Annotated in this window: 53 protein-coding genes (2 of these 53 running past the window's edge); 15 read left to right on the top strand and 38 right to left on the bottom strand. The window is 64.6% G+C overall.

Going from position 1 to position 55,664, the window contains the following annotated elements:
• Nucleotides 1-415 carry the 5' portion of a GGDEF domain-containing protein gene (locus ACM42_RS20455; protein ID WP_271529625.1) on the bottom strand. It extends 305 nt beyond the left edge of the window, so only the first 415 of its 720 coding nucleotides appear in the window; its start codon is at nucleotides 413-415; the stop codon falls past the left edge of the window.
• A 142-nt stretch (nucleotides 416-557) separates the two neighbouring features.
• Here ACM42_RS20455 and purE point away from each other — a divergent pair, with 142 nt between their 5' ends.
• Nucleotides 558-1,046 carry a 5-(carboxyamino)imidazole ribonucleotide mutase gene (purE, locus tag ACM42_RS20460; protein WP_271529626.1) on the top strand — a complete coding sequence of 163 codons (489 nt, stop codon included), beginning with the start codon at nucleotides 558-560 and terminating at the stop codon, nucleotides 1,044-1,046.
• Entirely contained in the window at nucleotides 1,043-2,149 is a 1,107-nt protein-coding gene (locus ACM42_RS20465) for a 5-(carboxyamino)imidazole ribonucleotide synthase (protein ID WP_271529627.1), read from the top strand. Before purE ends, ACM42_RS20465 begins: the two co-directional genes overlap by 4 nt.
• A 126-nt stretch (nucleotides 2,150-2,275) precedes the next feature.
• Here the strand turns inward: ACM42_RS20465 and aqpZ are convergent, their stop codons facing one another.
• Entirely contained in the window at nucleotides 2,276-2,998 is a 723-nt protein-coding gene (gene aqpZ / locus ACM42_RS20470; protein ID WP_271529628.1) for an aquaporin Z, read from the bottom strand.
• A gap of 261 nt (nucleotides 2,999-3,259) precedes the next feature.
• Between aqpZ and rpsU the strand changes: the two genes are divergently transcribed.
• Together rpsU and ACM42_RS20480 are read left to right on the top strand one after the other, a co-directional pair.
• Nucleotides 3,260-3,556 carry a 30S ribosomal protein S21 gene (rpsU, locus tag ACM42_RS20475; RefSeq protein WP_008546194.1) on the top strand — a complete coding sequence of 99 codons (297 nt, stop codon included), beginning with the start codon at nucleotides 3,260-3,262 and terminating at the stop codon, nucleotides 3,554-3,556.
• 251 nt (nucleotides 3,557-3,807) lie between these two features.
• Nucleotides 3,808-4,458 carry a tetratricopeptide repeat protein gene (locus tag ACM42_RS20480; protein WP_271529629.1) on the top strand — a complete coding sequence of 217 codons (651 nt, stop codon included), beginning with the start codon at nucleotides 3,808-3,810 and terminating at the stop codon, nucleotides 4,456-4,458.
• A gap of 25 nt (nucleotides 4,459-4,483) precedes the next feature.
• On the opposite strand, the gene ACM42_RS20485 is transcribed toward ACM42_RS20480, so the two are convergent.
• From ACM42_RS20485 to ACM42_RS20540, 12 genes are all read right to left on the bottom strand, one after another.
• The gene (locus tag ACM42_RS20485; protein ID WP_271529630.1) at nucleotides 4,484-5,449 is read right to left on the bottom strand and encodes a hypothetical protein; all 966 of its coding nucleotides are present in this window, start codon (nucleotides 5,447-5,449) and stop codon (nucleotides 4,484-4,486) included.
• 94 nt (nucleotides 5,450-5,543) lie between these two features.
• The gene (locus ACM42_RS20490) at nucleotides 5,544-5,828 is read right to left on the bottom strand and encodes a cupin domain-containing protein (RefSeq protein ID WP_271529631.1); all 285 of its coding nucleotides are present in this window, start codon (nucleotides 5,826-5,828) and stop codon (nucleotides 5,544-5,546) included.
• 20 nt (nucleotides 5,829-5,848) lie between these two features.
• Nucleotides 5,849-6,946 (bottom strand): calcium:proton antiporter, encoded by a 1,098-nt coding sequence (locus ACM42_RS20495; RefSeq protein ID WP_271529632.1) that lies wholly within the window; start codon nucleotides 6,944-6,946, stop codon nucleotides 5,849-5,851.
• A gap of 137 nt (nucleotides 6,947-7,083) precedes the next feature.
• A complete protein-coding gene (locus ACM42_RS20500; protein WP_370119920.1) occupies nucleotides 7,084-8,571 on the bottom strand; it encodes a sodium:proton antiporter in 1,488 nt (495 codons plus the stop codon).
• Entirely contained in the window at nucleotides 8,513-9,310 is a 798-nt protein-coding gene (locus tag ACM42_RS20505; RefSeq protein WP_271529900.1) for an alpha/beta hydrolase, read from the bottom strand. The genes ACM42_RS20500 and ACM42_RS20505 overlap by 59 nt, the downstream gene beginning before the upstream one ends.
• Nucleotides 9,311-9,525: 215 nt before the next feature.
• Nucleotides 9,526-10,923 (bottom strand): NAD(P)(+) transhydrogenase (Re/Si-specific) subunit beta, encoded by a 1,398-nt coding sequence (locus tag ACM42_RS20510; protein ID WP_239627079.1) that lies wholly within the window; start codon nucleotides 10,921-10,923, stop codon nucleotides 9,526-9,528.
• A gap of 39 nt (nucleotides 10,924-10,962) precedes the next feature.
• On the bottom strand, nucleotides 10,963-11,280 hold the full coding sequence (locus ACM42_RS20515) for a proton-translocating transhydrogenase family protein (protein ID WP_061024947.1): 318 nt from the start codon (nucleotides 11,278-11,280) through the stop codon (nucleotides 10,963-10,965).
• Between the two features lie 11 nt (nucleotides 11,281-11,291).
• Nucleotides 11,292-12,419 (bottom strand): Re/Si-specific NAD(P)(+) transhydrogenase subunit alpha, encoded by a 1,128-nt coding sequence (locus ACM42_RS20520; RefSeq protein WP_271529634.1) that lies wholly within the window; start codon nucleotides 12,417-12,419, stop codon nucleotides 11,292-11,294.
• Between the two features lie 137 nt (nucleotides 12,420-12,556).
• Nucleotides 12,557-12,709 (bottom strand): aa3-type cytochrome c oxidase subunit IV, encoded by a 153-nt coding sequence (locus tag ACM42_RS20525; RefSeq protein WP_008136857.1) that lies wholly within the window; start codon nucleotides 12,707-12,709, stop codon nucleotides 12,557-12,559.
• 96 nt (nucleotides 12,710-12,805) lie between these two features.
• The gene (locus ACM42_RS20530) at nucleotides 12,806-13,192 is read right to left on the bottom strand and encodes a type II toxin-antitoxin system death-on-curing family toxin (RefSeq protein ID WP_271529635.1); all 387 of its coding nucleotides are present in this window, start codon (nucleotides 13,190-13,192) and stop codon (nucleotides 12,806-12,808) included.
• Nucleotides 13,189-13,455, bottom strand: coding sequence for an AbrB/MazE/SpoVT family DNA-binding domain-containing protein (locus ACM42_RS20535; RefSeq protein ID WP_050994984.1), 267 nt, complete (start codon nucleotides 13,453-13,455; stop codon nucleotides 13,189-13,191). Before ACM42_RS20535 ends, ACM42_RS20530 begins: the two co-directional genes overlap by 4 nt.
• Nucleotides 13,456-13,527: 72 nt before the next feature.
• Nucleotides 13,528-15,465 carry a M3 family oligoendopeptidase gene (locus tag ACM42_RS20540; RefSeq protein ID WP_271529636.1) on the bottom strand — a complete coding sequence of 646 codons (1,938 nt, stop codon included), beginning with the start codon at nucleotides 15,463-15,465 and terminating at the stop codon, nucleotides 13,528-13,530.
• A gap of 127 nt (nucleotides 15,466-15,592) precedes the next feature.
• Here ACM42_RS20540 and ACM42_RS20545 point away from each other — a divergent pair, with 127 nt between their 5' ends.
• The 3 genes from ACM42_RS20545 (at nucleotide 15,593) to ACM42_RS20555 (ending at nucleotide 21,507) form a co-directional block, all read left to right on the top strand.
• A complete protein-coding gene (locus ACM42_RS20545; protein WP_271529637.1) occupies nucleotides 15,593-17,089 on the top strand; it encodes a sigma-54-dependent transcriptional regulator in 1,497 nt (498 codons plus the stop codon).
• A gap of 341 nt (nucleotides 17,090-17,430) precedes the next feature.
• Nucleotides 17,431-19,605: a L,D-transpeptidase family protein gene (locus tag ACM42_RS20550; protein ID WP_271529639.1), complete on the top strand. Its 2,175-nt coding sequence runs from the start codon at nucleotides 17,431-17,433 to the stop codon at nucleotides 19,603-19,605.
• A gap of 285 nt (nucleotides 19,606-19,890) precedes the next feature.
• Nucleotides 19,891-21,507, top strand: a complete 1,617-nt coding sequence (locus tag ACM42_RS20555) for a DUF882 domain-containing protein (protein ID WP_271529640.1) — start codon at nucleotides 19,891-19,893, stop codon at nucleotides 21,505-21,507.
• Nucleotides 21,508-21,554: 47 nt separating this feature from the next.
• On the opposite strand, the gene ACM42_RS20560 is transcribed toward ACM42_RS20555, so the two are convergent.
• The 3 genes from ACM42_RS20560 to ACM42_RS20570 form a co-directional block, all read right to left on the bottom strand.
• Nucleotides 21,555-23,321: an adenylate/guanylate cyclase domain-containing protein gene (locus ACM42_RS20560; RefSeq protein WP_271529641.1), complete on the bottom strand. Its 1,767-nt coding sequence runs from the start codon at nucleotides 23,319-23,321 to the stop codon at nucleotides 21,555-21,557.
• A gap of 84 nt (nucleotides 23,322-23,405) precedes the next feature.
• On the bottom strand, nucleotides 23,406-23,678 hold the full coding sequence (locus ACM42_RS20565; protein WP_008546273.1) for a DUF2312 domain-containing protein: 273 nt from the start codon (nucleotides 23,676-23,678) through the stop codon (nucleotides 23,406-23,408).
• Between the two features lie 196 nt (nucleotides 23,679-23,874).
• Nucleotides 23,875-24,180, bottom strand: a complete 306-nt coding sequence (locus tag ACM42_RS20570) for a DUF1244 domain-containing protein (RefSeq protein ID WP_194389820.1) — start codon at nucleotides 24,178-24,180, stop codon at nucleotides 23,875-23,877.
• Nucleotides 24,181-24,347: 167 nt separating this feature from the next.
• Between ACM42_RS20570 and ACM42_RS20575 the strand changes: the two genes are divergently transcribed.
• Both ACM42_RS20575 and pyk read left to right on the top strand, forming a co-directional pair.
• Nucleotides 24,348-24,941, top strand: coding sequence for a DUF1036 domain-containing protein (locus ACM42_RS20575; protein ID WP_028180635.1), 594 nt, complete (start codon nucleotides 24,348-24,350; stop codon nucleotides 24,939-24,941).
• Nucleotides 24,938-26,374 (top strand): pyruvate kinase, encoded by a 1,437-nt coding sequence (gene pyk, locus ACM42_RS20580; protein WP_271529643.1) that lies wholly within the window; start codon nucleotides 24,938-24,940, stop codon nucleotides 26,372-26,374. The genes ACM42_RS20575 and pyk overlap by 4 nt, the downstream gene beginning before the upstream one ends.
• Nucleotides 26,375-26,520: 146 nt before the next feature.
• Here the strand turns inward: pyk and ACM42_RS20585 are convergent, their stop codons facing one another.
• Nucleotides 26,521-27,201 (bottom strand): TetR/AcrR family transcriptional regulator, encoded by a 681-nt coding sequence (locus ACM42_RS20585; protein ID WP_271529644.1) that lies wholly within the window; start codon nucleotides 27,199-27,201, stop codon nucleotides 26,521-26,523.
• A 540-nt stretch (nucleotides 27,202-27,741) separates the two neighbouring features.
• On the opposite strand from ACM42_RS20585, the gene ACM42_RS20590 reads away from it, so the two are divergent.
• Nucleotides 27,742-28,470, top strand: a complete 729-nt coding sequence (locus ACM42_RS20590; protein ID WP_271529645.1) for a hypothetical protein — start codon at nucleotides 27,742-27,744, stop codon at nucleotides 28,468-28,470.
• Between the two features lie 232 nt (nucleotides 28,471-28,702).
• On the top strand, nucleotides 28,703-30,190 hold the full coding sequence (locus ACM42_RS20595) for a hypothetical protein (RefSeq protein WP_271529646.1): 1,488 nt from the start codon (nucleotides 28,703-28,705) through the stop codon (nucleotides 30,188-30,190).
• A gap of 336 nt (nucleotides 30,191-30,526) precedes the next feature.
• On the opposite strand, the gene ACM42_RS20600 is transcribed toward ACM42_RS20595, so the two are convergent.
• Nucleotides 30,527-30,691 (bottom strand): Flp family type IVb pilin, encoded by a 165-nt coding sequence (locus tag ACM42_RS20600; protein WP_271529647.1) that lies wholly within the window; start codon nucleotides 30,689-30,691, stop codon nucleotides 30,527-30,529.
• A gap of 395 nt (nucleotides 30,692-31,086) precedes the next feature.
• Between ACM42_RS20600 and ACM42_RS20605 the strand changes: the two genes are divergently transcribed.
• Both ACM42_RS20605 and ACM42_RS20610 read left to right on the top strand, forming a co-directional pair.
• On the top strand, nucleotides 31,087-32,580 hold the full coding sequence (locus ACM42_RS20605; protein ID WP_271529648.1) for a hypothetical protein: 1,494 nt from the start codon (nucleotides 31,087-31,089) through the stop codon (nucleotides 32,578-32,580).
• An 11-nt stretch (nucleotides 32,581-32,591) separates the two neighbouring features.
• Nucleotides 32,592-34,397, top strand: coding sequence for a hypothetical protein (locus ACM42_RS20610; RefSeq protein ID WP_271529649.1), 1,806 nt, complete (start codon nucleotides 32,592-32,594; stop codon nucleotides 34,395-34,397).
• Between the two features lie 44 nt (nucleotides 34,398-34,441).
• Here the strand turns inward: ACM42_RS20610 and ACM42_RS20615 are convergent, their stop codons facing one another.
• The 19 genes from ACM42_RS20615 to ACM42_RS20705 form a co-directional block, all read right to left on the bottom strand.
• Nucleotides 34,442-35,713 (bottom strand): APC family permease, encoded by a 1,272-nt coding sequence (locus ACM42_RS20615; protein WP_271529650.1) that lies wholly within the window; start codon nucleotides 35,711-35,713, stop codon nucleotides 34,442-34,444.
• A 9-nt stretch (nucleotides 35,714-35,722) separates the two neighbouring features.
• Nucleotides 35,723-36,562, bottom strand: a complete 840-nt coding sequence (locus ACM42_RS20620) for a universal stress protein (protein WP_271529651.1) — start codon at nucleotides 36,560-36,562, stop codon at nucleotides 35,723-35,725.
• A gap of 269 nt (nucleotides 36,563-36,831) precedes the next feature.
• Nucleotides 36,832-38,754, bottom strand: coding sequence for an ATP-dependent zinc metalloprotease FtsH (ftsH, locus tag ACM42_RS20625; RefSeq protein WP_028180163.1), 1,923 nt, complete (start codon nucleotides 38,752-38,754; stop codon nucleotides 36,832-36,834).
• A 281-nt stretch (nucleotides 38,755-39,035) separates the two neighbouring features.
• Nucleotides 39,036-40,091 (bottom strand): tRNA lysidine(34) synthetase TilS, encoded by a 1,056-nt coding sequence (gene tilS, locus ACM42_RS20630; protein ID WP_271529652.1) that lies wholly within the window; start codon nucleotides 40,089-40,091, stop codon nucleotides 39,036-39,038.
• A gap of 81 nt (nucleotides 40,092-40,172) precedes the next feature.
• Nucleotides 40,173-41,231 carry a tol-pal system protein YbgF gene (ybgF, locus tag ACM42_RS20635; protein ID WP_271529653.1) on the bottom strand — a complete coding sequence of 353 codons (1,059 nt, stop codon included), beginning with the start codon at nucleotides 41,229-41,231 and terminating at the stop codon, nucleotides 40,173-40,175.
• Between the two features lie 188 nt (nucleotides 41,232-41,419).
• Nucleotides 41,420-41,908, bottom strand: coding sequence for a peptidoglycan-associated lipoprotein Pal (pal, locus tag ACM42_RS20640; protein ID WP_018641585.1), 489 nt, complete (start codon nucleotides 41,906-41,908; stop codon nucleotides 41,420-41,422).
• A gap of 344 nt (nucleotides 41,909-42,252) precedes the next feature.
• Entirely contained in the window at nucleotides 42,253-43,014 is a 762-nt protein-coding gene (locus tag ACM42_RS20645) for an N-acyl amino acid synthase FeeM domain-containing protein (RefSeq protein WP_271529654.1), read from the bottom strand.
• A 161-nt stretch (nucleotides 43,015-43,175) separates the two neighbouring features.
• Nucleotides 43,176-45,506 carry a putative bifunctional diguanylate cyclase/phosphodiesterase gene (locus ACM42_RS20650; protein WP_271529655.1) on the bottom strand — a complete coding sequence of 777 codons (2,331 nt, stop codon included), beginning with the start codon at nucleotides 45,504-45,506 and terminating at the stop codon, nucleotides 43,176-43,178.
• A 252-nt stretch (nucleotides 45,507-45,758) separates the two neighbouring features.
• On the bottom strand, nucleotides 45,759-47,102 hold the full coding sequence (gene tolB / locus ACM42_RS20655; RefSeq protein ID WP_370123921.1) for a Tol-Pal system beta propeller repeat protein TolB: 1,344 nt from the start codon (nucleotides 47,100-47,102) through the stop codon (nucleotides 45,759-45,761).
• Between the two features lie 41 nt (nucleotides 47,103-47,143).
• Nucleotides 47,144-48,103 (bottom strand): protein TolA, encoded by a 960-nt coding sequence (locus ACM42_RS20660; RefSeq protein WP_271529657.1) that lies wholly within the window; start codon nucleotides 48,101-48,103, stop codon nucleotides 47,144-47,146.
• Between the two features lie 3 nt (nucleotides 48,104-48,106).
• The gene (tolR, locus tag ACM42_RS20665; RefSeq protein ID WP_271529658.1) at nucleotides 48,107-48,556 is read right to left on the bottom strand and encodes a protein TolR; all 450 of its coding nucleotides are present in this window, start codon (nucleotides 48,554-48,556) and stop codon (nucleotides 48,107-48,109) included.
• 43 nt (nucleotides 48,557-48,599) lie between these two features.
• Nucleotides 48,600-49,316, bottom strand: coding sequence for a protein TolQ (gene tolQ, locus ACM42_RS20670; RefSeq protein ID WP_028180156.1), 717 nt, complete (start codon nucleotides 49,314-49,316; stop codon nucleotides 48,600-48,602).
• A gap of 449 nt (nucleotides 49,317-49,765) precedes the next feature.
• Nucleotides 49,766-50,287 (bottom strand): flavodoxin family protein, encoded by a 522-nt coding sequence (locus tag ACM42_RS20675; protein WP_271529659.1) that lies wholly within the window; start codon nucleotides 50,285-50,287, stop codon nucleotides 49,766-49,768.
• Between the two features lie 171 nt (nucleotides 50,288-50,458).
• A complete protein-coding gene (locus ACM42_RS20680) occupies nucleotides 50,459-51,223 on the bottom strand; it encodes a serine O-acetyltransferase (protein WP_271529660.1) in 765 nt (254 codons plus the stop codon).
• A 234-nt stretch (nucleotides 51,224-51,457) separates the two neighbouring features.
• A complete protein-coding gene (locus ACM42_RS20685; protein ID WP_271529661.1) occupies nucleotides 51,458-51,949 on the bottom strand; it encodes a DUF2852 domain-containing protein in 492 nt (163 codons plus the stop codon).
• Between the two features lie 121 nt (nucleotides 51,950-52,070).
• Nucleotides 52,071-52,811, bottom strand: a complete 741-nt coding sequence (locus tag ACM42_RS20690) for a TetR/AcrR family transcriptional regulator (RefSeq protein ID WP_271529662.1) — start codon at nucleotides 52,809-52,811, stop codon at nucleotides 52,071-52,073.
• A gap of 129 nt (nucleotides 52,812-52,940) precedes the next feature.
• On the bottom strand, nucleotides 52,941-53,306 hold the full coding sequence (locus tag ACM42_RS20695) for a YciI family protein (RefSeq protein WP_271529663.1): 366 nt from the start codon (nucleotides 53,304-53,306) through the stop codon (nucleotides 52,941-52,943).
• Nucleotides 53,307-53,352: 46 nt separating this feature from the next.
• Nucleotides 53,353-53,757, bottom strand: coding sequence for a YciI family protein (locus ACM42_RS20700; protein ID WP_271529664.1), 405 nt, complete (start codon nucleotides 53,755-53,757; stop codon nucleotides 53,353-53,355).
• Nucleotides 53,758-53,914: 157 nt separating this feature from the next.
• On the bottom strand, nucleotides 53,915-54,331 hold the full coding sequence (locus tag ACM42_RS20705) for a YciI family protein (protein ID WP_271529665.1): 417 nt from the start codon (nucleotides 54,329-54,331) through the stop codon (nucleotides 53,915-53,917).
• Nucleotides 54,332-54,584: 253 nt separating this feature from the next.
• On the opposite strand from ACM42_RS20705, the gene ACM42_RS20710 reads away from it, so the two are divergent.
• Both ACM42_RS20710 and ACM42_RS20715 read left to right on the top strand, forming a co-directional pair.
• On the top strand, nucleotides 54,585-55,373 hold the full coding sequence (locus ACM42_RS20710) for an SDR family NAD(P)-dependent oxidoreductase (protein WP_271529666.1): 789 nt from the start codon (nucleotides 54,585-54,587) through the stop codon (nucleotides 55,371-55,373).
• Nucleotides 55,374-55,494: 121 nt separating this feature from the next.
• A protein-coding gene (locus tag ACM42_RS20715; protein ID WP_028180149.1) for a hypothetical protein crosses the window boundary here: on the top strand, nucleotides 55,495-55,664 show its 5' portion. The gene runs 268 nt beyond the window's last position; the window shows 170 of its 438 coding nt (coding positions 1-170); its start codon is at nucleotides 55,495-55,497; its stop codon lies beyond the right edge, outside the window.

A 55,664-nucleotide genomic window follows, 5' to 3' on the forward strand; every position in this document is an offset into this window, starting at 1 on the left:
TGGCGACGATCGCCTTGAGCACCTCGTCGCCGGCGGCATGACCGAACGAATCGTTGATCGGCTTGAGCCGATCGACGTCGAGCACGATCAGTGCCCCGCTGGCGCGGTAGCGCTTCATATAGGCGATGGCGCGCGCAAGCTCGCGCTCGAAGCCGCGCCGGTTGGGAATCTCGAGCAGGAAATCGGTGTCGGCCACAGCTTCCAGTTCCGCGACCCGGAGCTGCGCCTCCTTGAGCTTGGCTCGCAGGCCCCGGATTGTCGCCCTGACGTTGTCCTTGGCCCCACCATCGCCCGAGGCGGCGCGCCGGGGCGGCTTCGCCGGACGCTTGGTCAGCCGTTTGGGGGCGGATCGGCCGGCGCTGGTCTTCCGGCCGTTTTTGGCCTTCGCAGCGCTCGCCCTTCTTGGTTTCTTCATGGGCATCCTGCTCAATGAAGGCTTGCGGGGATTCACCAAGACAGGATAGTGGATTCCCTTCTCCTTGCCACCGCCTTGCGAGCCGCCGGCCGGAACCGTAAATCTGGCCTATCTTTCTGTTTTTCCGGGCACAATTGACGTCATGACCGCGCCGATCGCCATCATCATGGGAAGCCAGTCGGACTGGGACACGATGCGGCATGCCGCCGACACGCTTGATGCGCTCGGCATTGCCGCCGACAGTCGCGTCGTCTCGGCACATCGCACGCCCGACCGGCTGTTTGCTTTCGCCAAGGGCGCCAAGGCTGCCGGTTACAAGGTCATCATCGCCGGCGCCGGTGGGGCTGCACATCTGCCCGGCATGGCGGCGGCGCTGACGGAACTCCCGGTATTCGGCGTTCCCGTCGAATCCAAGTCGCTCAAGGGCGTCGATTCGCTCTATTCGATCGTCCAGATGCCGGCGGGTGTCCCGGTCGGCACCCTCGCCATCGGCAAGGCCGGTGCGATCAACGCCGCGCTGCTGGCGGCCGCCGTGCTGGCATTGTCCGACCCGGCCCTGTCCGATCGCCTCGCCGCCTGGCGCAAGGCGCAAACTGAGGCGGTCGCCGAGCGTCCGGAGGACAAGGCGTGACCGACACCAGGCATGTGAAGCTGAAGCCCGGTGACACCATCGGAATCCTCGGCGGCGGACAATTGGGCCGGATGCTGGCCATGGCTGCGGCCCGGCTTGGCCTGCGCTGCCAGGTGTTCTCGCCCGATCCGGACTCGCCGGCCTTCGACGTCGTCCTGAACGCGACCTGCGCCGAATATGCCGATGTCGAAGCGCTCGAGTTGTTCGCGAACGACGTCGACGTCATCACCTATGAATTCGAGAACGTGCCCGCAGCGGCCGCGATGGTGCTGGATGCGCGCCGCCCCGTGCTGCCCAACCGCAAGATCCTCGAGACCACCCAGGACCGCCTTGCCGAGAAGGATTTCGTCACGCGGCTCGGCATCGGCACCGCAGCCTATGCCGACGTCACCTCCGTCACCTCCCTACGCGAGGCGATTGCCAGGATCGGCCTTCCGGCCGTGCTGAAAACCCGCCGCTTCGGCTATGACGGCAAGGGCCAGGTCATCATCCGCGAGGGCGACGACATCGCCAAGGTGTGGACCAGCCTCGCCACCAAATCGGCGATCCTGGAGGCCTTCGTGCCGTTCGAACGCGAGATATCCGTGATCGCCGCGCGCTCGGCCGCAGGCGAGGTCGAGTGTTTCGACGTCACCGAGAACGAGCACCGCGACCACATCCTGAAGATATCGCGCGCGCCCGCGGCGATTCCGGATGCGCTCGCCGAGGAAGCGCGCAGCATCGCCAGCAAGATCGCAGGCGCGCTCGACTATGTCGGCGTGCTCGCTGTCGAGATGTTCGTGCTCGCCAATGGCACCGGACCGAAGGTGCTCGTCAACGAGATCGCTCCGCGCGTGCACAATTCCGGGCACTGGACGCTCGATGGCGCCTCGGTCTCGCAGTTCGAGCAGCACATCCGCGCCATCGCCGGCTGGCCGCTCGGCAAGCCCGTGCGCCACGGCGAAGTCGTCACCATGACCAACCTGATCGGCGACGAGATCAACGATTACGAAAGATGGCTGAGCGTGCCGGGCGCGACCGTGCACATCTACGGCAAGGGTGCACCGCGCCCCGGCCGCAAGATGGGCCATGTCACCGAAGTCCGGCCGCCAAGGGGCAAATGAGGGGACCGCAGCTGCCAAAGCGCGATAAATCGTCATCGCGCTTTGGGTTGTTGTTTAAGCATGATCTTTTCGGAAAACCGCTACGCACTTTTCCGGATCATGCTTCGGCCGCGATCCCCTTTGCGATCACGCCGTCTTCACGCCCGCAACGACGCCGGCGGGCTCCTCGCTGAGCCAGCGATAGACCACCCCGCCCAGCGCGCCGCCGATCAGCGGTGCAACCCAGAACAACCAGAGCTGCGACAGCGCCCAGCCGCCGACGAACAGTGCCGGGCCCGTGCTGCGCGCCGGGTTCACCGAGGTGTTGGTGACGGGAATGCTGACGAGATGGATCATCACCAGCGCGAGCCCGATCGCGAGCGGTGCGAAGCCCGCCGGTGCGCGGCCATGGGTGGCGCCCATGATGATGAACAGGAACATCATGGTCATCACCACCTCGGTGAGGAAGCACACGATCATGCTGTACTGGCCAGGAGAATGCGCATCATAGCCGTTGGAGGCAAAACCCTTGCTGACGTCGAATCCAGGCGCCCCGCTCGCGATGACATAGAGGAGCCACGCGGCAACGACCGCGCCCGCCACCTGGGCGATCACATAGGGCAGGATCTGGCCGGCCGGAAAGCGGCCGCCGGCGGCAAGGCCGACCGTGACGGCCGGATTGAGATGGCAGCCGGAGATATGCCCGATCGCATAGGCCATGGTGACGACGCTCAAGCCGAATGCGAGAGAGACACCGACCAGGCCGATGCCAACCTGCGGGAAACCGGCCGCGATCACCGCGCTGCCGCAACCGGCGAATGTGAGCCAAAAAGTACCGATGGCTTCGGCGGCGTATTTCTTCATGTCCATGTGGCATCTCCCCTGATTTCAGCTCCGGATCAACTTCCGGAAACGGCCCGCCTTCTGGCGCCAAACCACCCAAATTGGGACCGTTCAGAGGTATTTTCGCCGCATTTAATGGCCGAACTTGGCCCGAAAACCCGCTTGGCCGGTGGACATCCAAGGTTTTGTCTGATACATCCGCGCGCTCAAGGCCAAGGGCGCCCGGCTTTTTGCCATCCCCTTTGACTTACCAGAATTCAAATCCGATCCACCTAAAGAGGATGCCGCGTGCAGGTTCTCGTTCGCGATAACAACGTCGATCAAGCTCTCAAGGCGCTGAAGAAGAAGATGCAGCGCGAGGGCATTTTCCGCGAGATGAAGCTCCGCGGTCATTACGAGAAGCCGTCCGAAAAGAAGGCCCGCGAAAAGGCCGAAGCCGTGCGCCGTGCGCGCAAGCTGGCCCGCAAGAAGCTGCAGCGCGAAGGCCTGCTGCCGATGAAGCCGAAGCCGGTGTTCGGCGCAGGCCCGGGTGGTGATCGCGGCGGTCGTGGCGGCCCCGGTGCAGGTCCGCGCGGACCGCGCTGATTTGCCGAACCTTTAAGATCTCGGTTTTCGATGACGCGGGCCCTTGGCCCGCGTTATTGTTTGTGAGCGGTGCCTTCGCGGGACGGGGCACGACCGATGCGGCGTTAAAGCGCGATAAGATTGGATGAATGGTCATCGCACTTTAGGTAGTTGTTTGAGCACGATCTCCGCGCCAACGCGTTCCGCGTTTGTCGCGAGAGGAAACCGCGGCACACTTTGCCGGCTCCTGCTCTAGCGCGAGCGAACCGTAGATGGCTTCCCCTTTCCCTCAGCGCGGCTTGGCGTGGCGACGCCGGATCTGGCAGCAGCCGCTCGCGTTGGGCTTGATGGGGATCGCGCTATGCGGCTGCTCCTTCGATCTGGGATCGCTGATCCCGGAGAAGGACAAGCCGCAGGAGACACCCAAGGCGGAGGCGCCTGCCGAGAGCGCGGTGAGCGCCGGCAACGTCGCCGAAGCTCAGGCCCGCACCGCGAAGGGCCAGTCCCTGGCGAAGTCAGGCGAGACCGCGGCAGCGCTCGACGAGTTCAATCGCGCCGTCGGGCTCGATCCCTACAATGCGCAGGCACTCTATGGCCGCGCCCTGATCTACCAGGGCAATAACCAGCACAACTTCGCGATCGCCGATTTCAGCGCCGCGAGCGGGCTCAACCCGCAGAAGGTCGAGCCTCTGCTCGGCCGCGCCACCAGCTATCTCGCGATCGGCAAGCTCAAGGAGGCCGCGGCCGATCTCGATGAAGCCTCCGAGGCGGATCCGCACAATGCCCAGGTCTGGACCACGCGCGGACAGGCTTATGAGCGTTTGGGGGACAGGGCAAAGGCGGCCGCGTCCTACACCAAGGCCGTCGCGCTTCGTCCACGCGATGACGCCGCCCGCAGCGGCCTCGCCCGCGTCGGCGGCTGACGGTCTGGCGCAGCGCGGGCCAGTCTTAATCGGGCGTGGCGCTCTTCGGCAGAACGGAGTTGAACATCGACTTCATGCCCGACAGCATTTCGTCGGCGACATTGGTCTTCCTCGGCCGCGGCATGGAGGCACCAACATCGGCACGCAGGTCAAGCGGGGGCGCTATGACCGGCACGGGGATGTCGGCCGGCGGCGTCACCCGATTCGGATCGTCGCTGCCGACCGAGGCCGTGTAGGGCGGATTGGAGCCGCCATTCCCGTAGGCCTCGGATGAGGGCGTCGAGACCGTGATCGGCGGCGGCAGCGGACGGACCGTGGACGGCTCCGTACCAATGACCCGCGGCGCCTCCAGCGTGCGGGCGGCTTCCCGCACCACAGGCTCCGCCGACCTCTCGGTTGGCTTGGCCTCGGACGACCTGACCTCGGCAGGCTTGGTTTCGGAAGATCTGGCCTCAGCGGACCTGCCCTCAGGCGATTTGCGCAGGCGCTCGATCGCGGCACGTACGAGATCGTTGGCATCGGGGGTTGCGGCCGGAGCGGCAGCAGCTGGCGCCGAATTGGCCTCCACCACCGACGCAACAGGGGCAGGTGCGGTCACGGCCGGGCTGGGCGTAGACTTGGCGAGCGCCTTTTCACGGGCGGATGGCTTGGCGCGCGGGCTCTCGGCCGGCGCCACATCCGGAGCTTTCTCCGCGGCCTTCTCAGACCCCTTGGGCTCGGCGACCGGCTGATGATCGGCCGCCTTGTCGGCTGCCGGCTTGTCGGTCACGCTCTTCTCGGCGATGCCCTTGGCCTTGACGCCGGGCGCAGGGAGGTTGGCGACATCAGCAGGCTTGCCGTTCTGGCCGGCGTCGGCGGGCGCAACAACGGCCGCGGGGGCATCGGCCGCCGGCTTTGCGTTGATGTAATGATTAACGATGTACGCCCCGATGATCGTCGCGAGCACCGAGGGGAAAATATCCATCGAGATTTTAGCGAGGTATTTCAGCATTTCTCGGCCACTCCCCGCGCGATCTGATGCGGGAACTTTAGGGCATTGTGAGGGATCAACTGCGACGGATCAATGGCAAAGGGTAACGCCGGACTTACGGCTTCAGCTCGATCTCAAGGAACACGATCTCAGTTGAGGTTTCGTTAAGTACGTCGTGTTGGACGCCGGCCTTGCGGAAGTAGGATTTTCCGGCCGCGAGCTGCGCCTTGGACCGTTCGCCACTGGGCGCCACGATGGTCATCTCGCCGGCGACGACGGGAACAATCACATAATCCATCCCGTGGGTGTGATGCCCGGTGGCGCTGCCCGGGGCGAGCCGCCATTCGGTCACCCGGACCTGCTCATTGTCGATCTGAACCTCGGACTTGGCGGCAAGCATCGCAACTCTCCTTTTGCACTTCAGGGCACGAAAACCATGAACACGTAGACGGCAAATACCACCATATGGACCAGTCCGAACAGGACATTGGTCCTGCCCGTGCCGAAGGTCAGCATGCTCAGGAAGAAGGTCAGCAGCAAAAGCACGCTGCCCTGGGCGCTGAGGCCGAGCTCGAGCTCCTTGTCGAGCGCGTAGGTGGCGACGCCGACGGCGGGGATCGTCAGACCGATGGTCGCCAGCGACGAGCCGAGCGCAAGGTTGATGCTCTTCTGGAGATCGTTCCTGCGGGCCGCGGCGATCGCCGCGACGCCCTCGGGCATCAGGATCAGCAGCGCGACCAGAAGGCCGGCGAAGGCCGACGGCGCGCCGATCCTGGCGCCGACGGCATCGACCACCAGCGAGAATTTCTTCGCCAGCAGCACCACCGCCAGAAGCGAGACCAGGAGCAGCGCCACGGTGAGCGCGAGCGCCCCGGCCGACAGGTGCATCTCCCCGCCCTCGCCCTCGGCCCGTTCATGAACGAAGTAGTCCTTGTGCAGGACGGTCTGGGTGTAGAGAAACACCCCGTACAGCGCGAGCGTGACCACGTCGACGAAGCCGAGCTGAACCGCCGAATAGGCCGGCCCCGGCGTGGTCGTGGTGTAGTTCGGCAGGATCAGCGTGATGGTCGCGAGCGCGAACAGCACGCTGAGATAGACGTTGGCCCCCGAGAGCTGGAAGCCCTGCTCGCGATAGCGCAGGCCGCCGATGAAGATGCAGAGGCCGACGAGACCATTGCAGACGATCATGACCACGGCGAACACGGTGTCGCGGGCCAGGGCCGGGGCAGGCTTGTCGCCCAGCATGATCGTGGTGATCAGCGCCACCTCGATGATGGTCACCGAAAGCGTCAGCACCAGCGTGCCATAGGGTTCGCCGACCCGCTCCGCGATCACCTCGGCATGATGAACCGCGGCGAACACCGTGCCGAACAGGATGAACAGAAGGACGATGGCGAAGACGAGTCCGCCAAACGACAGCGTGAAAACATAATCCGTCGCGCTGACGGCTGCGAACAACAGCACGGCCAGCACCGGAAAGACCCAGGCCGACCGGGGCATCGAATTGTGCGCGCTCATCCACCGGCTCCAGTCCCAGCATGATCCGGAAAAGCGTGTTGCGGTTCTTCCGATAAGATCATGCGCAATCCCAAAAACCGAGCTGCGATGAAAATTCACCGCAACTCGGCCGAGCAGTAGCAAATCGGCCGGCAGATTCAATGCCAGTGCAGGATCGGGGCGACCGGCAGCAGCGTCAGCAGCAGGAACAGGGGGATCAGCACGATACCCGCGCGCAGGAGATAGCCGAAGAAGCTCGGCATCTCGATGCCGTTCTCGCTGGCGATGCTGCTCACCATGAAGTTCGGCGCGTTACCGATATAGGTGAGCGCCCCCATGTAGACGGCCCCCATCGAGATCGAGGCAAGCGTGCCCGAGAGCTCGTGCATCAGCACTTGCGGGTCGCCGCCGGCGAGCTCGAAGAACAACAAATAGGTCGGAGCATTGTCGAGGAACGCGGACATCAGGCCGGTGAACCAGAAATAGGCGACCTCGCGCGGCGCGCCGTCCGGCCCCGTCACGGCGGACAGCAGCCATGCGAACGCACCGTGATGGCCGGCATTGAGCATGGCAATGACCGGAATGATGGCGACGAAGATGCCGGCGAACAGCTTTGCGACCTCACGGATGGGCTCCCAGGTGAAGCCGTTGGCCTGCCTGTGCTCGTCCGGCGTCAGCCACACCGACAGCGCCGCAATGGCCAGCAGCGCCAGATTGCGGACGACGTCCTCGAGGTCCAGCTTGGTGCCGAGAATGTCGAAGGCTACGCCGGGCTTCCACATGGCCGAGGCCAGCAGGCTCGCGACGATGGCCGCGATCAGCACCAGATTGACGAGGCCGCGGATGCGGACCGGCTGCGCCGGGCCGGTGTCACCGAGCGGCTCGCTCCGGAAATGCCAGACGTCGACGGCGATGAAGATCGCGAGCAGCAGTCCGGCCACGATCGCGGTCTGCAACCAGAGGGCCCGCGTGGTCCAGAAGAAGTCGACGCCGTGCAGGAAGCCGACGAAGAGCGGGGGATCGCCGAGCGGGCTCAGCGCGCCGCCGACATTGGCCACCAGGATGATGAAGAAGATGACGACATGGGTGTTGTGGCGCCGCGGGCGGTTGGCGCGGATCAAGGGGCGGATCAGGATCATCGCGGCACCCGTGGTGCCGACGACGCTCGCCCCCAACGTGCCAAGCGCGAGGATGCCGGCATTGGTCGCCGGCGTCGCCTTGATGTCCCCGGTGATGAGGACGCCGCCGGCAACGACATAGAGCGAGAACAACAGCACGATGAAGCCGAGATATTCGGCGAGCACGGCGTGAACGAGCGCCGCCAGCGTCGCCATGCCGCCGGCAAAGATGACGAGCGAGGCGAGCGCCAGCAGCGACCAGGCCGCGGCGATCTTGCCGTAATGGTGGTGCCAGAATTTTGCGAACAGCAGCGGCCCCAGAGCGATCGACAGCAACAGGCCGGCAAAGGGCAGCGCATAGGGCCAGCGCATCGCCGCGCCGTCGAGCCCGGTCGCGGCCCACGCCTGATGCGGCAACAATGTCAGGATGGCGGCGAGGGCCTGGCTCCAGAGCCGCGTGACGAGCCGTTTAGGATCCAATGAATTGCCTTGCCTTTTCGACCGCACCGAAGGCGTCGAGATTGTCATGTCCGCCACCCGCAAAACGAACGAACTGCTTCGGTTCGTGCGCAAGCGCGAACAGACGCTCTCCGAACATGATCGAAATGGCAAGGTCGTTGGTGCCATGCATCACCAACAGCGGCACCTTGACGCGCGCGATCCGTTCGTCGGAACGAAACTGGTCGCGCATCAGAAGGCGAACCGGCACGAACCGGAATGCCAGTGCGGCGATGTCGACCGTCGAGGTAAAAGGCGCCTCCAGGATCAGCCTGCCGATCGGGTGTTCGGATGCGAGCGCAACCGCCACGCCCGACCCGAGCGAAAAGCCCCAGACGACGATTCGTTCCGCTCCATAGCGCGCAGTGGTGAAAGCATAGGCGGCTGCGGCATCGCGCAGCAGGCCCCGTTCGCTCGGTGCCCCGCTCGAGCCGGCATAGCCGCGATAGGACAGGGCGACGAGGCCGGTGCCGTCGGCGGTCATCGCCTTGAAACGGCTGACGCCGCCGGCGAGAAAATCGCCATTGCCGGGGAAGTACAGAATCACGGAATGACTTGGCTTGGCCGGCACGTGCCAGACGACGATTTTCTCGCCGTCCGACGTGGTCAGCACGTGCTCTTCCGCCTCGGGAAGGCCCGCGGCACCGGGAGCTGTGCGGCCGACGGGCGGGATCGGAAACAGCAGCTCGCGCTGCCGGACATACAGCACGAGGAGACCGGCGCAATAGACGGTCACCAGCGCAATGGCGATCCACTTGACGATGGTCATCATTGCACGGCCCGCCTCTCGATCGAGACTTACGGCTTGCGACGACTCCGCAGCAATTTCATGACATCGGGCCGAAGGCTCGCCGGAACATCGCGGCAGCCGCACGCCTGCTTATGAGCAGCGTGCCAGACGACGCGCTGCTCGCGCGTCGCTTTGGGGGGCATGGGATGGGACCGGTGCCATTCCTTGTTGATGGCCACGGTCCGCGCCTCGCGCTACATCGCCTTGACGATGTTCTCGGTGACCTTCTTGGCGTCGCCGAGCAGCATCATGGTGTTGTCCCGATAGAACAGCGGGTTGTCGATGCCCGCATAACCAGAAGCGAGCGAGCGCTTGATGAACATCACGGTGCCGGCCTTCCAGACCTGGAGCACCGGCATGCCGTAGATCGGCGAGGACTTGTCCTCTTCGGCAGCGGGGTTGGTGACGTCGTTGGCGCCGATCACGAAGGCGATGTCGGCCTGGGCGAATTCGGAGTTGATGTCCTCGAGCTCGAACACCTCGTCATAGGGCACGTTGGCCTCGGCGAGCAGCACGTTCATGTGGCCGGGCATGCGGCCGGCCACCGGGTGAATGGCGTATTTCACCTCGACGCCTTCCTTCTTCAGCATGTCCGCCATTTCGCGCAGCGCGTGCTGGGCCTGGGCCACCGCCATGCCGTAACCGGGCACGATGATGACCTTGGAAGCGTTCTTCATGATGAAGGCTGCGTCGTCCGCCGAGCCGAGCTTGGCCGGCTTCTGCTCGCCGGTTGCCCCACCGGCCGCGGCGGTCTCGCCGCCGAAGCCGCCGAGGATGACCGAGATGAAGGACCGGTTCATTGCGTGGCACATGATGTAGGACAGGATCGCGCCGGAGGAGCCGACCAGCGCGCCGGTGATGATCAGCGCGGAATTGCCGAGCGTGAATCCGATGCCGGCCGCGGCCCAGCCGGAATAGGAGTTCAGCATCGAGATCACGACCGGCATGTCGGCGCCGCCGATCGGGATGATCATGAGCACGCCGAGCGCCAGCGCGAGGATGACGATCATCCAGAAGTCGAACGCGCTGCCTGACAGCACGAGGCCGACGATGAAGAACACCAGCGCCAGGGCCAGCGCGATGTTGATGATGTGGCGGAACGGCAGGAGGATCGGCGCGCCGCTCATGCGTGCCGACAGCTTCAGGAACGCGATCACCGAGCCGGTGAAGGTCAGCGCGCCGATGGCGACGCCGAGCGACATCTCGACCAGGCTCTGCGGATGGATATTGCCGGGGGTCCCGATCCCGAAGGCCTCCGGCGCGTAGAACGCGCCGGCCGCGACCAGCACTGCGGCCATGCCGACCAGCGAGTGGAAGGCGGCGACCAGTTCCGGCATCGAGGTCATCGGCACGCGGCGGGCGATCACCGCGCCGACGCCGCCGCCGATCGCGACCGCGAGGATGACGAGGATCCACGCCACGCCGTCGGCCGGCGGATGGCTTGCGAGCGTGGTGGCGACCGCGATCGCCATGCCGATCATGCCGAACAGATTGCCCTGGCGCGACGATGCCGGGCTCGACAGCCCGCGCAGCGACAGGATGAACAGCACCCCCGCCACGAGATACAAGAATGCAGAGAGATTGGCGCTCATCTCAGGTCCCCATTGATCCCTTCAGCCCGAGGTGGCCGCTCACTTCGACTTCTTCTTGTACATCGCCAGCATGCGCTGGGTGACAAGGAAGCCGCCGAAAATGTTCACGCAGGCGAAGACGAGCGCGACGAAGCCGAAGCCGCGCGCCCAGCCCGAGCCGCTCGAAACCATGCCGACCCCCACCGCGAGCAGCGCGCCGACCACGATCACCGAGGAGATCGCGTTGGTGACGCTCATCAGCGGCGTATGCAGTGCCGGCGTCACCGACCAGACGACGAAATAGCCGACGAAGACGGCGAGGACGAAGATCGACAGCTGGAAGATGAAGGGGTCGACGAGCTGTGCTGCATGCTCCATGGCGGCTCTCCTTAAACCTTCGGCTGGAAGTTCGGATGGATCACGGCGCCGTCTTTCGTCAGCGCGGTGGCCTTGACCAGCTCGTCGTCCCAGTTGACGGCGAGCTTCTTCTCTTTCTTGTCGACCATGGTCTCGATGAAGGAGAACAGATTGCGGGCATAGAGGCTGGAAGCCGAAGCCGCGACGCGGCCGGCGACGTTGGTATAGCCGACGATCTTGATGCCATCGACATCAACGACCTCGCCCGGCTTCGCACCCTCGACATTGCCGCCGCGCTCGACGGCGAGATCGACCAGCACCGACCCCGGCTTCATCGATCTGACCATGTCGGCGCTGACGAGCTTCGGCGCCGGCCGGCCCGGAATCAGGGCGGTCGTTATCACGATGTCCTGCTTCTTGATGTGCTCGGCGGTGAGCGCGGCCTGCTTGGCCTGGTACTCCCTAGACATTTCCTTGGCGTAGCCGCCGGCGGTCTGTGCGTTCTTGAACTCCTCGTCCTCGACCGCGAGGAATTTCGCGCCGAGCGATTCGACCTGCTCCTTGGTGGCGGGACGCACGTCCGTGGCCGTGACGACGGCGCCGAGGCGGCGCGCGGTCGCGATCGCCTGGAGGCCGGCGACGCCGACGCCCATCACGAACACCTTGGCCGCAGGCACGGTGCCGGCGGCCGTCATCATCATCGGGAAGGCGCGGCCGAAGGCCTCGGCGCCCTCGATCACGGCGCGGTAGCCGGCGAGATTCGCCTGCGAGGACAGCACGTCCATCACCTGCGCGCGGGTGATGCGCGGCATAAGCTCCATGGCGAATGCGGAGATGCCGGCATCGGCCATTACTTTGAGCGCCGCGTCGTTGCCGTAGGGATCCATGATCGCGATGACGAGCGCGCCGCGCTGGTACTGCGCGAGCTCGGACGCCTCGGGGCGCTTCACCTTGATGATGATGTCCGCGTCCTTGAGAGCGTCGGCACTGACGGTGGCGCCAGCCGCGGTGAATTCGGAATCCGGCAGACCCGACTTGATACCGGCGCCCGGCTCGACGGCAACCTCGGCGCCCAGCGCTTTGAACTTCTTCACCGTGTCAGGCGAAGCGGCGACGCGCGGCTCCGACGGATCGATTTCCTTGGCAACGGCAATCTTCATGAGGCCTCCGGCGACGCGGGAAAAAGCGCGCACGCGAACTTAGCGTTACTCCCGCAACGTTGGATACCGGTTTTGGGACCGGCTTGAATGCAAATTTTATGGGCACCGACGACGCTGGCGGTGCGGCAGGCGATGGATCAGGTGAGGAAGATCGCCATCAGGATCACGATGAGCGCGACCGAGGCCGTGCCGTACTTCACCAGCTTGATGAAGCCCTCATAGGTCTGCTCGTGGGCAACGTAGTCATTGCCGTCGGCGGTGGTGTACGCCACTTCACTATGGTCAGCCATGGATGTCCCCAGTCGAAAGTCGAATTCTCGGGCTGGGATACCTTAAAGATTTGAACAGGGCAACGGCACCGGGGCGGGGTTTTCCCGCAAATCGGGTCATTTGGAATCCAAATTGTCGCGGATCCAGCGCGCGAGGCTCTCCTCGCTGACTTCGCCGGAAGCGAGCGACAGGATCATGGCTGCCGCTTCTGCCTCGGGCACAACGAAGTCGATGCCGTTCACGCCGAGAAACGTGTACAGCGCCAGCAGAGACGTGCGTTTATTGCCGTCGACGAACGGATGATTGCGCGCGATGCCGAAAGCGTATGCCGCCGCCAATTCAGGAAGATCGGCGCTCTCGTAAGACCATTTGTTTCTGGGCCGATCGAGCGCGGATTCGAGTATGCCTTCGTCTCGAAGATCGCTTGCACCGCCATGGGTCGCCAGCTGTTCGTCATGGATCGCAATGATGATCCGACGCGTCAGCCAGAACGGCTCGCTCATTTGGCAAGCTCGGCGAGAGCGTTGTGATAACGCTTCATACCTCGCCGCGCGACTTCCATCGCTTTTTCGAAGTCGGGATCACGCGGCGTCAGCAAGACACCACCGTCCGATTGCTCGACCGGAAACAGCTTGTCGCCCTCTTTGAGATTCAGACGAGCCGCGAGCTCCTTCGGCAAGATGACGCCGATCGAATTGCCTATCTTGCGCACCTGGAGCACGGTGGACTCGTTCTTCAGATCCTTGGGGTCCGCATTCTCGTTCATGGCCACACCTCGTTATACACTTGTATAACATGACCCCGAGCGATCGTTCAACAAATGTTTTACGGCTCTACCTCAGCCCATCGCCTCCAGCTCGTCGATCATCCCGGCGATGACGCTGAGCCCGCCGTCCCAGAATTTGGGATCCTTGGCGTCGAGCCCGAATGGGCGCAGCAGCTCGGAATAGTGTTTGGTGCCGCCGGCGGCGAGCATGTCGAGATAGCGCTCGGCAAAGCCTTCGGCCGCATTCTCGTAGACGGCGTAGAGCGAGTTCACGAGGCAGTCGCCGAAGGCATAGGCGTAGACGTAGAACGGCGAATGGATGAAATGCGGGATGTACATCCAATAGTTCTCGTAGCCCGCCTTGATCTCGATCGCAGGTCCTAAGCTCTCGCCCTGCACCGACAGCCAGATCTCGCCGAGCCGCGTCGCGGTGAGCTCGCCGTTCTTGCGCTCGGTGTGGACCGCGCGCTCGAAGGAATAGAATGCGATCTGCCGCACCACGGTGTTGATCATGTCCTCGACCTTGCCGGCGAGCAGCGCCTGGCGCTGTCTTGCATTCTTGGTCTGGACCAACAGCCGCTTGAACGTGAGCATTTCGCCGAACACGCTCGCGGTCTCCGCCAGCGTCAGCGGCGTCGGCGCCATCAACGCGCCGTTCTTCGCCGCCAGCACCTGGTGCACGCCATGGCCAAGTTCGTGCGCGAGCGTCATCACGTCGCGCGGCTTGCCCTGGTAGTTCATCAGCACGTAGGGATGCGCCGACGGCGTGGTCGGATGCGAGAACGCCCCCGGCACCTTGCCCGGCCGCACCGGCGCATCGATCCAGCGATCGGTGAAGAAGCGCTCGGCGATATCGGCCATCCTGGGCGAGAAGCCGCGATAGGCCGTCAGCACCATGCTTCGTGCCTCCGGCCAGGCAATGACGTCGGTGGCCGCAAACGGCAGCGGCGCGTTGCGGTCCCAATAGGCCAGCCGCTTCTTGCCGAACCACTTCGCCTTCAGCGCATAATAGCGATGCGACAGCTTCGGATAGGCCGCGCGCACCGAGGCGACCAGCGCATCCACCACCTCGCGCTCGACCCGGTTGTTGAGATGGCGGGAATCCGCGACGTCCTTGAAGCCGCGCCAGCGGTCGGAGATGTCCTTGTCCTTGGCCAGCGTGTTGGTGATCAGCGCAAAGGTGCGCTCGTTGGCCTTGAAGGTCTTCGCCAGGGCTTCCGCTGCGCTCTTGCGTTTGGCGCCGTCGCGGTCCTGCAGCAGATTGAGCGTCGGCTCGATCGCGAGCTCCTTGGATCCGACCTTGAAGCGCAGGCCGGAGATGGTCTGGTCGAACAGCCGGTTGAAGGCGGAATAGCCGGTCTGCGCCTTCTCCAGAAAGAGCTGCTCGAGCTTGTCGTCGAGCTGATACGGCTTCTCCTTGCGCAAGTCTTCGATCCAGGGACGGTAGTAGGCGAGCTCGGCGGCCTGCATCGCGCGGTTCAAAATATCGTCATCGATCCGATTGAGCTCGAGCGCGAAGAACAGAAGATGCGTCGACGCCGCCGTCAGGCGCTCGGACACGTCGCCGTAAAACTTTGAAATCGCAGGGTCCACGCTGTCGCCGGCATGGACGAGACCGGCATAGGAGCCGAGACGGCCGGCGAGATCGTCGATCGCCTCATAGCGTCGCACGGCTTCAGCGAGCCATTTTCCGCCATCTTCGTTTGCTGTCCCTGTTGCCAGCTTGCCCTTGTAGTCCGTCTCGAAGGCGACGCAGTCGGCATCCAACTTTTCGAGATCGCGCGCCACTTCCGGCGCGTCGATCCCGGAATAGAGATCGGCGAGGTTCCACTCCGGAAGCTTGCCGGTCTTGCTCGCAGCCTTTGCAAGTGAAGGCTTGGCGAGCGAAGGTTTGGCGAGTGAAGGTTTGGCGGGCGAAGGCTCGGAGGATTTTTTCTTGGCGGCGGATTTCTTGGTGGCTGGCTTGCGGAGTGCAGATTTTGCGAGTGCGGTCTTGGAGCGCGAAGTCATTGTGTGGAAAACCTGTGTTCAACAATCGCGACGGCGGGCGGGGGCATCAAGGCTTAAGCATGCGTTAATCGGCTTCGGCCAGAGTGCCCCGATTCGAGACAGATAGTAGTAGCGTGCGGGGAACACCATGGCTGCCAGTATTTTGATCGCCGACGACGACGCTGTAGCCCGCCGGCTGGTCGAGAACATGGTGCAGAAATGCGGCTATGAGACGGTCGTCGTGGACTCCGGGGACGCCGCAATTGCTACCCTCACCGCCCCCGATGCACCGGCCATCGACGCCGTCATCCTCGATCTCGTGATGCCCGGCCTCGACGGCATGGGCGTACTTGCGAAAATCCGCGAAGCCGGCCTGAGCATCCCCGTCATCGTGCAGACCGCCCATGGCGGCATCGACAACGTGATCTCGGCGATGCGCGCGGGCGCGGCCGATTTCGTCGTCAAGCCGGTCGGCGTGGAGCGGCTCCAGGTCTCCTTGCGCAACGCGCTCAACACGTCCGCGCTCAAGGGCGAATTGCAGCGCATCCGTCACAGCCGTGAGGGCCGGCTGACTTTCTCCGACATCATCACGCGCGCTGAGGCAATGACCCCGGTGATGCGAGCCGCGCAGAAGGCGGCGAATTCCGCGATCCCCGTGCTGATCGAGGGCGAGTCCGGCGTCGGCAAGGAAATGTTCGCGCGCGCCATCCATGGCAGCGGCGAGCGCAAGGCCAAGCCGTTCGTCGCGGTCAATTGCGGCGCGATTCCCGACAACCTCGTCGAGTCCATCCTGTTCGGCCACGAGAAGGGCGCCTTCACCGGCGCCACCGAGCGGCATATGGGCAAGTTTGTCGAGGCTCATGGCGGCACGCTGTTTCTGGACGAGGTCAGCGAGCTGCCGCTGACCGCGCAGGTGAAGCTGCTGCGCGCGCTCCAGGAAGGTGCCGTGGAGGCCGTCGGCGGCCGCAAGCCGGTCAAGGTCGACGTCCGCATCATCTCGGCAACCAATCGCAAGCTGCTGGAGCGGGTGAAGCAGGGACATTTCCGGGAAGACCTGTTCTATCGCCTGCACGTGCTGCCGCTGACGATCCCCTCGCTGCGTGCCCGGCGCGAGGACATCCCGCATCTGCTCAGGCATTTCCTGGCGCGCTTTGCCGCCGAGGAAAACCGCCCGATCACCGGCATCAGCGGCGAGGCGGTCGCGCATCTGGCCCAGCTCGACTGGCCCGGCAACATCCGCCAGCTCGAAAACGCGGTCTACCGCGCCGTGGTGATGAGCGACGGCGACCAGCTCGACATTGCCGATTTCCCCCTGCTCGCCTCGCAGCCGCATCCCGTCACGGATATTCCGACCGCTCCGCTGATGCTCGAGCCGGCGGCGATGCCTTCGGTGGTTTCGGGTAACGAAATACCGATCGCGCCACTCCCCGCCGTGGGAACTCTCGCCATGCTCACCGCGACCGGTGATGTCCGCGCCCTGGAGGACATGGAGAACGAGATCATCCGCTTCGCGATCTCGCATTATCGCGGCCAGATGTCTGAAGTGGCTCGCCGCCTCAAGATCGGCCGGTCAACGCTCTACCGCAAACTCGACGAGGCCGGGGTTCCCGGACATGGCGGCAAAAGCGGCGAGGAGACGCACTGAGCCGGGGCGCGAACGGAGGTTTGCGCGACAGCTGTAAGCCGTTCGCATGACGACAGAATTCGACTGTGATTTGAACCGTGACCTGGAAGTGACAGACAGAGGGAAAACCGCGTGGCAGAAGCGCACCATCCGTTGCCAAGAGGCTGCCTTGAAGTCAGTTTGTCGTGAGTTGTCCCGGGTAGCGCTGGCCGCAGAATCGGGGCCTGTATATCGTCTGCGTAAGAATCGTTGCGTGCAGGCGTGCAACTTTCGAGAGGCCGGCGCGGTTTAGCCGAAGCTCATCAATAGGCGATAACGAAGCTGTTTCACGAGGGGACAGCTCACCCGAGGGGTGCGACACAATGCGTGACTGTTTGAACCACCGTGCGGGCTTTGACCGTGTCTTGATGACGGTCGCAGCGACCTTCCTCGCGGTGTCCGCCAGCTCGGCGCTGGCGCAGGACCAGGCGCGCAGCAGCGCCGCCGAACTCGCGATCGAAGCTGCGATCCCGCGCCCCGAGCCGGCAAACGTCCCGCCCCCCACCGCAGCCGACATCAAGCTCGACACCACCGCCACGGTGCAGGATCCCACCAAGGAAATCGCGAAGGAGTCCGTCAAGGCGCACGCCGCGCCTGCGCCGGACAAGGTCGAGACCAGGCCGTCCGACGTCGCCACCACGCCGGCGCCCGAAGCGCCGAAGAGCGAGACTGCGAACACCGAGCCTGCAAAGGCTGACACCGCGACCGTCACGCCGGCGGCACCTGCTGCAGCGGCTCCCGCCGCCGAGCCGGTGAAGGCCGCGAGCAACGTGCCCGCCGCCGACCAGCCGGTCGCGGACAAGCTCAAGGACATCATCGGCGCCAAGACCTCGCGCTATTTCGACCGCAAGAACGAGCGCGCGGCGATCGAGAGGTTTTACGGCGCACGCGATTTCGCGCCGGTCTGGACGCAAGGCGGCAACCCGACCGCTGCGGCGAAGGGCGTGATCGCGCGGCTGAAGGACGCGGCCTCCGACGGCCTCAATCCCGCCGACTATCCGTTGCCGGATTTCGCCGCCGCCACGACGCCCGATGCGCTGGCGGATGCCGAGCTCAAGCTCACCGCCAGCATGTTCGACTACGCGCGCCATGCCCAGAGCGGCCGCATGCATTGGTCGCAGGTCAGCGGCGACATTCTCTATCCCGAGCATCCGGTCGACCCCAACGAGGTGCTCGCCAAGGTCACGACGGCGGCGGATGCTTCCGCAGCGCTCGACAGTTACAACCCGCCGCACAAGCTCTACAAAGAGCTGAAAGCCAAGCTCGCCGAGCTGCGCGGCCAGGGCAACGGCCCGGTGATCGAGATCGCCGACGGCCCGGCGCTGAAATACACCCCGGCCAGCAAGAAGCACGCTGAAATCGTCGTCGAAGATCCGCGCGTGCCGCAGCTCCGCACCAAGCTCGGCCTCGCCGAGAACGCCAGCGACACCCGCTACGACGCGGCGGTCGCCGAGGCCGTGCGCAAATTCCAGAGCAGCGCCGAGATGAAGCCGACCGGCATCCTCGACGACAAGACGGTCAAGGCGCTCAACACCCCCAAGCGCGACAAGCAGATCGACGTGGTGGTGGTGAACATGGAGCGCTGGCGCTGGCTGCCGCGCGACCTCGGCGCGCCTTCGCTCGGTGATGCCTATGTCATCCTCAACATTCCCGACTTCACGCTGAAGGTGATGCAGCGCGGCCAGCAGGTCTGGACCACCCGCGTCGTCACCGGCAAGCCCGGCCAGCACGCCACCCCGCTGCTCACCGAGACGATGAAATACATCACCGTCAATCCGACCTGGAATGTGCCGCCGTCGATCGTCTACAACGAATACCTGCCGGCGCTGCAGCAGGATCCGACCGTGCTTCAGCGCATGGGCCTCAAGCTCGAGCAGAACCGCGACGGCTCGGTGCACATCTCGCAGCCGCCCGGCGAAGCCAACGCGCTCGGCCGCGTCCGCTTCAACTTCCCGAACAAGTTCCTGGTCTATCAGCACGACACGCCGGACAAGCATTTGTTCGCCAGGGACGAACGCGCATTCAGCCATGGCTGCATGCGCGTGCAGAATCCGGATCAATACGCCTCCGTGCTGCTCAACATCACCATGCCGAACGAGAAGTACACGCCGGAGCGCGTGCGCAGCATGTACGGCAAGAGCGAGATCGATCTGAAATTCCCGACCCCGATCCCGGTCAACATCACCTATCAGACTGCGTTCGTGGATGACGCCGGCAAGCTGCAATTCCGCAAGGACATCTACGGCCGCGATGCGACCATGATCAACATCCTGAAGAACAGCCGCGGCAAGGACCTGGAGAGCGTCGTCGCCCACTCCCAGCCGAGCTATTCGCGGCCGGCGACGACGTTGCCCTCCGGCGTGGCGGTGGCCAACAATGGCGGTGGCTTCGGTTCGTCCGGCCCGAACTTTTTCGAGCGGCTGTTCGGGGCGGCTCCCACCCCGCCGCCGGCTCCGGTCGGCCGCCGCCCGCAGCAGCAGCGGGTGTTTACCCGCTGAGCCCGGCTCGGCGCCTCATTTCCGAAAATACCGCAATGATATCAGCGACCCCGTCCCCCTGGATGGGGTCGCTTAACGTTAACCATCGTCAACCTGGGCCTGGGCAGCGGGCTTTTTTTGGCCACAGTCAACCGCTTAGGATTGTATTCTGACTTGGTTTGGGGGCGGGAAGGTCAACCTCGAATTAACCTTCTTGCTTTAAGAAAGCGTTCATCCTCTTCGCGCTGCTAACGGGGTTGGCGGGAGAGTCCATTTTGAACGCTCGTCGACTGGGTGGGCTCATACGTGCTGACTGGTCTCGCACGCAAATTCGTTGTGCTGTCGTTGTCCCATGCGGGGGTGAAGGCCGGATCCCGGATCGGCCTCGCCTCCGTGTTGCTGCTTGCCGCCGCAGGCTCGGTTCACGACGCCGCGGCGCTGAACGAGACCAAGACGCTCTCCTTCCACCACACGCATTCCGGCGAAGACATCACCGTCACTTTCAAGCGCGACGGCCGCTATGACGAGGCCGCGCTGAAGCAGCTCAACCATTTCCTGCGCGACTGGCGCACCCAGGATGAAACGGTCATGGACCGTCGCCTCTTCGACATCCTCTGGGAAGTCTATCGCGACGTCGACGGCAAGCAGCCGATCCAGATCATCTCCTCCTATCGCTCCCCCGCCACCAACGCCATGCTCCGACGTCGCTCCTCCGGCGTGGCGCGCTCCAGCCAGCACATGCTGGGACATGCGATGGACTTCTACATCCCGGGCGTGCCGCTGGAGCAGATCCGTTTCGCCGGCCTGCGCCTACAGCGCGGCGGCGTCGGTTTCTATCCGACCTCCGGCTCGCCCTTCGTGCATCTGGACACCGGCAGCGTCCGGCACTGGCCGCGCATGACGCATGACCAGCTCGCCCGCGTCTTCCCGGACGGCAAGACAGTGCATCTGCCGACCGACGGCGTTCCGCTGAAGAACTATGAGCTGGCAAAGGCCGAGATCGAGCGGCGCGGCAGCGGCGACGACGCCGGCAGCAAGCCGAATTTCTTCGCCGCCTTGTTCAGGAGCAAGCCGGCTCCCGCCGCGAGCAGCGACGAGGACGACGAGGGCGCGCCCGCAACGGCCGCGAAGCCGTCCGCGCCGACCGTGGTCGCAGCCGCCGCCAGGCCCGCCGAGCCGGTGCCGACGCCGCGCGCAAAGCCGCAGATCGCCGCAACCCTCCAGCTCGCCTCGGCCGATGCGCAGGTCGTTGCGCCGGCCAAGCCGAAACCCGCGCCCGTGGCTGACAAGCCGGCGACCGGCAAGTCTGTTGAGGGCAAGCTGGAGACCCCGGCCGACATCATCAATGCCCGCGGCTTCTGGGATGATGTCCCGGCCGCGCCGCAGCAGGCGACGCCGGCTCAGGTCGCAGCGTTGAAGGCGCGTCAGGCGCTGGCCGCCGCCACCGAGCCGCAAGCAACCGCGAGCGTGTCCAACGCAGCCTTCCAGGCACTGGCTTACGCGCCGGCCGCCTCCCCGGTTGACCGCGCCAATGTCGTCGCAGCCTCCGCGCCGATCCCGCGCACCGCCCGCACCGCTGCTGCCTCCCGCAGCGTGGCTCAGGCGACGGAGATCAACATGGTGGTCGGCAAGAGCATCGACGGCAGGATCGCCACCGCCACCCGCCTCTCCGCGGCCGGCGAAAGCATCTGGCTCAAGATCGTGATGCTGTCGCCGAGCGCCAGCCGCGCGATGTCGGTGACGCTGATGGGCGAGCTCGACACGGTTGCGCTGCGTGCCTATTTCGTCAAGCCGCGATCCGTGATTGCGATGGGTTTTGCCGACGATCCCATGCATGGCCTGTCCTGCGAGAATTTTTCAGGCAGCGCGACCGCAAAGCTCGAGACGACGTCCTTCGTCGTGCGCACCGCCGCGCTGCGCTGAACCCCGGGTCCGACAAGGCTCTTTCTGCTCTCCCTCGCTCGGATCGATCAAGCCGGAAGGCCAGCCGCGATGAGGCCGGACTCGTGGCGCTGCCGGTCGAGTTCGCGCTTGTAGTGCAGCGTCGCAAGATGAACTGCCACCGAGAAACCTGGTTCGCGCTTCAGGACCTCCGCGGCGTGAGCGCCGGCCGCGATCGCATTCTTCATCTGCGCGAACGTCGCCGCCAGGAACGCATGATGGGTATAGTCGGGTCGTGTGATCCTTGAAAACGCCTCCGCGGCCTCGGCGTATTTCTCCGCGCAATAGTAGGCGCGGCCCAGGTGGCTCCAGAAGCGCTCGGGATGATAGGGGTTGAGACGCATCGCTTTCCTGATCCAGTCGATGCCCTCCTCCGGCAGACCCAGCCAGGTCAGGAGCTCCCCCTGTTGCACGACCACCAGGTCGTAATTCGGGTTGAGGGCGAGCGCACGCTCCTGATGATAGGTGGCCTTCTCGTAGTCGTGACGCGTCAGATTGAGTGCGGCGAGAATCCGGTGCACGTCCGCGTCATTGTCATCGAGTGCCAGCGCGATCTCGAGTTCCGAAGCCACCTGCTCGAAGGTCGCCTCGCGGTCGGCGCACCAGCCATAGATCCAGCACTGGCCGAGCACGCATGCCATCCAGGCATGAGCGTGGGCATAGTTCGGATCCATCGCCAGCGCGCGGTTGAGCAGCGTCTGCGCCTGGGCGTTGTCGTCCCGGTTTGACCGGTGATGCAGGAGCTTTGCAGCCAGCACGCATTCGTAAGCGGGCATGTTGTCGGTCGGCTTGCGCTTGGTGCGGTCGTGCGTTGCGGCTTCTACCCGGCCGGGCAAAGTCGCCACGATCGCGCGGGTCATCTCGTCCTGGATGGCAAAGATGTCCTGGAGCTCGCGGTCGTAGCGTTCGGCCCAGATATGGCGATCGGTCTCTGCATCGATCAGCTGCACGGTGACGCGAACGCGCTCCCCGGCCTTCCGCACGCTGCCTTCGATGACGTAGTCGACTCCGAATTCGCGGCCGATGTCCTGAACCTTTACGGCCTTGCCCTTGTAGACGAACGTTGAGTTGCGGGAGATGACAAGCAGATCGTGAAAGCGTGAAAGCTCGGTGATGATGTCCTCGGTGAGACCGTCCGCGAAGAACTCCTGCTCCGGATCGCCACTCATATTGGCGAATGGCAGCACGGCGATGGACGGCTTCTTCGAGACACCCGGTGGCGTCAGCGCAGTGTTCGACCCGTCGAGCAGGCCTGCAGGCCCCTCCACCAGCCGAATGCGGAAGACGCGGATCGGGCGAGCGATGTTCTTGACGCTCTGTTCACCGAGATCATCGAACTGAACCCCGTCCAGCCGGTCGCCGACCTGATCGCGCACGGCGCCTGAAGCGCAGATTCCTCCAGGCTCGGCCAGCGCCTCCAGCCGCGCCGCGACGTTGACGCCATCGCCGAAAATGTCGTTCTGATCGACGATGACATCGCCCAGATTGATGCCGATGCGGAATTGTATCCACCGCGGCGGCGGGACGTCGGCATTGCGCCGCGCCATCCGGCGCTGAACCTCGACGGCACAGAGCACGGCATCGACGACGCTGTGGAATTCGGCCAGCATGCCGTCGCCGGTCGTCTTGATGATTCGGCCGCGGTTCTTGGCAATGGCTGGATCGATCAGTTCGACCCGATGGGTCTTGAGGCGCGCGAGAGTGCCGGCCTCGTCGACCTCCATGAGCCGGCTAAAACCGACCATGTCGGCGGCGAGGACCGCGGCGAGCCTGCGCTCTGGTCCCGGCACATCCATCGCTCGGTCCCTTCACCGAGCACTCTAGCAGACGCAGAGGTTCTGCCCAAGCGTGTTGCGCGGCAACACCCCGGGCGATGCGTCTCAGATCATCCCCAGCGCCTGCATGTAGGTCTCGAGAATGGTCTCGGCCTCGGCGCGCTCGTTGGGGTCCTGCTTGCGCAGGCGCACGATGGTGCGCAGCGCCTTGACGTCGTAGCCGTTACCCTTGCTTTCGGCATAGACGTCGCGGATGTCGTCGGAGATCGCCTTCTTCTCTTCCTCCAGCCGCTCGATGCGCTCGATGATGGACTTGAGCTGGTCCTTGGCAAATTTCGTCGCGGGCTCGTCGTCGCGGACGGCGGCGGAGGTGGCCATCTTGTACTCCCAATGGAACTGGCAAAACGAGGTGACGCCGGCATCCCTCACCGCGCGTGCTGGGTAGACCCTTAGGGTTGGGGCCAGCTGCATTCAAGCAAGCATCGCGCTCGTCCACAGCGCGCCCACACCTTCCTGCGCCGAGGCGAAGAAAGCTGTTGTCTGGGTGCGACTCGGGCGATGGAGGTCGGGCCGCTCAATGCCCGTGGGGATGGACCTTCTTCATCGTCTCAAGCTGCTCGGGCGTGGCCGTGCCCTGGTACTTCGCCTTCCAGGTCTCGTAGGGCATGCCGTAGACGGCCTCCCGGCTCTCGTCCTTGCTCAAGGGCACGCCCTGGGCGTCCGCGGCGTCCTTGAGCCAGTTGGACAGGCAGTTGCGGCAGAAGCCCGCCAGATTCATCAGATCGATGTTCTGGACGTCCGTCCGTGTCTTCAAATGGTCGACCAGGCGCCGGAAAGCCGCCGCCTCGAGCTCCGTTCTGGTTTTGTCGTCGATTGCCATGGCTGTATTCCTTAAGGGCCCGTGCCGATGGAGGTCACCCTTACGGGATCAGGTGGGTCCTGTCACAGATTTTGCCATATCGCGGCGCAAACGGGCCAAAGCCCGGCTTCGGGGCACACCCCGGCCCAACGCCAAATCGTCAATGATCTGGTATAGCTTCCGCGACAATGATTGCCGAATCTCCCCGCTTCCCGCTTCGCCTGCTTGCCCGGTTGGTCCCGGTGCTGGTCGTCGCCCTGCTGTGCCTTTGCGCCAGCCCGGCCTCGGCCGATTTCCGCCTTTGCAACAACACTTCGAGCCGGGTCGGGATCGCGCTCGGCTACAAGGATGCCGAGGGCTGGACCACCGAGGGCTGGTGGAACATCTCGTCGCGCTCTTGTGAGACGCTGCTCCGGGGCACGCTGGTCGCCCGCTACTACTACATCTACGCCATCGACTATGACCGCGGCGGCGAATGGTCGGGCCAGGCCTTCATGTGCTCGCGCGACAAGGAGTTCACCATCCGCGGCACCGAGGATTGCCTCGCGCGCGGCTATGATCGGACCGGCTACTTCGAAGTCGACACCGGTGAGCAGCGGGCCTGGACGGTGCAGCTGACCGACGCCAACGAACAGCCGGCGCAGCAACGCGTACCTGGCCTGCCCGGCCCGGTTGGCCCGGGCGGCGTTCCCGGTTTGCCCAATGGTCCGCCCGGTGGTACGCCCCCCGCCGCGCCTGGCCTCCCGCCAGCGCCCTCGCCCCCGTCTGGAAATAAGCCATGAGGCGTCTTCGCCGTATCAAGATTCTCGCGACCCTGGGACCGGCTTCTTCTGACCTCGCGATGATCCGCCGCCTGTTCGAGGCCGGCGCCGACCTGTTCCGCATCAACATGAGCCACACCCCGCATGACACGATGCGGGAACTGGTGGCGACGATCCGCAACGTCGAGAGCAGCTATGGCCGGCCGATCGGCATCCTGGTGGACCTCCAGGGTCCGAAGCTGAGACTCGGCGCTTTCGCCGAAGGCGCGGTCCAGCTCCAGAACGGGCAGACCTTCACGCTGGATTCCGACAAGACGCCGGGCGATGCCACGCGCGTCCACCTCCCGCATCCGGAGATCCTGGCTGCGCTGCGGCCGGGCCATGCGCTGCTGCTCGACGACGGCAAGGTCCGGCTGATCGCGGAGGAGACCTCGAAAGAGCACGCGGTGACGCGTGTCGTCGTCGGCGGCAAGATGAGCGACCGCAAGGGCGTCAGCCTGCCCGACACCGACCTGCCGGTCTCCGCCATGACGCCGAAGGACCGCGCCGACCTCGAGGCGGCCCTGGTCACCGGCGTCGACTGGATCGCGCTATCGTTCGTGCAGCGCGCCGAGGACGTCATCGAGGCCAAGAAGATGATCCGCGGCCGCGCCGCCGTGATGGCCAAGATCGAGAAGCCGCAGGCGATCGACCGCCTCGCCGACATCATCGAGGCTTCCGACGCGCTGATGGTGGCGCGCGGCGACCTCGGCGTCGAACTGCCGCTCGAGCGCGTGCCGAGCCTGCAGAAGCAGATGACGCGGATGGCGCGCCGCGCCGGCAAGCCGGTGGTGATCGCGACCCAGATGCTGGAATCGATGATCCAGTCGCCGGTGCCGACCCGCGCCGAGGTCTCCGACGTCGCCACGGCCGTCTACGAGGGGGCCGACGCCATCATGCTGTCGGCGGAATCGGCGGCCGGCAAATTCCCGGTCGAGGCGGTCTCGACCATGAACCGCATCGGCGAGGAGGTCGAGCGCGACCCGACCTACCGGTCGGTCATCATGGCCCAGCGCCCCGCTCCTGAATCCACCGTGGGCGATGCCATCGCAGACGCCGCCCGGCAGATCGCCGAGACGCTCGACCTGCCCGCCCTGATCTGCTGGACCAGCTCGGGCTCGACCGCCGTGCGTGTTGCGCGGGAGCGGCCGAAACCGCCGATCGTGGCGATCACGCCGAACATCGCCGCCGGCCGCAGGCTCGCGGTCGTCTGGGGCGTGCATTGCGTGGTGGCGGAAGACGCGCGCGACCAGGACGACATGGTGAGCCGCGCCGGCCAGATCGCGTTCCGGGACGGTTTTGTCCGCGCCGGCCAGCGCGTGATCATCGTCGCCGGCGTCCCGCTCGGCATTCCCGGCACCACCAACATGGTGCGCATCGCCTCGGTCGGCCCCGAGGGCGACGCCAACATGTGATTTCCGGCCGCTCCAACAAAAAGTGCGAAAACAACCCCATGCACAGTAGAAGGCGACTTCGGCGCGCGTGCTGCGGTTTTTCGAAAAGGCCAGCCCGACCAGCTGCCTGAGCGCGGTCAGGCCTCCACCTCGTCGCGTGGCCGATTTTACGCCCCCACCAGCGCCTTCGTCGTCGGCAGCAGCGTCTGCTGCACCACGAGGCCGCGGGCGCGGGCGTCCATGACGCCGACCGCGCGCAGCGCCAGCAGTGTCACGGTCTGCACCGCATCGCGCATCTTGACGGGATCGTCGAGATTGTCGGGCGCGAGCGGCCCGACCAGGGCCTCGTGCAGCGCACCGAGCAATGCGGTGGCGGCGAGCGCGGTATCCTGAGCCGGCAGGTGGCCGGCGCGCACCGCGGCATCGATTCGCGTGGCGATTTCGCCCGCGATCTCTCGCCGGCTGGCAAGGCGCGAGGCACTGACATCGACATCGACAGGCTCGGCCAGGATGCCCCAGGCCAGCCTGCGCTGCGACAGGGTATGGACCGCCACGGTGGTCACGGCCGCCGCCAGCGCGGAGGACGGCCCCGGCGCGGCGTCGGCGGCCCTTCGGATCGCCGCGAGCTCGTCGCGGGAGACCTCGGCAATGAGCTCGGAGATCAGGTCGGCCTTGGAGGGGAAGTAGCGGTAGACCGTGCCGGCCGCGACATTGGCCCGGACCGCGACGGGCGCGATCTGCACCGCCGCCATTCCGCCTTCCGCGGCCGCATCCCGCGCCGCCGCCAGAATCGCGCTCCGCCGTGCCGCAAGGCGCTTCACCACTTGATGCGTCCGCCGATAAACCATGGCGCGCTTCCTGTCCCACACGCCGGCCACACGCCCCTGCGGCCAAACGCTTCGTCACGTCAAAAGATGCAAATCGCCCCGCAAGGACTGAACAACTATTCAGGGTGAATGACAAGATGGGAAATGCGTGAAGCGTCATCGCGAGCGGATGGAGGCGTCAAGCCTGCATCGACGGCAATTTTGTCGAGGCCGCCGTCCAAACGCTGGGAGTTTGCCCGGAGCAGCGCGGGATCAGCGTCACACTTGGCCGGTCCGTTCGACGTGCAACAAACCCATCGCGCGGCCGAACGAGTATTCTTCGAGGGCTTGGACCGCCAGTTCACAATTTGAGTTCAGTGGTCGCTGTTCCGCCTGTGATTGCGCCGCGATCATAAACTTATAGGTTCATTTATCCTGTTCACAGCCGGACGTTGACCTCAGTCACGCGCAGTGTGCTGATGGCGTCGCCCCTCACTGCCGGGCAATCTCGAAAGTTCGAGCGAGATCGGCGCTGTCGATCTGCGGTGTTGGGGGGTCTCACGGAAGAACGGAGCGTGCGACATGAATCGGCTCTTGGGCCTCGCGCTCATTTGCTTTCTGATGCCGACGTCAGACCGCGCGGCAGCCAGCGACTTATTTTCGGTGCGGTGTGAAGGTGGCGCTCCGGTTCGCCCCTACTTCGCAACGTTCGACATCGACGCAAAAGCTGTCGTCTTTGAAACGCCGCCGATAGACGTCGAAACAAATTTCGGCATCAATGTGCATTCGGGAGAGATCATTTCCACAAATGATGGAAAGATTGAATTCATACTGCACGTCCGTCCAGGACGGATCGACCTGATCTTTGATCGCAATAGGAAGACAATGACTTGGCCGGGATTCGACGACCCCACCTTTCGGCCGACATTGACTCATCAGTGCACCGTCACACCGCCGAGAAGCATTTTGAGCTTCCGGGTTCGCGAACCAATTCAGCATCCGATCTCCGTTCGCTGCGAAGACGCGGGGTACATGTATTTCACGATGGATGCTGCTTCAAAACAAGCGATCTTCGAGCGCGGCAAGGAAGGACGGCTCTACCGAGGTGAGGTTACCGATGTCCGCGATGATGAGATTACGCTGTCGATGAATTTTGATGTTCCTCGTCAGGTCGTATGGAACAAAAGTCGTCAGACCATCACAATTGAAGGCATTGACGGCGATTCATCGCGGCCGCGGGGTGTCATGCAATGTCAAGAAGTCGCGCCCCGAACGATGATGGTCTACCACGCGAGACTCTGGCGACGTTGAGCGCCAGTCCCCGGCCATACCCCTCAACCGGTCATCCGGCTGCCGACCCCTCCTACAAAAAAGCACCCTGCCAAAGACGGCATTCTCGAATCACAGGTTCCGGCTGCACGCGAGCAGGTAGTAAACGCATCCTTTCACCCTCTGGCAGCGCAGATCTCGCCCGGTTTACCCGAGCTTAAAGGCGGTCGTGCTCAGATGCCGTTGCGCGCGGTCGCCCAACCCCGAGACTCCAATGTCGATTTCCGTCATCAGCAGCGTTCCCGTCCGCGGCGTTGCGCGCTGGCTTTTGCCGGTCTGCATCGGCGTCGGCGTCTACCTGTTCTTTCTGGGCGTCGGCGACATCATGCTGCGGGATTCGGACACGCTGTGGCAGATCAAGATCGGGCAGTGGATCCTCGAACACCGCGAGATGCCCTACACCGACATCTATTCGTTCACGCGCGCCGGCGAGGCGTGGATCTCGAGCTCCTGGCTGTCGCAAGTCCTGTTCGCGCTGGTCTACGAGCCATCGAACTGGTCGGGCGTGGTCATCCTGACGTCGCTCGCGATCGGCGCGACGGCGGCGATCTTCGTTTACCTGCTCGAGCCCTATCTGGAGCCGGCACGCGCTTTCGTGCTCGTCACCCCGCTCCTCTTCATGTCGATGGGTCATTTTCTCGCGCGCCCGCACATGCTGGCGCTGCCCGTCATGGTGGCCTTCGTCGGCGGGCTGCTGGCGGCCGCCGACCGGCGTAGCGCGCCGTCCTGGCTGTTGCTGCCCCTGATGGCGCTGTGGGCCAATCTTCACGGCGGCTTCGTCATGGGCCTCGCCCTGATCGGAGCCATCGGCCTCGATGCGATCGCGTCCTGCGATCGCAAGGACCGGTTTGCACTGGCGGCGCGCTGGACCGTGTTCGGCCTTGCCGCGCTCGCCGCAAGCTGCTGCACGCCCTATGGCTGGAACACGCTCCTGGCGTCGACCAAGATCCTCAGCCTCGGCAAGCTGCTCTCGCTGATCTGGGAGTGGATGCCGGCCGACTTCAGCTCGCTCGATCTGTTTGGCGCCAGTCTGCTCGGTTTGATCGCCATCGGCTATTGCAGCGGGGTGGTGCTGTCATGGACCCGCATTTTCCTGCTGCTCGGGCTGATCTGGGCGGCACTCAACCACGTCAGAAACATCGAGGCCTTCGCGCTGTTGACGCCCCTCGTGCTGGCCAAACCGTTCGCCGAACATTTCGGAGTGACGAGAGCGCCCGCGCTGAAGGGAAGCGAGGCGCGCCCCTCCTTTGCCCTGACCGCAATCGCGGCGCTGGCCATCGTCGCGGCCGGCTGGAGCATCACGCGGTCCTATGCCACGCCGAGCCGGTATGCGTTCATCGGCAATCAATCGCCCGCGGCCGCGGTCGACCTGCTCGAAAAACGGCATGCGCAGCGGATCTTCAGCACCGCGCCGATCGGCGGCTATCTGATCTCCCGCAACATCAAGAGCTTCATCGATGGCCGCGCCGAGCTGTATGGCGAGCAGTTCGTGCTCGACTATTTCGATGCCATCGAGGGCAAGAACGTGGACACCCTGCTGCGCCTGCTCGAGACCTACCGGATCGACGCGACGCTGCTGAACACCACCGTTCCCGCCGCCAGGATCATGGACCATCTGCCGGGATGGAAGCGGCTCTATGCGGATGATATCGCCGTGGTTCACGTCCGCGACGCCGCGCCGACGCCTTCCGCATCACGGTGAGCCAAAGCAAGGCCGTTAAAGCGCGATACGATTGAAACGAATCGTCATCGCGCTTCAGGTCGTTGTTTGAGTATGATCTTTTCGGAAAACCGGCGCGTCATGCTGTAGCTCTCGCGGGCCTTCGCCGAGGCAAAGCTCGCCTGGAGCCATCCTTCGCGGCACCTGGGTACGGCGGGCTCTCAGGTCGCTTTTGCAGCGGGATATCCGGGGCTCATCGCGAGGCGCCTGCCAAAGCGAACGTATGCACCTCGACCGGTCGTCCGGCTGCAGGCGCCCCATACGAAAAAGAGCCCCGCCAGGGACGGGGCTCTCGAAAATTCGTCGCTCGTTCCGGCCTTACTTGAGGCTGGTCGAGATCGAGCTGAACTTGGAGTTCAGCGTGGTACCGAGATTGTTGACGACGGTGATGATCGCCAGCGCGATGCCGGCAGCGATCAGGCCGTATTCAATGGCGGTGGCGCCGGATTCATCCTTCACGAAACGCGCAACGAGGTTCTTCATAGAGTGCTCCAAATGGGTACACGAGGCTTACAACTGATCTGGTCTTTTCGGCTTCCCAGCGCCGCCCGACCATGGAACCGAACGTAGAGGCAAAGAATTGCGCCGCAGTTAATCCGACTACGTAAACATCGAGCGGTTTGCGAGTATTCGCCGATGGTAAATCGGAATCCAAAACAATCTGTTAAATTGTCGGGACATGATGCCGGCCCGGCGCGGCGGATTTACCCGAAGTTATGACCGCCATGGTCCAATGCCCCCGCTCGGACCGAAGCGCGACGAGGTGAATCGTTCATCGCGCTTCAGGTTATTGTTTGAGCGTGATCTTCTCGGAATACCGCTACACACTTTTCCGGATCATGCTCGGCCCGACGAGAACAACAGGACGACGAGGCGGCATGTCCCTTTCCCTTGCCAACAGCATCGCGGTTCAGAGCCGCGCGCGGGCTCTGGTGCCCCTGTGCGTCGGTGCCGGCGCGTACCTGTTCTTCCTCTATCTCGGCGACACGCTGCTTCAGGATTCGGACTCGTTCTGGCAGATCAAGATCGGGCAATGGATCCTCGATCACGGCGCCATGCCATACACCGACTTCTACTCTTTCACGCGCACCGGCGAGGCCTGGATCTCGACATCGTGGCTGTCGCAGGTCTTGTTCGCCTTCTCCTACACGCAATGGGGCTGGGCGGGCCCCGTCATCATCACCTCGATCGGTGTCGCGCTCACCGTCGCCATCTTGGTCCATTTCCTCGACGCGCAGATCGAGGCACCGCGCGCTGTGCTGTTCGCGATGCTGGCGCTACTGCTGTCGATCCATCACGTGTTGGCGCGTCCGCATATCCTGGCGCTGCCCGTCATGGTGGCGTGGGTCGGCTTGCTGATGGCCGCCGCCGATCGCAAGAGCGCGCCGTCCTGGACCTGGCTGCCGCTGATGGCACTCTGGGCGAACCTGCACGGCGGCTTCGTGCTGGGCCTCGCGCTGATCGGTCCGATCTCGCTCGAGGCGGTCGAGCATGCCGAGAAGGGGCGGCGGCTCGCCCTGTTCATGCGCTGGGTGCTGTTCGGAATCGGTGCGTTGATCGCGAGCTGCTGCACACCCTACGGCTGGCGGACGCTGCAAGGCGCGACCAACATCCTCAGCCTCGGCGAGCTGTTGTCGCTGATCTTCGAATGGATGCCGGCGAACTTCGCCACGTTCACCTCGTTCGAAGGCGCCCTGCTCGGCCTGATCGCGTTCGGCTATTATCGGGGCCTCGTGCTGTCGGCGCCCCGGATCTTCCTGATCCTGTTCCTGACCTGGAGCGCGCTGACCCACGTCAGAAGCATCGAGGCATTTGCGTTCCTGGTGCCGCTGGTGCTGGCAAAGCCGCTCGGCCAGATGTTCCCGCGCCCGGCGCCCGACGCCGCAGATGCCGACCGCTGGCCGGCCCGCCATGTCACTGCGCTAGGCGCGCTGATGATCGTGGCGGCAAGCTGGACCTCGACGTCGCTCTATCTGGGGCACCACCGCTTCACCTTCACGATGACGCAGACGCCGGTTGCAGCGGTCGACCTGCTCGAGCAACGCAAGGTGCGGCGCATCTTCAACGCCTACCAGTTCGGCGGCTATCTGATTTCGCGCGATATCCCTGTTTTCGTCGACGGCCGCGCCGAGCTCTATGGCGAGAGATTCGTCATGGACTTCTTCAAGGCGACGGAGGGCAAGAAGCCCGAATTGCTGCCGCGCCTGTTGGATGAGTACAAGATCGACGCGACGCTGTTGGTGGCTGACGCGCCGGGCCCGCAGATCCTCGACCAGCTCAAGGGCTGGAAGCGGATCTATGCGGACGACATTGCGGTGATCCATGTGCGGGACGACGGGCAGAGCGCGGCCACGCCCGCAGCATCAAATTGAGGCGCAGGACGATGTCGACCCGCGTCCTGCCGACCGAGCGAGGATCCACCGCTGCGCCGAACCCTGCGATCGTGCTCGCGATCACCTGGGCAGCGATCGTGGTTGCGCTCGGGTTTCCCGCGATCAAGACGGGAGTGTTCGACGCACTGTCGACCGACGACGCGATGCGGCTGGTCGAGGTGCGCGATCTCCTGGCCGGCCAGGGCTGGTTCGACCTGACCCAATACCGGCTCGATCCCCCCGGGATCGCGATGCACTGGTCCCGCATCGTCGATGCGCCGCTGGCCCTGCTGATCCTCCTGCTTCGCCCCCTGCTCGGCCAGCACGCCTCCGAAGCGCTCACGCTGGTCGCGTGGCCCTCGCTGTTGATGGGCGCCGCACTCTGGCTCGCAGCGACGATCGCAAGTCAGGCCAGCGCCCCGGCTGACCGTCCGCGGATGCGGCTCGCGACGATTCTGGTCACGGCGCTGTCGATCCCTGCCCTGATCCACTTTCGCGCCGGCGCGATCGACCATCACAACGTACAGATCGTGCTGCTGCTCGGCTTCGTGCTCTGCATCACCGACGTCGAACACTCTGCGGCCAAGGCGGCTCTGGCCGGATGTCTCGCGGCGCTGTCGCTGGCGATCGGGTTGGAAATGCTGCCCGCGATCGCCGTGGCGAGCGCGGCCGTGATGGGGTTGCTGATCTGGAAGGGCAATGAAGTCCTGCGCTCCGCCTGCGCTTTTGGTGCAGGCCTCGCCGGGTCGTCGCTGCTGCTGGCACTGCTACTGTTCCCGCCGAACAGTCTTGCCAAGCCGGTCTGCGATGCCTTCGGCGGCCCCATCCTGCTGTTGTCTGCGGGCGGCGGCGTCGCGCTGCTTGTGGTGGCCGGCGTCAGCCATCTCCGCCGGTCCATCTGGATGCGGTTCGCGGCGGCTGCGCTTGCCGGTGCGCTCCTGCTGGGCGCCTTCTTCAAATCGTATCCGAGCTGCGTCGCCTCGCCCTATGCGCAAGTCGATCCCCTGCTCGTCAGTTTCTGGCTCGAGCGGGTCGGCGAGACCATGTCGGTGACGGATCTGGCGCGGATGCAGCCGCAGAGGCTGCTCGAGTGTTATGGGTTTCCGTTACTGACGCTCGGTCTCTGCCTTGCCGCCCTCATCCGCGACACGCCGCAGACGCGCTTTCGCTGGATCGTCTCGACCGTCACGCTCGCAGCGCTGTTCGGCATCAGCCTATGGGAATTGCGCGGCGCCGCCGCCGCCAACATCGTCGCGGCTCCACTCTGCGTCATCGGAATCGCGGCGCTTCGCACGGGTGGCGCGACCAATTGGGGGCTGCTGCGCGCCGCACTCCTCGTATCGCCCGCCACCCTTGGCGGCGTTGGCTTTGCAATCTGGCCGGCATTTGCCGCGGGAACGAGCGGCCACGAGATCGCGATGCCCGATCGCAACGTGTCCTGCCAGACCATCTCCAGCATAGTGCCGCTCGCCGCGCTGCCGCCCGGGCGCGTGATGGCGCCGATCGACTCGGGCCCTGCGATCCTGGCTGCGACGGACCATTCCGTGTTCGCCGGTCCCTACCATCGCAACAACGACGGCAACCTCGTCATGGTGCACACGATGACGGCAACACCGGAAGCCGCGCGCGCAATGCTCCGCGCACGGCAGGTCGACTACATCCTGACCTGCAACCGCTCTGCCGATCAGGGCGACCTTGTCCGCATCGCGCCGGAGGGCCTCGCCGCGCAGCTCGGCCGCGGTGAAGCTCCAGATTATCTGGAGCCGGTCGAAGCGATGTCGAAACCCGGCTGGACGGTCTGGCGCGTGCGCAAGTGAGAGCGTGAGAGCGCGAGAGCGTGCGACCGCGCCTGAAGCCGGCGTCATCCGAAGAGATCGACCAGGAGCAATGCGGCGCTAGTAAACAGCCCTGCAACCGGCACCCAAACGGGCACGACGAACACGCCGGCGGGAGGCTTTGCTTCGTTTGCCTTGATTCGAAGCAGTGCCAGATTGACCAAGGCGAAAATCCCAAGCGTCAAACGCGAGGTCCATTCCGCCAATCCCGTCAGCGGAACGCCGAGCGCGAGGATCAGGATGGCGCCGACGCCGAGGAGGGTCGCGACGACCGGCGTCCTGCTTCTGGCATCCACCCGCGCGAGAAGAGCCGGAAGGCTGCCCCGGTCCGCAAGGCCGTACAGCACACGTCCGATCATGATCATGTGAACGATGATTCCATTGATTGTCGCCACGACCGCAATCGCGCTCAGAACCGAAAGGGGAAGCCCGGTCAGACGCTGAAATACCAGAGCAAGAGGGGCTGATGAATGCCCGAGCTCGGCCGGCGGCACGGCGACCACCGCAATCCAGGTAACCGCCATGTAGAGGAGCGCCGTCACGCCGAGGGTAATGAAGAGGGCCCAAGGCAGAGTCCGCGAAGGATTCTTCATTTCCTCGGAGATGTTGACCAGGTGCTCGAACCCGATAAACGCAAACACGGCGAGCAGCGAGGTCTGTGCGATCCCGGTCCAGGCTGCCAGGTCGTTCGTGGGAGCCCACAATTCGGGCAGCCGAGAGACCAGAGATTCACCCTCGAATAGGCCGGCCCCGATGATGAGGATCAATCCTCCGATTTCCACCACTGTCATCAGTCCAGCGAAGCTGATGGACTGAACCGCGGACAGGCAGGCGATCGCTCCCATCGCAAGCACGACGCCGGCGATGATCCAGGCGGCAGGCAGCGGCAGAAATACGCCGATGTAGCCGGCGCTTCCGACCGTGATGGTGGCCCCTGAAATCGTCGCCGCCGCCACCACGAGCAATCCTGCGACACCGCCGAGCCATTTGCGGTGAAATGCGGCTTCAACATAGGCCGCCTCGCTCGCCGCAACCGGCAGCCGCGTGCCCAGTTCAGCAAAGGTCCCGGCTGTGATGCCCATCACGACGGCAGCAGCGAGGAACGCCAGAGGCGCGTGCATCCCGCTCCGCGCGGCGGCCGCCCCCACCAGGACGTAGATTCCGGCGCCGATCGTGACGCCGAGCCCGTAGAGCACCGCGTGCGTCAGCGTGAGCGATCTGATCAGCTTTGAAGACTTGTGCGGCGTTGTCGTGCTGCCCGGTCGATGAGTGGCAGCATCTGTTCTCACCTCTTGCATGGACCAACGTCAATGCGAAAACAGAATCGGGATCGGCGGCTTGGACAGCAGACTTCTCGTCGCACCGCCAAGCACGAATTCGCGCCACCTGGGCGTCCCGTACGCGCCCATCACAAGCACGTCGATGCCGTGAGATAGCACGTACGCTTCGAGGACCTCGCCGATCGGCTTGCCTTCGGCGTCGACCTTGTCCAGCACGACCTCGATGCCGTGACGGGCCAGGTTCTTTGCCAGCTCTTCGGCGGAACGTTTGGAATCCAGGGCCTTTTCATGCGTGACGGTAACGACGCGCACGTTTCTCGCCTTTTCAAGCAAAGGGATCGCATCGGCAACCGCTCGGGCGGCGGTGCGGCTGAAGTCCCAGGCCACGCAAGCAGCATCGAGCCGGAATGGACGCGATCGCGGCGCCGTCGGCAGGATCAGCGTCGGCCTGCCGGATTCGAAGATCACTTCCTCGGCATCCCACCGCTCGTGGGATTCCCGCATCGGCATGATCGTGAGATCGCGAAGCCTTGCATAGTCGACCAGCAGCCCCGGCTCGCTTTGGGTTGCACATTGCTCGAAGATGGTCTCATGCCGAATGCCGGACCTTTCGGCCGCCGCTTCGAACGCCGCGAGCAGCGCTTGCGCATTCTGGCGGCTCCTGGCGGCCTCGCGCGCGATCATCGCAGGGATGTCGATGATCGCATTCCCAAGCAAGCTCCCGCGCACTTCCAAATGCACTTCGCAGGAAATGGCTGCGAGGTGCGTATCCAGGACGGCGGCTAGCGAAACCGCATCATCGATCACCGAGACCGGCGTCGGTTCCGGATAGCTCATCAGGGTCAGCAGAACATCCTTGAAAGCCATGTTTCCCTCCTTGAGGATTCGAGCCTAACGCTGTTGAGGTCCCCCTTCTTGACCCACCGCAACAGGTTCAGCCGCGTAGGCTGTGGCAAAACGGCCAAGGCTCGAATGAGGGGCCGGCGGGAGCGGGAATGCACCGATTCGGCGGTGCTCACTCCGCTGGAGGGATTCAGCGGAATGCCAGTTCGCGAACGCGCGTTCGGTCAATAAAAAACGCGGCGTTTCCGCCGCGTTCTTCAATTCGGTCTGCCGCTTGCGATCAGGCCCTGCGATCAGGCCTGCGGCTGCGGCTCCAGGCCGGGATCCGGATCGGGCCGCGGGCGCGACTTGCCGGCCGGAGGCACCGCGGAGGCGCGTGGCGTCGTGGGCTCGAGCACGGATTCGCGGTTCGGCTTCTTGCCCTTGAGCAGGTCGACGATCTCGTCGCCGGTCAGCGTCTCGAATTCGAGCAGGCCCTTGGCGAGGGCTTCGAGGTCGGCGCGCTTCTCGGTGAGGATGCGGGTCGCTTCCTGATAGCCCTCCTCGACCAGGCGCTTGATCTCGGAATCGATCTTCTGGACGGTCGCTTCGGACGCGTTCTGCGTGCGCGACACCGACATGCCCAGGAAGACCTCGTCCTGGTTCTCGCCATAGGAGACGGTGCCGAGCTCTTCCGACAGGCCCCAGCGCGTCACCATCATGCGGGCAAGGCGCGTGGCCTGCTCGATGTCGGAAGCGGCACCCGAGGTGACCTTCTCGCGACCGAAGATCAGCTCTTCGGCGACACGGCCGCCCATCATGATGGCGAGCCGCGAGGTCATCTGCTCCAGGGACATCGACAGCTTGTCGCGCTCCGGAAGCTGCATGACCATGCCCAGCGCACGGCCGCGCGGGATGATGGTCGCCTTGTGGATCGGATCGGTCGCGGGCACGTTGAGGCCGACGATGGCGTGGCCGCCTTCGTGATAGGCCGTCAGCAGCTTCTCTTCCTCGGTCATGACGAGCGACTTGCGCTCGGCGCCCATCATCACCTTGTCCTTGGCCTCCTCGAACTCGGCCTGGGTCACCATCCGCTTGTTGCGGCGGGCGGCGGTGAGCGCAGCCTCGTTGACGAGGTTCATCAGGTCGGCGCCGGAGAAGCCCGGGGTGCCGCGCGCGATGGTCTTGAGGTTGATATCCGGCGCCAGCGGCACCTTGCGAACGTGAACCTTGAGGATCTGCTCGCGGCCGACGACGTCCGGATTGGGCACCACGACCTGGCGGTCGAAGCGGCCCGGACGCAGCAGCGCGGGATCGAGCACGTCGGGACGGTTGGTCGCTGCGATCAGGATCACGCCCTCGTTGGCCTCGAAGCCGTCCATCTCGACCAGCAGCTGGTTCAGCGTCTGCTCACGCTCGTCATTGCCGCCGCCGAGGCCGGCGCCACGGTGACGACCGACGGCATCGATTTCGTCGATGAAGATGATGCAGGGCGCGTTCTTCTTGGCCTGCTCGAACATGTCGCGGACGCGGCTCGCGCCGACGCCGACGAACATTTCGACGAAGTCCGAACCGGAAATGGTGAAGAACGGCACGTTGGCTTCGCCCGCCACCGCACGCGCGATCAGGGTTTTGCCGGTGCCGGGAGGGCCGACCAGCAGCACGCCGCGCGGAATGCGGCCGCCGAGGCGCTGGAACTTGCCGGGGTCGCGCAGGAACTCGACGATCTCCTGCAGGTCCTGCTTGGCTTCGTCGACGCCGGCGACGTCCTCGAAGGTGACGCGGCCGTGCGCTTCGGTGAGCATCTTGGCGCGCGACTTGCCGAAACCCATCGCCTTGCCGGCGCCGCCCTGCATCTGCCGCGACAGGAAGATCCACACACCGATCAGCGCGATGAAGGGCAGCCAGGAGACCAGCAGCGAGACGAACCAGGGCACGTTGTCGCCCGGCGGCTTCGCGGTGATCTGCACCTTGCTGTCGTAGAGGCGCTTCACCAGCGTCGGATCGTTCGGCGCGTAGGTCTGGAAGCTCGAGCCGTTGGTGAAGGTGCCATGGATATCAGGCCCCTGGATCACGACGTCGCGCACATTGCCGCGGTCAACTTCGCTCAGGAGCTGGGAGAAGGCGATGTCCTGCGATGAGGCCCGCTGACCCGGATTCTGGAAGAGCGTGAACAACGCCAACAGCAGCAAAACAATGATGACCCAGAGGGCGAAATTGCGCAGATTGGCGTTCATCGATCTTCCTTCGTGGTCGCGCGGATCGCGACCCTGATCCTTGGGCAGTGGCTTTGGTCAATGCGAGGAAACCCCAAGGAATCCTCATCGTTAGACGGATACAATTTAGGTGCCGCCCCGGTCGCTGCCAAGGGAACGAGATGGGACTATTTATCCCATCTTAGGGCGATTCCCGCGGAAATAATGGCGTCCGATCGCCGGTTTTTCCGGCCTGGTTAAGGTGGCCTGACGGCGCGGATGCGAAATGGCCGGTGCCATGATCCGCCCGTATTCGTTCGTGCTCATCTCCCGGTGCGCCGCCGGGCCGGTGCCGGCGCAATGTGGATACGCCCGCCGGCAAGGCTGATCAAGGCTCCCGCGAGGGTCTGCTTCAGGACCGGCCGGCCGGTCGCGCGGGCGCGGAGACTCGCGGCCACGGCCTGGTCCAATGCGGACATCAGGGTTTCGACCTTGCCGAGTTCCGCCGGCCCTTCATGTCCGAGCGCGTTGATGGCCCGCAGCAGAAGTCGCAGCCGGACCTCCTCCGGCAGGGCGGCAAAGGCCGAGGCCTCGAAGCTTCGGACCCCCGCCTGCGGCGCAACGCCGCGATCCCGCAAACGGAGGAAGCGCTCGGCGCCGTCGGCCAGCACCTCGACCGCCGCATTGGCCCGCGCCAGCCTTGCCGCGAGCCGCGCCAGGTTGCGGGCATCGCCGCCCTCGGCCGCGAGAAGCGGCAGCAGCGCGCGCAGCCGCGGCCGGGTGAAGGCGGTGTCCCGGTTGGTGGGGTCTTCGGCAAAGCCGACCTTCGCCCGCCTCAAGGTCGCGATCAGCTGCGACTTCGGAACATCGAGCAGCGGACGCGCCAGCACGATTCCGTCGCGCTCGCTGAGGGGTGCCATGGCCGACAGCCCGGCAAGTCCGCTGCCGCGGAAGAGGCGCATCAACAGCGTCTCGGCCTGGTCGTCGCGGGTGTGGGCCGTCAGCACATGGCTCGCGCCGGCGGCACGCGCGGCGTCGGCGAGCAGGCGGTAACGGGCCTCGCGCGCTGCCGCAGGCAGCCCCGCCTTCGGCTTTGTGCCGCGCCAGCGCAGGGTCCGGTGCGGCAGCCCGAGCCCGGCGGCGAGCCGCTTGACCTCGCGCGCCTCGCGCGGCGCCTCTCGCCGCAGGCCGTGATCAATGGTGACGACGGTGAGAAGCGGACCGCGCGCGAGGCTGCGCCGCCAGCGCGCCGCGAGCCACATCAGCGCGACCGAGTCGGGCCCGCCCGAGACCGCGAGCACCAGCGCCGGCGCAGCTCTCAGGTCGGCGAAGAGTCGCTTCGCCTCGCGCGCCGAGATCGGAGAATCGTCGTCTGACATGGCCCGGCCCAGCATCATCAGCGGATGATCGCAATGTTTAGCGCAGCACCATCCGCGTTGTCAGGACATAAACGCCGGGCGTCAGCACTTCACCCGCTTCTGCTCGCGATCGACCGCCGCTTTGACGCCGGCGGAGGCGCGCGGATATTTGCGGCCGATCTCGCCGAAGGCGGCGCAGGCGGCCTCCTTCTCCTTCAGCGCGGCGAGCGACTGGCCGAGCCGCAGCAGCGCATCCGGCGCCTTGGCCGATTTCTCGTATTTGGTGGTGACGGCGAGGAAGGCTTCCGCGGAGTCGCGATATTGCTGGCGCTGGAAGTAGCTCTCGCCGAGCCAGTATTGCGCGTCCCCGACGAGCGGGTCGCTCGGAAATTTCTGCGCAAAATTCTTCATGGTCTGCTCGGCAAGCGCATAGTCCTTGCGCTGCATGTAGCCGATGCCGAGGTCGAACTCGTCGCGCGGCGTCGCCGAGGGCGGCAGGGTGGTCAGGCCAGCGCCGCCGGCCGGCGCGGGATAGCCGGATTGGGCCGGCGGATAGCCGGGCTGTGCGGCTGGCGGCACACCTTGCTGGTAGCGGGGGCTGGTGTTGGCGAGGTCGAGCGGCTCGCCCGGGTTGCGGCCGCCGGTGCCGGCTCCCGCCGGCAACGGCTGCGGCCCGCCGCCGAGCGCGCGCGGCGCGCCCGGCGCGTTCGGGTTCTGGTTCGGATCGAACGCATCGCCGCGGCGGCGCGCGCCGGGTGCGCCGGGTGCCGGCTGCTCCTGAACGATCGGCGCAGGGGCGGCGATCTGCGGCTGCTCGTAATTCGGCTGCGCGGCCGGCTGCTGCTGGCGATAGCCCGGCGTGGCCTGGGTTGGTGCGATTTGGGCGGGCGGCATCGCCGCAACGTTCGGCGCCTGCGCGGGCGCGGCTTGCGCACCGCCTTCGAGCGCCCGCAGCCGCTCCTCGAGCTGGCGATTGCGATATTGCAGCTCTTCGTTCTGGCCGGTGAGCTGGCGCAGCTGGTTCTCCAGCCGCTCGATCCGCATCTCGGGGTCGGCATCATCCGACTGCGCAAAGACCGGTTGCGCCAGTGCGGGCGAGCACAAAGAGAGCAGCGCGGCGGTCGCCACGGTGCCGGTAAAGACCTTAATTCTGGATGACATCTTGCCCTGACGACAAAAGCGAAATGGCCTGCGACGGAACATTCGGCGCGCCCCACATTGAAGTGGAGTACGCCAAAAATGTGACTGCTACAAAGCGGTTTCTGTCACAGAATGCTGAAATGAAACCGGCGCCCGAGAGGGCGCCGGCATAGTCCATTTCCGAAGCTGAACGGCGGCTGACTGAAGCGTCAGGAGCTCGCGTTCAAGACGGTGACGGCGCGGCGGTTCTGCGACCAGCAGGAGATGTCGTTACAGACGGCGACCGGCCGTTCCTTGCCGTAGGAGATCGTGCGCATGCGGTTCGGATCGATGCCGCGCGAGGCGAGGAACGAGCGCACCGACTGGGCGCGGCGGGCGCCGAGCGCGATGTTGTATTCGCGGGTACCGCGCTCGTCGGCATGACCTTCGATGGTGAAGCTGTAGCGCGGATAGGTCTGGAGCCACTGCGCCTGCTTCTCCAGGGTCACGATCGCCTGCGGGGTCAGATCGGTCTGGTCGCTTTCGAAGAACACGCGGTCACCCACGTTGACGACGAAATCCTGCTGGCTGCCGGGCGTCGCCGCATTGGCCATCGCATCCGTCGCGGCATTCTTGTTGGCGCAGGCGCCCATCGACAGCGCGACGGCGAGCACCGCGGCCAGCTTCAATCCCTGGAGGATACGCATAGGATGTTTCATTCCGGAGCCTCCACGCTCACGTTAGTCCACTGCTGTCCGGTCTACAGGGGGTTGGTTAAGCGAACGTTCCGTCAACCTTGACGGAACCTTGCCTCAGCCGCTCAAATGCCCCCAATCAGCGAAAAGCAACCGTGATGGTTAATGAGTTGTAAATGTGGCGCGAGGGTGAAGGCAAGCCGCGTCGGCCGGCAAAAACGCCGGCTTCTGCTGGAATTTTGGGCCGAATCGAGAAGAGGGACCGCCCTAAAGCATGATCCGGAAAAGTGCGCAGCGGTTTTCCGAAAAGATCATGCTTAAACAACAACCTAAAGCGCGATGACGATTGATCCTAATCGCATCGCGCTTTAGTAGGCCGAACCGACTGCCGGAGCCGCCACATCCCGGTTCCGTGGCGTGGTCACCAGCGCCGGCCGCGTGGCAGCCTGGCGCGGCGTGCTGCGCGCAAACAGCATGCGCCGCTCAAACGCGCTGGAGCGCATGATCGGGAAACGCGTCAGGATCTTTTCCCGGACCTTGGGATAATCCGAGGCCATCAGCACGGCCTTCTTCGTCGGCCAGCCCGGAAATGAACGCGGCTCGGTGAGAGTCTCGGAGAGGAACACGCGGCGGTAGAACGCCTGATGATCGGTCCGCACCATCGAGAGTCCGACATCGGCATTGAAATGCTCGCAGGCAACGAAGGGAAGCCGGACAGTCAGATAAGGCAGTTCGGGGAACCGCTGTTGCATTTCGGGATCGGCAACGAATCGACACGGATCGACAAAGACCTCGCCGCGGTCCAGCCGAGGATGCAGGACGTCGCCGAACACCTCCGTGGTGTAGGACATCCGGCATTCGGCCGTCAGAACGTGGATGCGAACGGAACTGCAGAGTTCGTCGTCGACGTAGACGCCGAAATTCCAGACGTTGGGCGCGTCGTCGAAACGGTCCGTCACCCGCTGCGACTCTGACGGCGGGATCAGTCCGGCCTGCAGATAGGCGCGGTAGCGCATCAAGTACAGGTTGTCCTTGTCCTCGGGAGTTTCGATGAGTCGGTAATCGATACGGTCAAACAACGCGGCGCCGCGTGGAAGGAGCGCCGCGCTCGGTTCGGCTCCGGACTTCATCTGCTACCTCTAAACTCCAAGCAACTTCCGCGAGTAGTAGCAGATTAATGGTTCCTTAACGAAATTGCAAAGCATTAGAACTGTTAGGGTTAACCTTTTGGGGTCCGCAATATTACGGTGCTGGCGGGAGCCGATTGCAATGGAGGAGCTGCCAGGAAGGATCAGGCCGATCGCGACGACGCGATGGCGAGCTGGTCGTCAGGCATACGACGGCCATGCGAGGCATTGAGCAATTGGCGGACGCGCACCGCCGGAACGGGCCGGCTGAACAGGTAACCCTGCCCTTCGGTCACGGTGCCGTCGGCGCTGATCAGCTCGAGCTGTTCGTTGGTCTCGATACCTTCGACCACGACGGCCATGCCGAGGTCGGCGGACAGCCGCGCGACGCCGCGCAGCAGCGTCAGCGGCCGGTCGGTATCGATGCCTTCGAGGAAGGAGCGGTCGATCTTCACTTTCTGCATCGGGAAATTGTGCAGGTAGCTGAGGCTGGAATAGCCGGTGCCGAAATCATCGAGCGAGATGCGCACGCCGAGCGCGCGCAGCTGCGACAGGATGTCGTGAGTGAGCTGGGTGTTGCGCAGCAGCGATGACTCGGTGATCTCGATCTCCAGTCGATGTGCCGGCAGGCCCGACACTTCGAGCGCGTAGCGGATTTCGCTCAGGACGTCGCGCTGATGGAATTGCTGCGGCGAGAAATTGACGGCAACGCTGACGCCGTCCGGCCACTTCATGCATTCCATGCAGGCGCGGCGCAGGATCCAGCGCCCGAGATCGACGATCAGGCCCATGTCCTCGGCGACCGGGATGATGTCGACCGGCGAGACCGTGCCGCGCACCGGATGATTCCAGCGCAGCAGCGCCTCGCAGGTGGTGATCTTGCCGGACTTCAGATTGACCAATGGTTGGTAGAACAGCTCGAATTCCTCGTTGGCGAGCGCCTTGCGCAAGTCGAGCTCGAGGATGCGGCGGGCCTCGACGGTCGCCGCCATCTCGTCGCGGAAGAAGCAGAAGGTGCCGCGGCCGTCGGCCTTAGCTCGGTACAATGCCATGTCTGCATTCTTGAGCAGTGTATCGGCGCTAATCTCGCCCGGGAAGGTCAGCGCGATGCCGACGCTGGCGCCGATCTCGACCAGATGATTTTCGATACGATAGCGCTCGCTCAGCCGCTCGACGATACGGCGGGCAAGCGCCGCGGCGTCCTCCGGTGAAGAGATGTTCTGCTGGAAGACGACGAACTCGTCGCCGCCGAAGCGGGCGACGAAATCCTCGGGGCGCAGCATCTCGCGCAGGCGGTTGGCGACCGCACACAGAAGCTGATCGCCACAGGGATGACCCAGCGTATCGTTGACTTGCTTGAACTGGTCAAGATCGACGAAGAGCAGAGCCGACAGACGCTCCGAATGGCGCGCGACTGCGAGCAAACGCTCGATCTCGTCCCGAAAATTGACACGGTTCGGCAGCGCCGTGAGATCGTCATAGCGGGCCAGATGGCTGATCCTGGCCTCAGCGTTGCGGCGCTCCGTGATGTCCTCGAGCAGCAAAACCGCACCGCCATCAGCCATCGGTTGGACGGTCCAGGACAGCGAACGATTCCTGTGCGGATCGGGGTCGGCGGTGACGATTTCGTTCGCCTGCGCGGTTTCGATGTCGGAGATGATCGCCTCGCCGCTGGCCGCCGAAATCGATCCCGCTTCGACGCATGCGGCGATGATGTCGCGCGCAGTCGTGCTGCTCTGGGTGAGATTGTCGGGCAGATTCATCATCGCGCCAAAGCGGTGATTCATCACCGCGAGCTGGCCGTCGATGCGAAACATGCAGAGCCCGTGCGGCATGTTGTTGAGGGCCGTGTCGAACTGGCCGGCGAGTGCGGCCTCGCGCTCGCGTGCGACAACGGCGCGCAAGAATATCCTGTGCAGGTTGCCGGAGAGCCGCATGACCGAGAAGAGGAACGCGGCGCACACGACCGACATCGCCACGTAATAGGGTGTAGCGTGCAGCGCCAGCGCGATCACGGCCGGGCCGAATATCAAGGTGGCTTGCAGACGAAATATCCACTGCCGTCCGTAAGCTCTCCCCGCTCCTCCCGCCACGATTCCGGTGGTGACCGAGAGGGCGATCATGTGAGCGATGGCGTCGTCATTGCTCAACAGGGTCGTGGAACACCATAGACCGATCACGGCGGCCTGGATGAGTGCTCCGATTTGGTAGCGCTGCTGCCAACGCGCCGCTTGCTCCGCGTTCAGAACCGATTTTCTGGCCTGGTACCGGCTCAAATCGAAGGCACGTATGGCTCCCGCAAGAATGAGCAGCGGGACAAATCCCCAAAGCAGCGTCTGTCCCGTCTTGAGCGCGGTCAAGGAGGCGGAGAACGCCGAGAAGACTATGCCGGTAAGCACCGTGCCGGGAGCCTCGAACAGCGAATCGGTCAGCGCCGCCGAAATCGTCGGCGAGGCCTGTTCGTCCTGCTCTCCGCTCTGGCTAGCGAACTGCATGTTGGTTTGTACGCGCGTCCTGTTTAAGCGCGTAGTTCTACCCCAGCTGAGATGAAGCCTTTCTGAGGGAACATCGTTAAAGTCGAGTTGTTTTTCCGCAATAGCGGACCGATTTTCGCTTAAATATCAAGCAACTAGGCAAGTCCTGCCGCCCACAAGGTGAAGGAAGTCTTGCCTTGCGCAACGAACTCGACAAATCGGCGCGCTTTTCGGAAACATCGCGCAACGCGCGATGTTCTAGCTGCACTCTTGTCAGCCCGACGTCGAGGACAGCAGCGGCGACCAGGCGGGGTCCGAGGCAAAGCCCGGTGTCGGCACCTTCAGCTCGTTGCGGCCGGAGATGTCGACCGTGTACAGCGACGGCCCGCCATTGCCGCCGGGATCGCGGAAGAACATCAGCACGCGGCCGTTCGGCGAGAAGGTCGGGCCCTCATTGTGGAAGCCGGAGGTAAGCAGCCGCTCGCCGCTGCCGTCCGGCTTCATGATCCCGATCGCGAACTGTCCGCCGCCCTGCCGGGTGAAGGCGATGTAGTCGCCGCGCGGCGACCATACCGGCGTCGAATAGGTTGCGTTGGTATCGTCCTTGGAGAAGGAGATGCGCTGCGCCGGCCCGCCGCCCGCCGCCATCACGTAGATCTGCGACCGGCCGCCGCGATCGGACTCGAAGCAGATGCGGGCGCCGTCGGGCGAGTAGGACGGTGAGGTGTCGATGGCCGGCGTATCGGTGAGGCGCGTGGTCGAGCGCGAGCGCAGATCCATCACGAACAGGTTGGAATTGCCGCCCTGCTGAAGGCTCATGATGACGCGCTGGCCGTCCGGCGAAAAGCGCGGCGCAAAGGTCATGCCGGGGAAGTTGCCGACGATCTCGCGCTGGCCGGTCTCGATGTTGTAGAGATAGACCTTCGGATCGCCCTGGCCGAACTCCATGTAGGTGATCTCTTGCGAGTTCGGCGAGAAGCGCGGCGTCAGCACGAGGTCGGAGCCGCGGGTCAAATAGCGCACATTGGCGCCATCCTGGTCCATGATCGCGAGCCGCTTGACGCGGCGCTCCTTCGGCCCGGTCTCGTCCACGAACACCACGCGGCTGTCGAAATAGCCTTTCTCGCCGGTCATCCGCTCGTAGATCTGGTCGGAGATGATGTGGGCGATGCGGCGCCAATATTCGGGCGAGGTGAAATATTGCTGGCCGGCAAGCTGCTGGCCGGAGACCACGTCCCACAGGCGGAATTCGGCCTTGAGCCTGCCGTCCGGCTGCCGCGTCATGCGGCCGGTGACCAGGGCCTGCGCGTTGATGGTCTTCCAGTTCTGGAATTGCGGCGCGACGTCGATGTTGCTGATGCGCTCGATGAAGGCGGCTTGGTCGATCGGCGCGAACAGGCCCGAGCGCTTCAGATTGTTGGTGATGACCTGGGTGACACCGTTGCCGACGTCGCCGTCGGAGGGCGATCCCGGCACAAAATTGGTGATCGCGATCGGGACCGGCTGAAACTCGGTGGGATCGATGCGCAGTCGCGGCTGCCCCTGAGCGAAGGCGTGTCCGCCGCCGAGCATCGCGAGCGTCGACCCGGTCAGGGTCATGAAGCGGCGGCGGTTCATCGATCGGGCGTCATTCATCGCAAAATTCTTTTGTTCGGATGTCACAACATATCTTTCAGACCGAAAGTCATCGGAATGAGCTTCCAGCTCTCGTACTGCTGCTTCGGCATGAACGAATAGACCTGGCACTGCACGATGGCGCGCTTGGCGCTCTCCGCCACCGCCTGCGCGATCGACCGCGACGGTCCCCGCACCGCGACGACGATCGGCTCGGCGGCCAGCGATCCGTCGATCTTCATGGGAATGTCGATGTCGGCTTCGTACTGGTCGGCATCCTGCCCGTTATAGGTCGGCGTGAAGCAGCGCTTGACCGCGCCCTGGAAAGCACCGCGCCAGGTCGCGACGTTGGCGACAGCCGTGCCGGTGCTCGATCCCAGCGACGCCGACGCATTCAGCGCCGATCCAGTCAGTTCGTGCCGTGTCGTGGCACGCTTGTCGAGGTCGCGCTGTATCTGCGCGGGGTCGAAGGTGCGCTCCTTTGGTTTCGGTTGCTGCTGCGGCTGCACTGCCGCGACCTTCTGCTCCACGGGCTTCGGCGGCGGCTTCTTCGTGTCCAGCTTCTTCTGGAGCTCGGCGATCGGATCTTCCTTGGCCGGATCAGGCTTCTTTTCCTGCGGCTTCGGCTCTTCCTTCGGCTTCGCCTCGGCCACGGGCTTCGGCGGCTCGGGCTTCTTCTCGACCGGCTTCTCGACGGGTTTCGGCGGCGGCTCGGGCGTCGAGTTGGTCTTGATCAGCTCTTTCTTCTCGGTGACCTTGCCGACGGCGTCTTCCTCGGGCTTGGCTTCCGCGATCTTCTCGACCTTGGGCTTCGGCTCTTTCTTGTCGCCGGTCTTCTGCCCCGCCATCATCTTCGCGAGTTGATCTGAGGAGATGATGTCGACCGGAAGCGACTCCTCCGGCGCCACATAGGCCTTGCTGCTAAAGGTGACGAGGCCCCATCCAAGCACGAGGACATGGAGGGCAATCGACGCAACGAGTGTCTTGTCGACGTTCACCTTCACCGCTTACCCCTGATCCGCTTCGGTGACGAGGGCCAGCTTCTTGAATCCGGCGCCGGACAGCAGGCCCATGACCTTGGCCACCGTCCCGTAATCCGCCTTCTTGTCGGCGCGCAGGTAGATGCGTTCCTCGAGCCCGCCCCGCGCATCCGTGATCGCCTTGAGCTTCGGCACCAGCTCGTTCAGCGCGATCTCGGCATCATTGATGAAGACCTTGCCCTTGATGTCGACCGACATCTGGATCGGCTTCTGGTCGTTGTTTTCGAGACTCTTGGCCTGGGTCTGGGGCAGGTCGAGCGGCACGCCGACCGTCAACATCGGCGCCGAGACCATGAAGATGATGAGCAGCACCAGCATCACGTCGACCATCGGCGTGACGTTGATCTCGGCCACAACGGGCTTGCGCCGGCCGCGGCGTCCGCCGCCTCCGGATGAACCTGCGACGTTCATGCCCATGGTCTGGTGCCCAAATTGCCCTTCACACTATACATGCCGTCCGTCAGCCCCGCTCGTCGATCTGACGCGAGAGAATGGCTGAAAATTCATCAGCGAAGCCCTCCAGCCGCTGGGCCTGCCGGTTCACCTCGGACGTGAACTTATTGTAGAAAATAGTGGCAGGAATGGCGGCGATAAGGCCGACGGCGGTCGCAAACAGCGCTTCCGCGATACCGGGGGCGACAACCGCCAGAGAGGTATTTTTCGACGCCGCGATCGACTGGAAGCTCGACATGATGCCCCAGACCGTGCCGAACAGGCCGACGAAGGGGCCGGCGGAGCCGACGGTCGCCAGCACCAGCAGGCGCCGTTCCAGCCGCTCGACCTCGCGCGCGATCGAGACGTTCATCACCTTGTCGATGCGCATCTGCAGGCCCGCGACCGAGCGCGCATGGCTTTCGAAAGAGCGCTTCCACTCGCGCATCGCCGCCACGAAGCAGGCTGCCATGGAGTGGGTCGGCTTGGCCGACAGCGTGCGATAGAGCTCCTCGATCGACTCGCCGGACCAGAACGCCTGCTCGAACCGGTCCATGGAGCGCCGGGTGCGCGCGTAAAGAAAGATCTTGTCGATGGCGATCGCCCAGACCCAGACCGAGCAGGACAGAAGTCCCAGCATCACCGCTTTCACGATCCAGTGAGCCTGCCAAAACAGCGCAATCAGCGACACGTCGGCGGAGGCGGCAACCGGAAGGGCTGACTGAGCCACGTCGGCCGGATTCATAAGCAGTATCCTCTCAAGGCGATCGTTACCTGATGTCCCGGCCAACGAAATGGCCGGTTCCCCAACAGCCGCGCGCGCGGCCGGCAAGCCCGCTCAAAGCCTTGTTCTTTCTGGGGTGCAGGGCTCGTCCAAAGCCGGCCGCCTGCATTCCCCGCCAAGATGTCAAAACTATGGGCCTCGACACGGCTTTGGGCGCGACTGTCCGCAATTACCAGAGCCCGGCGTTGGTTAATGCGGGGTTACCGGCGGCGAATTTGGTCGCCGGAAAGGCAGGCCGGCCAGTGATTTGGCCCCGGCAGCCCCGGGCGGCGACATCTGGCCGGAAAATCGAGGACCGAGCCCGCGTCCGGGAACCCGGTTTCGAGCTCTGCACGACCGTCACTCCGCACCCCCCAAAAGACCGCTTCCTGATGCAGAGAGATCTTCCAGAGCGCTGGACGAGCAATCCCTCAGGCCGCGTTCGTCGCTGCACCGCTGCGCCCGTTCCCAATCGCCCGCTGTATTGCCTCGACGAACGTGGCGAGCCGCGGTGCGTAGTTTGTCGATGCCACGTCGCGCGCGGTGACGGAAAGACAATCAAGAGGCTGCTTGCCGACGAGCGCCCGCATCTGGCCGAAGACCTGATCGCTGCCGGCCCCGCCAAGCGTACAGAAGAACGCCACCGCAGGGAGTTTCGACCTGTTTGCGAGCAAGTAGGCACGGACGGGCGAAGACAGCGACCAGGCCCAGACCGGGGTTCCGATCACAACGAGATCGTAGAGAGATGGATCCCTGACGGTGGCGGCGATGCGCGATGGGATCTGCCGTCGCGCTTCTACGGCCGAGCGTAGATAACCGAATATCCCCTTGCGGCTACCAGCCTCGGCGATTTCTTCACTGTCACAGGACAGCGCAGCCGCCAGGGATTGAGCAACTTTGCGCGTCGTGCCGGTCCGGGAATAATAGACCACGAGTATCCTTGCGTTCGCCATCGTCGTGCTCCTCGCCTCCGCCTGGCGAACTACATCGCGTTCGCGATGCGCGCGGCTTGATTCACGTCAACAGGCGCAGAGAAAGCGTCAAAGCGAGCCCGGTTTGAAACATCTTGCCGTGCGACCTGACGTGCGAGAGCCGTGGGAACGCATGCTCTAAGCGAGGGCGCGTCAGGCGGCCGAGACCGTCTTGGGGCAGTTCGTCAGCCGGGCAGGATTGCCGACTACCGTGCAGCCGGCGGGCACGTCGCCCGTCACAACAGTGCCGGCGCCGATCTTTGCAAGATCGCCGATGCTGATGTCGCCGAGGATGCTCGCGCCTGCGCCGACGTAGACGCCGCAGCCGATGCGCGGCGAGCGCGCCGGCAGCTCGCTGCTGCGGCCGATGCTGACGTTCTGGAGGATGGTGACGTCGTCGCCGATGACGACGTTGGCGCCGATCACGATGCCGGTGGCGTGGTCGAGATACACGGCGGACCCGATGCTGGCAGCCGGATGAATGCTGACCTGCAAGACGTTCGACGCCTCGTTCTGAAACAGCAACGCCGCGTCGCGACGGTCGTGGCGCCAGAGCCAGTTCGAAACGCGCCAGGCTTGCAGCGCGAGGTAACCCTTGTAGTGAAGCAGTGGTGGCAGCAGGTCGGTGACAGCGGGGTCGCGGCGCGCGATGGCCGCCAGGTCCTGGCTGGCAGCTTCGATCAGGTCCGGCTCGCGGTGAAAGGCGTCGCGGGAAAAGGATGTGAAGCGCGCGCGTTCGGCGCCGCCGCCAAGCCGCCGCCCGATCAGATCGGCCAGAGCCGCGGCAAAATCGTCATGGGTGAGGATGGCGCCGGTGAGAGCCTTGCCGAATAATGGATCGGCGGCTGCCGCACGCTGGGCCTCGCGGCGGATCGCCTGCCAGAGGTCGTCGCTCGCGTTTATCGCAGCTTCCGGCATTGTCGCCTCCGATCCGCGTGCATCTGTGACGGCGAATATAGGCGGTCCGGATCAACGCGCCAGCGGTGTCCACGGGATGCGCGTCCTCTCGCGCGGCTATCCGGCCTCTCCCGCTAGCGCGAACACGCCGAAACCAAACCGCCCGCCTTGCGGATCGCGCAGGCGGGCGGCTCGGGGCCATCAGGACTTTCGGGGCATGCGCCTGAAGGCTTTGAGAGATATCTGGCCTGGATGTCAGCCCTGCTGCTGGTCGGTGGGCGGCGGGGTCGGACGCGTCTTGTGCTGCGCCATGAACTGGTCGAACTCTTCCTTGTCCTTGGCGTGACGCAGGCGGTCGAGGAAGTTCTTGAACTCGACCTGCTCCTCCTCAAGACGCCGCAGCGTTTCAGAGCGATATTCGTCGAAGGCGCGGTTGCCGGAAGACGGCGGGCCGAAGCCAAAGCCGAAACCGCTGCGCTCCATGCGGCCGCGCATGCGGTCCATCTTGTACTGCATCCGCTCCATCTTGTTCTGCCAGCGATCCTGATGGTTCCAGCACGACATTCTTCTGCTCCCGAGTGTGAAAAAGAGAAGGGCAAGTCCGATCGGCCACCAGATGATGAAGCCGAGGATGGTCACGGCGATCCAGCCCGGATGCCAGGGCGTATCGAGCATGCGGGGACGCGCGTACTGTTGGTGTTGGTCCGAAGGGCCGCGCCATCGATTGACATCAGCGGTGTAGGCCATTTCCCATCTCCATCACGGCACCTGCGCCGTTGTGAATGTAAATAACATTTACATAGCTAGACCATCCCGCGATTTTGTCAAGCCGGCCGCCAGACAGGCCCGCGCAATTATTTGAGCAACTTTATTTCGGCTTGCCCCAGGGTCCGCCCGGCGGCACGCCCGAACCGGAGGAAGCCTCCGGCGGCACCGGCGGCGGCTCGGCCCCCTTCGTGGCCGAACGGCGGTCGGTCGGGAAACCGAGGCCACGCAGATAGATCAGCACCTCGGCCTCTAACAGCTCGTCCGGCGACATCGGTAGTTTGCGACGCGCGGCATCGCCGCGGGAAAACAGCGAGGCGACGCCATGGGCCATCGACCAGATGTGCAGCGCCATCATCATCGCCGGCGGACGCGGTGTGCCGGGCGGCGTCAGCGCCGCGAGGCGCTCGGCGGCGGCGCGGATGACGCCGAATGCGCGTTCGCCCGCTGCCATCAAGGCAGGATTGGCATCGACCGGCAGGCCCGATTCGAACATCGCGTTGTAGAAGGCCGGCTCCTCGCGGGCGAAGGCGAGATAGGCCCTGCCGACGCGCTCGAACGCGGTGACCGTATCGGGGCGCCCATCGTCCCAGGCCGCGGTCAGGCGCGCCTCGAACTGCTCGAAACCGCGCTGAGCGATCGAGGACAGGAGCTCGTCGCGGTCGCGGAAATGCCGATAGGGCGCCGCCGCGCTGACGCCGGCCATGCGCGCGGCATCGGCGAAGGTGAAGCCGGCCGCACCCTTCTCGGCGATCAGCCCGAGAGCGGCCTGCAACAAGGCTTCCTTCAGATTGCCGTGGTGATAGCCGCGCTCGGCGCGGCCCTGCTCCTTGCGCCAGCTCATGTGAACGACCTTTACATGAGCCGGGCGTGAAGGTCACTAGCGGCGATGAGGCAGGATTAACCCCGTACTTCCACGGTCATGCCCGGGCCGATGCGTCGGCATTGAGCCCGGAACGAGCTCGCACCGAAGCTACATCCGCGGAATGGGAAGGACGGGCATCACTTCGATCGCCTCGCCCGGAAAGATCGCGAAATGCGGATGGTTCTCGAACAGTCTGGCAGCTTCCTCCTGCGAGGCGGCACGTACCACCGTGAAGCCGGTCAGCGCATTGCTGACCTCGGCGATGCCGCTCGCGTCGATCCTGCGGGTCTTGCCCAGCGGGCCGCCGATCTCGACGATGACGGACTTGTGCTTCTCGACCCAGCCGTGCCAGGCAGCCATGCCCTCCTGCTCCTTCGCCTTCCGCTCGGCCTCCGGCAGGGCGCGCCAGGCCGCCATCTTCGTTCCGGTCGTGCTGCCGAGATAGACGGCGAGAAATTGGTGTTCGTCGCTCATGGATATCTCCTCTGGTTGATTGATGGGAAAATCGTCTGGCGGCTGTCTACTTCTTCAGGTCGCCAAATCCGGCCACGACCTCCTGCACTTCAGGCGAGTAGTCGGCCACCTCCTGCACCTGCCGGATCTCGATGATTTCGTTGGCCGAGGCCGGGCACTTCTTCGCCCAGGCGATCGCTTCCTCGCGCGAGGCGACCTCGATCATCCAGTAACCGCCCAGCACTTCCTTGGCTTCAGCGAAGGGGCCGTCGGTGACGATGGGCTTGCCGGTCGCAAAGGAGACGCGCGCGCCCATTGATGGCGGATGCAGGCCGTCGAGCGTGATCAGCACGCCGGCGTCCTTCAGCGCCTCGTTGTAGCGCATCATCGCCGCGACACGTTCGGGATCGAGTTGAACGTCCGGCGGTGCCGCCTCGTAGCCGAGCGGGATCATCAGCATCATGAATCGCATGGGATTACCTCGTCGCTTGCTGTCATTCCGGGCGCGACAAGGTCGCGAGCCCGGAATCCGTTGATCCATATTGCCGCCGGTCCCGGTGAATTCTCCGATGCGCGATTGCGCTTCAGAGCCGCGCCATGCGCGCCCCGGAAATGGCGGCGGCGGAGAGCTACTTCCTCGTCGCATGCGCGCGCGTGCGCTCTTCCTGCTCGCGCAGCTCGGGGGTGAAGGCTTCGCCGAAATCCTCGGCCGAAAACACCTGCCGGATCTCGATCTCCGAGCCTGGCTCGAACGGCGCACGCTTCATCCAGTCAAGGGCCTCGTCCAGCGAGGCAGTCTTGATCAGCCAGAAGCCGGCGATCAGGTCGGGCGAAAGACTGAACGGACCGCGCGTGACGCCTGGCCCGGACGCCGAGTATCTGACCCGGGCGCCCTTCACCGTCGGATGCAGGCCCTCGCCGGCTTCGATGACGCCGGCCTTGGCCATCTCCTCGTTGAACTTGCCCATCGCAGCCAGCATCTCGGTGGTCGGCATCTTACCGGCCTCGGTATCCTGGCTTGCCTTGACGATCACCATGAAACGCATCGACCTGCTCCGTTATATGTCCTGCGGGCGGAAACAGCTGGCCCGCGTTCCCCTCTAGGACGAACGACCTTCTGCCGAGCCGACAGCGGGGCGGAAAATTATCCAGAGGCGCGCCGGCGCGACCGCGGCAGGCGCATTCGGGGCCGAATCGGGCTCGATTGGCGCGGCGCGGGGGCCTTTCATGCCTGAACCAAAGCGAAGTAAAAGGGGCCGGCGCTCGCGCGCCCCTCCCCGACACAGGACAGATCAGCCAATGCCGCAAGCCCCGCAGAAAGTTGCCCTCGTCACCGGAGCTGCACGCGGCATCGGGCTTGCGACCGCGAAGAAATTCCTGACCGAGGGCTGGCGCGTGGCGCTGCTCGACATCGAGGGCGAGTTGCTCGGCCGCGCGGTCGCCGAAATCGGCAAGAGCGAGGCGACGCTGGCGCTGACGTGCGACGTTTCCGACGCAGCCGCGGTCAGTGCTGCAATGACGACGATCGAGCGGTGGTTCGGCCGGTTGGATGCCCTCGTCAACAATGCCGGCATCGCGGTGTTCGCGCCGCTGATGGAGACGTCCGACGCTGACTGGCGCCGCGTGCTCGAGGTCAATCTCACCGGACCGTTCCTCTGCACCAAGGCGGCGGTGCCCCTGATGCGCGACGGCAATGGCGGCGCCATCGTCAACATCACCTCGATCTCGGCGGTGCGCGCTTCGACGCTGCGCTCGGCCTACGGCACCAGCAAGGCCGGCCTTGCGCACCTCACCAAGCAGCTCGCGGTCGAGCTCGCCTCCCTCAACATCCGCGTCAACGCGGTCGCGCCGGGACCGGTCGACACCGCGATGGCGAAGCAGGTTCACACCAAGGAGATCCGCGCCGACTATCACGACGCCATTCCGCTCAACCGTTACGGCCTGGAAGAGGAGCTCGCGGAAGCGATCTATTTCCTGTGCTCGGCGAGCGCGAGCTACATCACCGGACAAATTTTAGCCGTTGATGGCGGCTTCGATGCGGCGGGTATCGGCCTGCCAACGCTGCGCGGGCAACGACGAAACGGGTAAGCCGTGTAGGGTGGGCAAAGGCGCGCAAGCGCCGTGCCCACCACTTCTCCAGATATGAGGCGACAATGGTGGGCACGCTACGCTTTGCCCACCCTACAAGAGCGAGTTGGTGGAGAGCTTCATGCGACGTATCACCTGCCTCAAAGCCCTGATGCTTGCATCCGCGCTGCTCGGCGTCACGCCCGCGGCGGCCGAGATCCGCATCATCCAGTCACCGGGCGGACAGGTCGGGCCGTTCCTCGATCTGTTCGAGAAAGTGCGCGAGAGCGGCGAGCGCGTGGTGATCGACGG

The organism is Bradyrhizobium sp. CCBAU 25338 (assembly GCF_028128965.1).
Taxonomy (GTDB): Bacteria; Pseudomonadota; Alphaproteobacteria; order Rhizobiales; family Xanthobacteraceae; genus Bradyrhizobium; species Bradyrhizobium liaoningense.

What these genes read in the sequence shown, in the direction of transcription:
- purE (WP_271529626.1), top strand. Translation starts at nt 558, where the DNA reads ATGACCGCGCCGATCGCCATCATCATGGGAAGCCAGTCGGACTGGGAC.
- aqpZ (WP_271529628.1), bottom strand. Translation starts at nt 2,998, where the DNA reads ATGGACATGAAGAAATACGCCGCCGAAGCCATCGGTACTTTTTGGCTC.
- ACM42_RS20480 (WP_271529629.1), top strand. Translation starts at nt 3,808, where the DNA reads ATGGCTTCCCCTTTCCCTCAGCGCGGCTTGGCGTGGCGACGCCGGATC.
- ACM42_RS20485 (WP_271529630.1), bottom strand. Translation starts at nt 5,449, where the DNA reads ATGCTGAAATACCTCGCTAAAATCTCGATGGATATTTTCCCCTCGGTG.
- ACM42_RS20490 (WP_271529631.1), bottom strand. Translation starts at nt 5,828, where the DNA reads ATGCTTGCCGCCAAGTCCGAGGTTCAGATCGACAATGAGCAGGTCCGG.
- ACM42_RS20495 (WP_271529632.1), bottom strand. Translation starts at nt 6,946, where the DNA reads ATGAGCGCGCACAATTCGATGCCCCGGTCGGCCTGGGTCTTTCCGGTG.
- ACM42_RS20500 (WP_370119920.1), bottom strand. Translation starts at nt 8,571, where the DNA reads ATGACAATCTCGACGCCTTCGGTGCGGTCGAAAAGGCAAGGCAATTCA.
- ACM42_RS20505 (WP_271529900.1), bottom strand. Translation starts at nt 9,310, where the DNA reads ATGACCATCGTCAAGTGGATCGCCATTGCGCTGGTGACCGTCTATTGC.
- ACM42_RS20510 (WP_239627079.1), bottom strand. Translation starts at nt 10,923, where the DNA reads ATGAGCGCCAATCTCTCTGCATTCTTGTATCTCGTGGCGGGGGTGCTG.
- ACM42_RS20515 (WP_061024947.1), bottom strand. Translation starts at nt 11,280, where the DNA reads ATGGAGCATGCAGCACAGCTCGTCGACCCCTTCATCTTCCAGCTGTCG.
- ACM42_RS20520 (WP_271529634.1), bottom strand. Translation starts at nt 12,419, where the DNA reads ATGAAGATTGCCGTTGCCAAGGAAATCGATCCGTCGGAGCCGCGCGTC.
- ACM42_RS20525 (WP_008136857.1), bottom strand. Translation starts at nt 12,709, where the DNA reads ATGGCTGACCATAGTGAAGTGGCGTACACCACCGCCGACGGCAATGAC.
- ACM42_RS20530 (WP_271529635.1), bottom strand. Translation starts at nt 13,192, where the DNA reads ATGAGCGAGCCGTTCTGGCTGACGCGTCGGATCATCATTGCGATCCAT.
- ACM42_RS20535 (WP_050994984.1), bottom strand. Translation starts at nt 13,455, where the DNA reads ATGAACGAGAATGCGGACCCCAAGGATCTGAAGAACGAGTCCACCGTG.
- ACM42_RS20540 (WP_271529636.1), bottom strand. Translation starts at nt 15,465, where the DNA reads ATGACTTCGCGCTCCAAGACCGCACTCGCAAAATCTGCACTCCGCAAG.
- ACM42_RS20545 (WP_271529637.1), top strand. Translation starts at nt 15,593, where the DNA reads ATGGCTGCCAGTATTTTGATCGCCGACGACGACGCTGTAGCCCGCCGG.
- ACM42_RS20550 (WP_271529639.1), top strand. Translation starts at nt 17,431, where the DNA reads ATGCGTGACTGTTTGAACCACCGTGCGGGCTTTGACCGTGTCTTGATG.
- ACM42_RS20560 (WP_271529641.1), bottom strand. Translation starts at nt 23,321, where the DNA reads ATGGATGTGCCGGGACCAGAGCGCAGGCTCGCCGCGGTCCTCGCCGCC.
- ACM42_RS20565 (WP_008546273.1), bottom strand. Translation starts at nt 23,678, where the DNA reads ATGGCCACCTCCGCCGCCGTCCGCGACGACGAGCCCGCGACGAAATTT.
- ACM42_RS20570 (WP_194389820.1), bottom strand. Translation starts at nt 24,180, where the DNA reads ATGGCAATCGACGACAAAACCAGAACGGAGCTCGAGGCGGCGGCTTTC.
- ACM42_RS20575 (WP_028180635.1), top strand. Translation starts at nt 24,348, where the DNA reads ATGATTGCCGAATCTCCCCGCTTCCCGCTTCGCCTGCTTGCCCGGTTG.
- pyk (WP_271529643.1), top strand. Translation starts at nt 24,938, where the DNA reads ATGAGGCGTCTTCGCCGTATCAAGATTCTCGCGACCCTGGGACCGGCT.
- ACM42_RS20585 (WP_271529644.1), bottom strand. Translation starts at nt 27,201, where the DNA reads ATGGTTTATCGGCGGACGCATCAAGTGGTGAAGCGCCTTGCGGCACGG.
- ACM42_RS20590 (WP_271529645.1), top strand. Translation starts at nt 27,742, where the DNA reads ATGAATCGGCTCTTGGGCCTCGCGCTCATTTGCTTTCTGATGCCGACG.
- ACM42_RS20595 (WP_271529646.1), top strand. Translation starts at nt 28,703, where the DNA reads ATGTCGATTTCCGTCATCAGCAGCGTTCCCGTCCGCGGCGTTGCGCGC.
- ACM42_RS20600 (WP_271529647.1), bottom strand. Translation starts at nt 30,691, where the DNA reads ATGAAGAACCTCGTTGCGCGTTTCGTGAAGGATGAATCCGGCGCCACC.
- ACM42_RS20605 (WP_271529648.1), top strand. Translation starts at nt 31,087, where the DNA reads ATGTCCCTTTCCCTTGCCAACAGCATCGCGGTTCAGAGCCGCGCGCGG.
- ACM42_RS20610 (WP_271529649.1), top strand. Translation starts at nt 32,592, where the DNA reads ATGTCGACCCGCGTCCTGCCGACCGAGCGAGGATCCACCGCTGCGCCG.
- ACM42_RS20615 (WP_271529650.1), bottom strand. Translation starts at nt 35,713, where the DNA reads ATGCAAGAGGTGAGAACAGATGCTGCCACTCATCGACCGGGCAGCACG.
- ACM42_RS20620 (WP_271529651.1), bottom strand. Translation starts at nt 36,562, where the DNA reads ATGGCTTTCAAGGATGTTCTGCTGACCCTGATGAGCTATCCGGAACCG.
- ftsH (WP_028180163.1), bottom strand. Translation starts at nt 38,754, where the DNA reads ATGAACGCCAATCTGCGCAATTTCGCCCTCTGGGTCATCATTGTTTTG.
- tilS (WP_271529652.1), bottom strand. Translation starts at nt 40,091, where the DNA reads ATGTCAGACGACGATTCTCCGATCTCGGCGCGCGAGGCGAAGCGACTC.
- ybgF (WP_271529653.1), bottom strand. Translation starts at nt 41,231, where the DNA reads ATGTCATCCAGAATTAAGGTCTTTACCGGCACCGTGGCGACCGCCGCG.
- pal (WP_018641585.1), bottom strand. Translation starts at nt 41,908, where the DNA reads ATGAAACATCCTATGCGTATCCTCCAGGGATTGAAGCTGGCCGCGGTG.
- ACM42_RS20645 (WP_271529654.1), bottom strand. Translation starts at nt 43,014, where the DNA reads ATGAAGTCCGGAGCCGAACCGAGCGCGGCGCTCCTTCCACGCGGCGCC.
- ACM42_RS20650 (WP_271529655.1), bottom strand. Translation starts at nt 45,506, where the DNA reads ATGCAGTTCGCTAGCCAGAGCGGAGAGCAGGACGAACAGGCCTCGCCG.
- tolB (WP_370123921.1), bottom strand. Translation starts at nt 47,102, where the DNA reads ATGAACCGCCGCCGCTTCATGACCCTGACCGGGTCGACGCTCGCGATG.
- tolR (WP_271529658.1), bottom strand. Translation starts at nt 48,556, where the DNA reads ATGGGCATGAACGTCGCAGGTTCATCCGGAGGCGGCGGACGCCGCGGC.
- tolQ (WP_028180156.1), bottom strand. Translation starts at nt 49,316, where the DNA reads ATGAATCCGGCCGACGTGGCTCAGTCAGCCCTTCCGGTTGCCGCCTCC.
- ACM42_RS20675 (WP_271529659.1), bottom strand. Translation starts at nt 50,287, where the DNA reads ATGGCGAACGCAAGGATACTCGTGGTCTATTATTCCCGGACCGGCACG.
- ACM42_RS20680 (WP_271529660.1), bottom strand. Translation starts at nt 51,223, where the DNA reads ATGCCGGAAGCTGCGATAAACGCGAGCGACGACCTCTGGCAGGCGATC.
- ACM42_RS20685 (WP_271529661.1), bottom strand. Translation starts at nt 51,949, where the DNA reads ATGGCCTACACCGCTGATGTCAATCGATGGCGCGGCCCTTCGGACCAA.
- ACM42_RS20690 (WP_271529662.1), bottom strand. Translation starts at nt 52,811, where the DNA reads ATGAGCTGGCGCAAGGAGCAGGGCCGCGCCGAGCGCGGCTATCACCAC.
- ACM42_RS20695 (WP_271529663.1), bottom strand. Translation starts at nt 53,306, where the DNA reads ATGAGCGACGAACACCAATTTCTCGCCGTCTATCTCGGCAGCACGACC.
- ACM42_RS20700 (WP_271529664.1), bottom strand. Translation starts at nt 53,757, where the DNA reads ATGCGATTCATGATGCTGATGATCCCGCTCGGCTACGAGGCGGCACCG.
- ACM42_RS20705 (WP_271529665.1), bottom strand. Translation starts at nt 54,331, where the DNA reads ATGCGTTTCATGGTGATCGTCAAGGCAAGCCAGGATACCGAGGCCGGT.
- ACM42_RS20710 (WP_271529666.1), top strand. Translation starts at nt 54,585, where the DNA reads ATGCCGCAAGCCCCGCAGAAAGTTGCCCTCGTCACCGGAGCTGCACGC.